General features: G+C 38.6%; 62 protein-coding genes, 5 tRNA genes, 1 rRNA gene and 1 pseudogene (1 of these 69 running past the window's edge). 12 read left to right on the top strand and 57 right to left on the bottom strand.

Translation table 11 applies throughout. The features are described 5' to 3' along the window. Both QYB95_RS17175 and QYB95_RS17170 read right to left on the bottom strand, forming a co-directional pair. Window positions 1-859: the 5' portion of a BCCT family transporter gene (locus tag QYB95_RS17175; protein WP_301139601.1), read on the bottom strand. 698 nt of this gene lie to the left of the window's left edge; only the first 859 of its 1557 coding nucleotides appear in the window; the start codon lies at window positions 857-859; the stop codon falls past the left edge of the window. A gap of 143 nt (window positions 860-1002) precedes the next feature. Then, window positions 1003-1158: a YpzG family protein gene (locus QYB95_RS17170; protein WP_301139600.1), complete on the bottom strand. Its 156-nt coding sequence runs from the start codon at window positions 1156-1158 to the stop codon at window positions 1003-1005. A 210-nt stretch (window positions 1159-1368) separates the two neighbouring features. On the opposite strand from QYB95_RS17170, the gene QYB95_RS17165 reads away from it, so the two are divergent. Together QYB95_RS17165 and QYB95_RS17160 are read left to right on the top strand one after the other, a co-directional pair. Continuing rightward, complete coding sequence (locus tag QYB95_RS17165; protein WP_301139599.1) at window positions 1369-1671, top strand: YunC family protein; 303 nt, start codon at window positions 1369-1371, stop codon at window positions 1669-1671. A 167-nt stretch (window positions 1672-1838) separates the two neighbouring features. Beyond that, a complete protein-coding gene (locus QYB95_RS17160; protein WP_301139598.1) occupies window positions 1839-2960 on the top strand; it encodes an alpha/beta hydrolase in 1122 nt (373 codons plus the stop codon). A gap of 46 nt (window positions 2961-3006) precedes the next feature. On the opposite strand, the gene QYB95_RS17155 is transcribed toward QYB95_RS17160, so the two are convergent. After that, window positions 3007-3507, bottom strand: coding sequence for a pyridoxamine 5'-phosphate oxidase family protein (locus QYB95_RS17155; protein ID WP_301139597.1), 501 nt, complete (start codon window positions 3505-3507; stop codon window positions 3007-3009). A 179-nt stretch (window positions 3508-3686) separates the two neighbouring features. On the opposite strand from QYB95_RS17155, the gene QYB95_RS17150 reads away from it, so the two are divergent. Together QYB95_RS17150 and QYB95_RS17145 are read left to right on the top strand one after the other, a co-directional pair. Beyond that, window positions 3687-3914, top strand: coding sequence for a phosphate-starvation-inducible protein PsiE (locus tag QYB95_RS17150; protein WP_137730250.1), 228 nt, complete (start codon window positions 3687-3689; stop codon window positions 3912-3914). 133 nt (window positions 3915-4047) lie between these two features. Next, window positions 4048-4320: a YqhV family protein gene (locus QYB95_RS17145; protein WP_301139609.1), complete on the top strand. Its 273-nt coding sequence runs from the start codon at window positions 4048-4050 to the stop codon at window positions 4318-4320. A 17-nt stretch (window positions 4321-4337) separates the two neighbouring features. Here QYB95_RS17145 and corA read toward each other — a convergent pair whose 3' ends face one another. After that, window positions 4338-5300, bottom strand: coding sequence for a magnesium/cobalt transporter CorA (corA, locus tag QYB95_RS17140; protein ID WP_301139596.1), 963 nt, complete (start codon window positions 5298-5300; stop codon window positions 4338-4340). Window positions 5301-5538: 238 nt separating this feature from the next. Here corA and QYB95_RS17135 point away from each other — a divergent pair, with 238 nt between their 5' ends. Continuing rightward, window positions 5539-6393 carry a manganese catalase family protein gene (locus QYB95_RS17135; RefSeq protein ID WP_301139595.1) on the top strand — a complete coding sequence of 285 codons (855 nt, stop codon included), beginning with the start codon at window positions 5539-5541 and terminating at the stop codon, window positions 6391-6393. Between the two features lie 56 nt (window positions 6394-6449). Here the strand turns inward: QYB95_RS17135 and QYB95_RS17130 are convergent, their stop codons facing one another. The 5 genes from QYB95_RS17130 to QYB95_RS17110 all read right to left on the bottom strand — a co-directional run bounded on the left by QYB95_RS17130 (window position 6450) and on the right by QYB95_RS17110 (window position 10884). Then, on the bottom strand, window positions 6450-7139 hold the full coding sequence (locus QYB95_RS17130) for an ABC transporter permease (protein ID WP_301139594.1): 690 nt from the start codon (window positions 7137-7139) through the stop codon (window positions 6450-6452). After that, window positions 7139-8050 carry an osmoprotectant ABC transporter substrate-binding protein gene (locus tag QYB95_RS17125; RefSeq protein ID WP_301139593.1) on the bottom strand — a complete coding sequence of 304 codons (912 nt, stop codon included), beginning with the start codon at window positions 8048-8050 and terminating at the stop codon, window positions 7139-7141. Before QYB95_RS17125 ends, QYB95_RS17130 begins: the two co-directional genes overlap by 1 nt. Continuing rightward, complete coding sequence (locus tag QYB95_RS17120; RefSeq protein ID WP_301139592.1) at window positions 8047-8694, bottom strand: ABC transporter permease; 648 nt, start codon at window positions 8692-8694, stop codon at window positions 8047-8049. The genes QYB95_RS17125 and QYB95_RS17120 overlap by 4 nt, the downstream gene beginning before the upstream one ends. Continuing rightward, window positions 8691-9872 (bottom strand): betaine/proline/choline family ABC transporter ATP-binding protein, encoded by a 1182-nt coding sequence (locus tag QYB95_RS17115; RefSeq protein ID WP_301139591.1) that lies wholly within the window; start codon window positions 9870-9872, stop codon window positions 8691-8693. The genes QYB95_RS17120 and QYB95_RS17115 overlap by 4 nt, the downstream gene beginning before the upstream one ends. Window positions 9873-10044: 172 nt before the next feature. Next, window positions 10045-10884: a DUF2268 domain-containing putative Zn-dependent protease gene (locus tag QYB95_RS17110; RefSeq protein WP_301139590.1), complete on the bottom strand. Its 840-nt coding sequence runs from the start codon at window positions 10882-10884 to the stop codon at window positions 10045-10047. 136 nt (window positions 10885-11020) lie between these two features. Here QYB95_RS17110 and QYB95_RS17105 point away from each other — a divergent pair, with 136 nt between their 5' ends. Further along, window positions 11021-11272, top strand: coding sequence for a hypothetical protein (locus QYB95_RS17105; protein ID WP_301139589.1), 252 nt, complete (start codon window positions 11021-11023; stop codon window positions 11270-11272). A 71-nt stretch (window positions 11273-11343) separates the two neighbouring features. Here QYB95_RS17105 and QYB95_RS17100 read toward each other — a convergent pair whose 3' ends face one another. Further along, the gene (locus tag QYB95_RS17100) at window positions 11344-11676 is read right to left on the bottom strand and encodes an ArsR/SmtB family transcription factor (protein WP_301139588.1); all 333 of its coding nucleotides are present in this window, start codon (window positions 11674-11676) and stop codon (window positions 11344-11346) included. Continuing rightward, a complete protein-coding gene (locus tag QYB95_RS17095) occupies window positions 11676-12104 on the bottom strand; it encodes an SRPBCC family protein (RefSeq protein ID WP_301139587.1) in 429 nt (142 codons plus the stop codon). Before QYB95_RS17095 ends, QYB95_RS17100 begins: the two co-directional genes overlap by 1 nt. Window positions 12105-12560: 456 nt before the next feature. On the opposite strand from QYB95_RS17095, the gene QYB95_RS17090 reads away from it, so the two are divergent. Further along, complete coding sequence (locus QYB95_RS17090) at window positions 12561-14312, top strand: sulfatase family protein (RefSeq protein WP_425609221.1); 1752 nt, start codon at window positions 12561-12563, stop codon at window positions 14310-14312. Window positions 14313-14506: 194 nt separating this feature from the next. Here QYB95_RS17090 and QYB95_RS17085 read toward each other — a convergent pair whose 3' ends face one another. The 8 genes from QYB95_RS17085 to QYB95_RS17050 form a co-directional block, all read right to left on the bottom strand. After that, on the bottom strand, window positions 14507-15727 hold the full coding sequence (locus QYB95_RS17085; RefSeq protein WP_301139585.1) for a methyl-accepting chemotaxis protein: 1221 nt from the start codon (window positions 15725-15727) through the stop codon (window positions 14507-14509). 154 nt (window positions 15728-15881) lie between these two features. After that, a complete protein-coding gene (locus QYB95_RS17080) occupies window positions 15882-16331 on the bottom strand; it encodes a GNAT family N-acetyltransferase (RefSeq protein ID WP_301139584.1) in 450 nt (149 codons plus the stop codon). 17 nt (window positions 16332-16348) lie between these two features. Next, on the bottom strand, window positions 16349-17332 hold the full coding sequence (locus QYB95_RS17075; RefSeq protein ID WP_301139583.1) for a bile acid:sodium symporter family protein: 984 nt from the start codon (window positions 17330-17332) through the stop codon (window positions 16349-16351). 227 nt (window positions 17333-17559) lie between these two features. Further along, window positions 17560-18126 carry a MerR family transcriptional regulator gene (locus tag QYB95_RS17070; RefSeq protein WP_301139582.1) on the bottom strand — a complete coding sequence of 189 codons (567 nt, stop codon included), beginning with the start codon at window positions 18124-18126 and terminating at the stop codon, window positions 17560-17562. Window positions 18127-18267: 141 nt separating this feature from the next. Then, window positions 18268-19242 carry a class 1b ribonucleoside-diphosphate reductase subunit beta gene (gene nrdF, locus QYB95_RS17065; RefSeq protein WP_301139581.1) on the bottom strand — a complete coding sequence of 325 codons (975 nt, stop codon included), beginning with the start codon at window positions 19240-19242 and terminating at the stop codon, window positions 18268-18270. Continuing rightward, window positions 19230-21323, bottom strand: a complete 2094-nt coding sequence (gene nrdE, locus QYB95_RS17060; RefSeq protein WP_301139580.1) for a class 1b ribonucleoside-diphosphate reductase subunit alpha — start codon at window positions 21321-21323, stop codon at window positions 19230-19232. The genes nrdF and nrdE overlap by 13 nt, the downstream gene beginning before the upstream one ends. Next, window positions 21320-21679, bottom strand: coding sequence for a class Ib ribonucleoside-diphosphate reductase assembly flavoprotein NrdI (gene nrdI, locus QYB95_RS17055; protein ID WP_301139579.1), 360 nt, complete (start codon window positions 21677-21679; stop codon window positions 21320-21322). The genes nrdE and nrdI overlap by 4 nt, the downstream gene beginning before the upstream one ends. Continuing rightward, a complete protein-coding gene (locus QYB95_RS17050) occupies window positions 21676-21900 on the bottom strand; it encodes a glutaredoxin family protein (protein ID WP_301139578.1) in 225 nt (74 codons plus the stop codon). The genes nrdI and QYB95_RS17050 overlap by 4 nt, the downstream gene beginning before the upstream one ends. 561 nt (window positions 21901-22461) lie before the next feature. Between QYB95_RS17050 and QYB95_RS17045 the strand changes: the two genes are divergently transcribed. Then, window positions 22462-22635: a hypothetical protein gene (locus QYB95_RS17045; protein ID WP_301139577.1), complete on the top strand. Its 174-nt coding sequence runs from the start codon at window positions 22462-22464 to the stop codon at window positions 22633-22635. Window positions 22636-22686: 51 nt separating this feature from the next. Here the strand turns inward: QYB95_RS17045 and QYB95_RS17040 are convergent, their stop codons facing one another. Continuing rightward, on the bottom strand, window positions 22687-22821 hold the full coding sequence (locus tag QYB95_RS17040) for a YjcZ family sporulation protein (RefSeq protein ID WP_301139576.1): 135 nt from the start codon (window positions 22819-22821) through the stop codon (window positions 22687-22689). 149 nt (window positions 22822-22970) lie between these two features. Continuing rightward, window positions 22971-23573: a LysE/ArgO family amino acid transporter gene (locus QYB95_RS17035; RefSeq protein ID WP_301139575.1), complete on the bottom strand. Its 603-nt coding sequence runs from the start codon at window positions 23571-23573 to the stop codon at window positions 22971-22973. Window positions 23574-23671: 98 nt separating this feature from the next. Here QYB95_RS17035 and QYB95_RS17030 point away from each other — a divergent pair, with 98 nt between their 5' ends. Continuing rightward, complete coding sequence (locus QYB95_RS17030) at window positions 23672-25108, top strand: aminotransferase-like domain-containing protein (protein WP_301139574.1); 1437 nt, start codon at window positions 23672-23674, stop codon at window positions 25106-25108. A gap of 393 nt (window positions 25109-25501) precedes the next feature. On the opposite strand, the pseudogene QYB95_RS17025 reads toward QYB95_RS17030, so the two are convergent. The 6 genes and pseudogenes from QYB95_RS17025 to QYB95_RS17000 all read right to left on the bottom strand — a co-directional run bounded on the left by QYB95_RS17025 (window position 25502) and on the right by QYB95_RS17000 (window position 29734). Next, a pseudogene (locus QYB95_RS17025) lies at window positions 25502-25944 on the bottom strand (NUDIX hydrolase). 41 nt (window positions 25945-25985) lie between these two features. Continuing rightward, window positions 25986-26450 carry an NUDIX domain-containing protein gene (locus QYB95_RS17020; protein WP_301139573.1) on the bottom strand — a complete coding sequence of 155 codons (465 nt, stop codon included), beginning with the start codon at window positions 26448-26450 and terminating at the stop codon, window positions 25986-25988. Window positions 26451-26485: 35 nt separating this feature from the next. Further along, window positions 26486-27154 (bottom strand): HAD family hydrolase, encoded by a 669-nt coding sequence (locus QYB95_RS17015; protein ID WP_301139572.1) that lies wholly within the window; start codon window positions 27152-27154, stop codon window positions 26486-26488. A gap of 89 nt (window positions 27155-27243) precedes the next feature. After that, complete coding sequence (locus tag QYB95_RS17010; RefSeq protein ID WP_301139571.1) at window positions 27244-27618, bottom strand: MazG nucleotide pyrophosphohydrolase domain-containing protein; 375 nt, start codon at window positions 27616-27618, stop codon at window positions 27244-27246. A gap of 250 nt (window positions 27619-27868) precedes the next feature. Further along, complete coding sequence (locus QYB95_RS17005) at window positions 27869-28339, bottom strand: FixH family protein (protein WP_301139570.1); 471 nt, start codon at window positions 28337-28339, stop codon at window positions 27869-27871. A 24-nt stretch (window positions 28340-28363) separates the two neighbouring features. Further along, window positions 28364-29734: a PepSY-associated TM helix domain-containing protein gene (locus QYB95_RS17000; RefSeq protein ID WP_301139569.1), complete on the bottom strand. Its 1371-nt coding sequence runs from the start codon at window positions 29732-29734 to the stop codon at window positions 28364-28366. A gap of 180 nt (window positions 29735-29914) precedes the next feature. Between QYB95_RS17000 and QYB95_RS16995 the strand changes: the two genes are divergently transcribed. After that, the gene (locus tag QYB95_RS16995; protein ID WP_301139568.1) at window positions 29915-30706 is read left to right on the top strand and encodes a sensor histidine kinase; all 792 of its coding nucleotides are present in this window, start codon (window positions 29915-29917) and stop codon (window positions 30704-30706) included. Window positions 30707-30708: 2 nt separating this feature from the next. Continuing rightward, window positions 30709-31365: a response regulator gene (locus QYB95_RS16990; RefSeq protein WP_301139567.1), complete on the top strand. Its 657-nt coding sequence runs from the start codon at window positions 30709-30711 to the stop codon at window positions 31363-31365. A 74-nt stretch (window positions 31366-31439) separates the two neighbouring features. On the opposite strand, the gene QYB95_RS16985 is transcribed toward QYB95_RS16990, so the two are convergent. The 4 genes from QYB95_RS16985 to QYB95_RS16970 all read right to left on the bottom strand — a co-directional run bounded on the left by QYB95_RS16985 (window position 31440) and on the right by QYB95_RS16970 (window position 34181). Then, window positions 31440-32753, bottom strand: a complete 1314-nt coding sequence (locus QYB95_RS16985; protein ID WP_301139566.1) for an FtsW/RodA/SpoVE family cell cycle protein — start codon at window positions 32751-32753, stop codon at window positions 31440-31442. Further along, window positions 32743-33159, bottom strand: a complete 417-nt coding sequence (locus tag QYB95_RS16980; RefSeq protein ID WP_301139565.1) for a helix-turn-helix transcriptional regulator — start codon at window positions 33157-33159, stop codon at window positions 32743-32745. The genes QYB95_RS16985 and QYB95_RS16980 overlap by 11 nt, the downstream gene beginning before the upstream one ends. After that, window positions 33135-33695 (bottom strand): sigma-70 family RNA polymerase sigma factor, encoded by a 561-nt coding sequence (locus tag QYB95_RS16975; RefSeq protein WP_301139564.1) that lies wholly within the window; start codon window positions 33693-33695, stop codon window positions 33135-33137. The genes QYB95_RS16980 and QYB95_RS16975 overlap by 25 nt, the downstream gene beginning before the upstream one ends. Before the next feature lie 114 nt (window positions 33696-33809). Next, window positions 33810-34181: an iron chaperone gene (locus QYB95_RS16970; RefSeq protein WP_301139563.1), complete on the bottom strand. Its 372-nt coding sequence runs from the start codon at window positions 34179-34181 to the stop codon at window positions 33810-33812. Between the two features lie 269 nt (window positions 34182-34450). Between QYB95_RS16970 and QYB95_RS16965 the strand changes: the two genes are divergently transcribed. Then, window positions 34451-35236: a serine/threonine protein kinase gene (locus tag QYB95_RS16965; protein ID WP_345783730.1), complete on the top strand. Its 786-nt coding sequence runs from the start codon at window positions 34451-34453 to the stop codon at window positions 35234-35236. On the opposite strand, the gene QYB95_RS16960 is transcribed toward QYB95_RS16965, so the two are convergent. The 26 genes from QYB95_RS16960 to rrf all read right to left on the bottom strand — a co-directional run bounded on the left by QYB95_RS16960 (window position 35202) and on the right by rrf (window position 57595). After that, the gene (locus QYB95_RS16960) at window positions 35202-35405 is read right to left on the bottom strand and encodes a hypothetical protein (RefSeq protein WP_301139562.1); all 204 of its coding nucleotides are present in this window, start codon (window positions 35403-35405) and stop codon (window positions 35202-35204) included. The two genes, QYB95_RS16965 and QYB95_RS16960, sit on opposite strands and share 35 nt — an antisense overlap. A 210-nt stretch (window positions 35406-35615) precedes the next feature. Beyond that, a complete protein-coding gene (locus QYB95_RS16955; RefSeq protein ID WP_301139561.1) occupies window positions 35616-36167 on the bottom strand; it encodes a PepSY domain-containing protein in 552 nt (183 codons plus the stop codon). A gap of 113 nt (window positions 36168-36280) precedes the next feature. Further along, on the bottom strand, window positions 36281-37621 hold the full coding sequence (locus QYB95_RS16950; protein ID WP_301139560.1) for a HAMP domain-containing sensor histidine kinase: 1341 nt from the start codon (window positions 37619-37621) through the stop codon (window positions 36281-36283). Continuing rightward, a complete protein-coding gene (locus tag QYB95_RS16945; protein WP_301139559.1) occupies window positions 37618-38310 on the bottom strand; it encodes a response regulator transcription factor in 693 nt (230 codons plus the stop codon). Before QYB95_RS16945 ends, QYB95_RS16950 begins: the two co-directional genes overlap by 4 nt. 248 nt (window positions 38311-38558) lie before the next feature. Continuing rightward, window positions 38559-38888: a CHY zinc finger protein gene (locus QYB95_RS16940; RefSeq protein WP_301139558.1), complete on the bottom strand. Its 330-nt coding sequence runs from the start codon at window positions 38886-38888 to the stop codon at window positions 38559-38561. 25 nt (window positions 38889-38913) lie between these two features. Then, window positions 38914-39510, bottom strand: a complete 597-nt coding sequence (locus QYB95_RS16935; RefSeq protein ID WP_301139557.1) for a biotin transporter BioY — start codon at window positions 39508-39510, stop codon at window positions 38914-38916. Between the two features lie 273 nt (window positions 39511-39783). Further along, window positions 39784-41589 carry a glutamine--fructose-6-phosphate transaminase (isomerizing) gene (gene glmS / locus QYB95_RS16930; RefSeq protein WP_301139556.1) on the bottom strand — a complete coding sequence of 602 codons (1806 nt, stop codon included), beginning with the start codon at window positions 41587-41589 and terminating at the stop codon, window positions 39784-39786. A 598-nt stretch (window positions 41590-42187) separates the two neighbouring features. Continuing rightward, on the bottom strand, window positions 42188-42712 hold the full coding sequence (locus QYB95_RS16925) for a type 1 glutamine amidotransferase domain-containing protein (RefSeq protein ID WP_301139555.1): 525 nt from the start codon (window positions 42710-42712) through the stop codon (window positions 42188-42190). Window positions 42713-42843: 131 nt separating this feature from the next. Beyond that, window positions 42844-44196: a phosphoglucosamine mutase gene (gene glmM / locus QYB95_RS16920; protein ID WP_301139554.1), complete on the bottom strand. Its 1353-nt coding sequence runs from the start codon at window positions 44194-44196 to the stop codon at window positions 42844-42846. A 91-nt stretch (window positions 44197-44287) separates the two neighbouring features. Continuing rightward, a complete protein-coding gene (locus tag QYB95_RS16915) occupies window positions 44288-45430 on the bottom strand; it encodes a CdaR family protein (RefSeq protein ID WP_301139553.1) in 1143 nt (380 codons plus the stop codon). Then, entirely contained in the window at window positions 45423-46259 is an 837-nt protein-coding gene (gene cdaA, locus QYB95_RS16910; RefSeq protein WP_301139552.1) for a diadenylate cyclase CdaA, read from the bottom strand. The genes QYB95_RS16915 and cdaA overlap by 8 nt, the downstream gene beginning before the upstream one ends. A 273-nt stretch (window positions 46260-46532) precedes the next feature. Continuing rightward, a complete protein-coding gene (locus QYB95_RS16905; protein WP_301139551.1) occupies window positions 46533-47144 on the bottom strand; it encodes an anti-sigma factor family protein in 612 nt (203 codons plus the stop codon). A 12-nt stretch (window positions 47145-47156) separates the two neighbouring features. Further along, window positions 47157-47720, bottom strand: a complete 564-nt coding sequence (gene sigW / locus QYB95_RS16900; RefSeq protein ID WP_301139550.1) for an RNA polymerase sigma factor SigW — start codon at window positions 47718-47720, stop codon at window positions 47157-47159. 158 nt (window positions 47721-47878) lie between these two features. Further along, a complete protein-coding gene (gene rocF / locus QYB95_RS16895) occupies window positions 47879-48784 on the bottom strand; it encodes an arginase (RefSeq protein WP_301139549.1) in 906 nt (301 codons plus the stop codon). A gap of 380 nt (window positions 48785-49164) precedes the next feature. Continuing rightward, window positions 49165-49239: transfer RNA gene (locus QYB95_RS16890), tRNA-Gln, on the bottom strand. Between the two features lie 4 nt (window positions 49240-49243). Next, window positions 49244-49327 (bottom strand) — tRNA-Tyr (locus tag QYB95_RS16885). A 13-nt stretch (window positions 49328-49340) separates the two neighbouring features. Next, a tRNA-Val gene (locus QYB95_RS16880) sits at window positions 49341-49416 on the bottom strand. A 36-nt stretch (window positions 49417-49452) separates the two neighbouring features. Further along, window positions 49453-49527: transfer RNA gene (locus QYB95_RS16875), tRNA-Glu, on the bottom strand. Between the two features lie 274 nt (window positions 49528-49801). Next, entirely contained in the window at window positions 49802-50584 is a 783-nt protein-coding gene (locus tag QYB95_RS16870) for an ABC transporter ATP-binding protein (RefSeq protein ID WP_301139548.1), read from the bottom strand. Window positions 50585-50780: 196 nt separating this feature from the next. Next, window positions 50781-52040, bottom strand: a complete 1260-nt coding sequence (locus tag QYB95_RS16865; RefSeq protein ID WP_301139547.1) for an ABC transporter substrate-binding protein — start codon at window positions 52038-52040, stop codon at window positions 50781-50783. 44 nt (window positions 52041-52084) lie between these two features. After that, a complete protein-coding gene (locus QYB95_RS16860) occupies window positions 52085-53146 on the bottom strand; it encodes a branched-chain amino acid ABC transporter permease (RefSeq protein ID WP_301139546.1) in 1062 nt (353 codons plus the stop codon). A gap of 4 nt (window positions 53147-53150) precedes the next feature. Beyond that, window positions 53151-54035 (bottom strand): branched-chain amino acid ABC transporter permease, encoded by an 885-nt coding sequence (locus QYB95_RS16855; RefSeq protein WP_301139545.1) that lies wholly within the window; start codon window positions 54033-54035, stop codon window positions 53151-53153. Then, entirely contained in the window at window positions 54007-55932 is a 1926-nt protein-coding gene (locus tag QYB95_RS16850) for an AMP-dependent synthetase/ligase (RefSeq protein ID WP_301139544.1), read from the bottom strand. The genes QYB95_RS16855 and QYB95_RS16850 overlap by 29 nt, the downstream gene beginning before the upstream one ends. Window positions 55933-55945: 13 nt before the next feature. Next, window positions 55946-56719: an ABC transporter ATP-binding protein gene (locus QYB95_RS16845; protein WP_301139543.1), complete on the bottom strand. Its 774-nt coding sequence runs from the start codon at window positions 56717-56719 to the stop codon at window positions 55946-55948. 292 nt (window positions 56720-57011) lie between these two features. After that, window positions 57012-57086 (bottom strand) — tRNA-Asn (locus tag QYB95_RS16840). Between the two features lie 393 nt (window positions 57087-57479). Then, a 5S ribosomal RNA gene (gene rrf, locus QYB95_RS16835) occupies window positions 57480-57595 on the bottom strand. Window positions 57596-57671: the final 76 nt, after the last annotated feature.

Genomic DNA, 57671 nt, shown 5'->3' with positions numbered 1-57671 from the left:
AATCTCCGATCGCCAATGTGAAAGATTCCAGAATAAACACTGTTGGTCCCATAATAAAAACAAAAGCCAATAAAAGAATCGCCAACCCCATATTAACGTTACTTAAAATCTTGATTCCCTTTTGCAGGCCAGTCGTAGAAGATAGCATATAGCCAATCAACATCAGAACAAGAATCACAACTTGCAAACCAAAACTCATAGGCAAACCAAGAACTGCATTTAAACCCCCGTTTGTCTGGAGAACCCCAAAACCGATCGAGGTCGCTACTCCCATGACAGTTGCAATAACCGCCAGAATATCAACAAGATTTTTTATCCCTTTCCTTGGCCCGGTAATAGGCTCCAATGATGTAGAGATTAGTAAATCCTTCTTTTTATTGAATTGCATATAACACATAACGAGACCCATTAGTGCATAAACAGACCATTGACTGATTCCCCAATGGAAAAAGGAATACCCCATCGCAAGTCTCGCAGCGTCCGTTGTTAGGGGCTCAACCTTATCAGTTGGTGTAGTTAAAAAGTGACTCATCGGCTCTGCTACACCCCAGAAAACCAACCCAACTCCCAGACCCGCCGAATACAGCATTGAAATCCAGGTAAGATAGGAGAATTCAGGTTTTGCTTCATTCCCCCCAAGTCGAATATTGCCATACTTACTGACTATTAGGAACAACAAGAAAAGAATAATGGCAAATACCGAAAGCAAATAAAACCATGAAAAATTACGCGTAGTCATATCATATATAGAACTAGCAATCTCTCCAAAACGAACCGGAAACAAACCACCTAAAAACACCAATACTATAATAATTAGGGCGGAGATTGTAAAAACCGGATTTTTTACTATGTCCTTCACTAAAATAACAACTCCTCTTAAATAAATAACCTAACTTTTATTCCCTGCTTTCTGTGCGCGTAAACACTTTAATGTATCAAAGTGAAGGTTTTACAAAAAGTACATAAATATAATAAAAACCCGGAATCATCCGGGTCCTTGATTTACATAAATCTATTAGCTTTAGCCGCCGTTCTCAATACTTGGTTTTGGAGAGAAACCTTTGTCTCCCCGTTCATTTGAGACTTATGAAATTTCGGCTTTTCCCAGTTTCGGTGATTCTTTGAAGAATTAGGATCCAGAATACCCTTTTTTCCCATCGGTCACACCCCTGTTCAAGTTAGTAGATTTATCAGTGAAATCGACTTTAGTATGAAACAGTTCAAATAAATCATGCGCTATTTTGATATTCAGCAATATGGGAAATATCTTAATAACAGAAAATCGCAAAAGATCTATCTAATAATTCATGCTATAGGGGAACACTTTTTTCCCCCTTCCATATTTTATAAAGGAAAGGGGCGATAAATATGGTTTCGATTGAACCACTCGAAATAAACGGACACATGTTTACTGCTGTTACTGTACGGTTACCAAAAACAACACTTTTAACAGTTTCAAACGAGAACGGGTACATTATGTGCGGGGCGTTGGATGTTGGGTTGCTAAATAGCAAATTGGCTGATCGCAAAATTATTGCAGGTCGTGCGGTAGGTGTAAAAACCATCGATGAATTATTAAAAGCTCCATTGGAATCAGTCACACATGAAGCAGAAAAACTGGGAATTGTAAAAGGAACAATCGGTGAAGATGCTTTAATAAAGATGATTTAGAAGAAACAGTCCAGGAAATTATATTTCCTGGGTCTCTTTCGTTTTAAGCAGTGCCCTCCACCCAAGAAGGTACAGATTGTAATCCCTCTAAATCCTTCAGAGTATAGCCAAAATAATAACGGATAAAATAAACAAACATTTAAATTTTGCTGACTAGGGGTGGAACTATGAAGAAAATTCCTAAAATAAGTATTGCTTTCATACTTTTCTTTAGTTTGGGCAGTATTGTTCCAATACATGCCCAAGAACCTCAAAGTAGCTCATCTAATGAAGCAAAACCGCCAAATGTAGATATGACAATCACCGGTGAAGCAGATGAACAGCTTTTAAACCGGCTTACGGACAGTCTAAATGCCAACAATAAAGAAGAAATCGATGTGGAGGAATCCATTAAAGGATCCGCTCAATATATCGACCTGGACCAATTTAAAAAAACAGCCCTAAACCTTCCCTATACTGATACACAAAACGACCGGCAACAACTAGATATTGTCTATCCGTCCATCGGAAATCCGCCACATAAAGTGATCGTGGCACTTCATGGGGGTGGTTGGTCAAGCGGCGACCGTAAATCTGCATCCCTAAAACTTGTTCAAATGGCGACCCAGCAAGGTTATGCAGTCATAAATGTAGGTTATCGATTATCAGATGAGGCGAAGTGGCCGGCTCAGCTTCATGATGTCAAAGCAGCCATCCGTTTTATACGAGCCAATGCAAAACAATATCGATTAAACACCAACAATATCGTTGTATGGGGAAATTCAGCTGGAGGCCATTTGGCAAGTATGGTCGCTGCTACAAATGGCATGGAAGAGATGCAGGACCTTTCAATGGGTAATTCCAGGGCTTCATCCGAAGTGCAAGGGGTGGTTTCCTGGTATGGGATTTCAGATATTGCCAAACTGCCTGATGCAAGCATAAATATTGCAAATAAGCTTATGGGATACAACGTTCGAGACAAAGTTGAAGAGTCGAAGGTTGCCAGTCCCATCCATTATATAAATAAGGATTTCCCTCCTATCTTCATGATTCATGGCACTAACGATCAAATAGTCCCCTTTGAGCAATCGGTATTGTTTGCAAAGGCCATTAACCAAGCAACAGGAAAAAAGCAGGCGTCACTGAAGCTGCATATCAATGCAGCACATAGCGATGATGAGATAAAAACTACAACAAATGTGGATGAAAGCCTAGATTTTGTCGATAAAATTATGTATCCTGACCGGAAAAATCCTTACCGTTCCAAAAGATATAAAGAAATTAAAGTAATTTCCGAAAAGCCATCCTAATCTAAAAGAGACGTCCATCGTATATGACGTCTCTTTTATCTTGAATCTAGTGGCTTAATGCTTCACTAAATTTCCCTGTAATTTTTTCAATTTCTATCTCAAACAATTCCGTTTTAGGCAAAGCTGGATACCCTTCCCTTTCGAACTTCCAGTTTGGATCCCCATACTTTTTCCACAAACGATCGTAGAACAACTCTTTTTTTGCTTCCTCTTCGATATGTTTGATCGTCCCGAACACAACAACACTTGTATAGCTTAAAGCCGATTGGCATGCATATTTTATACCTGGAACAACATCCCTCATCTCGCATACTTCAATGCTTACTTTTTGATTCACTTTCACATTTTCCCAAAAATGACTTTCCCTTAAATTTCCAATATGTATATAAAGTTTTGAGCCCCCTTCATATACATAGACAAACGGAATAACATATGGATAGCCATCTTGACCAATCGTTGCAACATGTGCGACTTCTGCGTTTTTCAAAAACTCATACGCCTCTTCTTCCGTTACTTCTCTTTTTTTGTTATGGACTGTTCCTCGCATCCTCTATCTCCTCCCCTACTTTAAAACGTAAAGCGCCCTTTAAATATATATTCTAAATACTCCTTTAAATTCCTTCTTTATGATTTGATAATAAAAACAAATCTTCCCAACATTTATAATTGAACGATTATGTGATAAAATCATATCGAACAAGCGAATTACATTAGGGGGAATTTTCAATGGGCAATTCAGTTTTAAAACCAAATGCTAAGATTAGTCCGGAACGTGAAAGTGAAGCATTGGCTATTCGCAATAACTTAATTATTGAATTATTAGTAAGTGTACTAGATGAAAAATTAGTTATCGAACGTCATATCTTACGTGAACGTTTAGCAAATCTTATCGAATTAGCTAAGTATGATGAGGAGCTAACAGAAACTCTTCACGGTGTAATCAATAAATTATAATTCTCATATATAAAAGAGTCGCTTCCTTTAAAGGAGCGACTCTTTTATATTGTATCGGCTTTACACGAATTTCAAGGTTAACTATAAATATTCAATAGCGGACAAGCATAAACTTTCCTATCAAAGCAAAAGGATGGTGTATGTGGCATCTGCATTACTTTACATGGTATTGCTGCGATTGGTTTCCGGAAGTATCGAGTTGACTGTAGCTGGTTTAATGTATAAATCGCATGATTTAGAAAAAGCGCTGGCCCTTAACTCCATGCTTGCATTAGTTGGTCCGTGCATCCTCATCGTTACAACTGGATTAGGGGTTGCTGGATTGGGCGACAAAATCTCTTTCCAAAAAATGTTATGCCTATTTGGAGGAGTTGTATTAATTTTATTGAGCTTAAAAATGAAATAACTACCCTTATCAAACCGCTATTTAAACCAGCCTTTCCTTCTGAACCAAAGCAACATAATCACGCCGATAATCACCATCAATACTAATGAAAACAGATAACCGAATTTCCACGACAATTCCGGCATATGCTCGAAATTCATTCCATAAATTCCTGCTATGAAGGTTAATGGCGCAAAGATCGACGTAATAATTGTTAGGAGCTTCATGACATTATTTGTTTGATGAGAGTTTAAAGATAGGTAACTATCCCTTATATCGGCAGTGACTTCCCGGTTCGTCATGACCATTTCCGATAGCTTTAATAGATGGTCATAGATATCAGAAAAGTACTCCCTTCTCTCACTGATCCGATTGACATTTAAATGGTGCGAATTCAGCATACGGTAAAGTAAATCCCGCATCGGATTGACTGAATGCAATAGGTTTAGCAGCATATTTCTCGTTTCAAATAATTCATCCATTAGGTGATTCATCGATTTCTTGTTCGTATTCTCAATCATCTTTTCTAATTCATCTTCAATTTTGTAGATGAGCGGGAAGTAATTATCGACGATTTTATCCAATATTTCATAAAAGATATAGTATGGATCCCAACCGGATATGGACTCCTGGGCCAAAAACCGGCTCCATACTTTTGATACTTCTTCAGAAGGGACACTATGAAACGTGACAATACAGCTTTCACCAACAAAGAAATCCAATTCGTCCTTGATGATGCCTTCATTTTCTTCTCGGAGAAGGTGGGTTACATAAAAAGTATAGCTTTTGTAATAATCCAATTTCGGTCGCTGAAAATCGTGTACACAATCCTCAATCGCAAGGGGATGAAAGTGAAACGTATCTGCAAGATGCTGTATTTCCTCTTCGGTAGGTTCGCTAAAATCAACCCAGAACCATTTATAATCTGATAATACTGCTTGATTGATTGCAATATTTTTCTCTAAATGATTATCATTTGTTATGCCTAAAAAATTTATCATAAGACTTAACCCTCTCACATTCAAAACATGCATTATAAAAGCAATTCCCTTTTGTATGGCTGTATAAACTCAAGATAGTACTAGCAGTATGCAACTGAGCGGCTATTGTTAGTCGTATAGTAATCATAATTTCTCTTTTTAAGTGCTGTTTGTCTTTCTATTTTCTTTGTATTTGAATAGAATCAAAAATCAAACCAATACTTTCTATGAGGCAAACTACTTCTAGGGAGGAAAATTCATGTATTTCTATAAAGAAGATTTAATCAATATGATTGTTCCAGATAAGCCAGATCCTGCTGCTGCCAAAGTTTTGCAGGAAACACTTGGTGGACGTTTTGGTGAAATGCGTACAATGATGCAATTTTCATTCCAAAGTGCCAATTTCCGAGGTAAAGCCAAGCAATATCGTGATTTGATTCGCGGTATTTTCCTTGAAGAAATCAGTCATGTTGAACTTGTACAAACAACTATCAATCAATTGCTGAATGGTGCCGGGGATTCAGGAGTTGGTAACGCCGGTATTGACCAAGCTCCATTAGACGAAGCGATAAAGCATGCGAATCCGCATCATTTCATCATGGGTGCCCAAAGTTCACTGCCTGTTGATGCTGCCGGGAACCCTTGGATGGGGAATTATGTCTATAGCCATGGAAATTTGGTGGCGGATTTATTGGACAACCTTGTACTTGAATCAACCGGCGTTCTCCAAAAAACAAGAATTTATGAAATGAGTTCGAATAAAACACTTAGAGAAACATTAGCCTTTCTAATCGTTCGCGATAATGCCCACCAAAATGCCTTTGCCAAAGCTCTAGAAACACTTGGAGTGGACTGGGCAAAGTTATTCCCTATACCGAATTACGACATCACCAAGTATCCAGAATGTCAGAAGTATATCGATATGGGCTTCCATAATGCCTTCTTCAACTTCCGATTAGATGATCACCGGGTTGGGGAAATCTTTAGTGGGGAATCTCCTAGCCGAAACAGCGGTGAACTGCGTGTTGTAGACCCGCCAGCACCACATCCGGTGCCGGAATTGCCTGAGATGCCAAATGAACATAGCCCAGGCTTATCCGATTTAAATAATTAAAGAAAGGTGCTGGTTTCTATATAGCTATAGAGACTAGCACCTATATTTTATCAGGCTTAAAATGTTGAAATTAATTTCTTTTGCTGACGTTTTACCGGATCTAATCTGCGCTCAATGATACCCAGCAAAATGTCTGACAAGATTGCCATTACTGCTGTTGGCAGGGCACCTGCTAAGATAATTGCTGTACCATCCGTTGCATTTGTTCCGCGAATAATGATATCCCCTAACCCACCGGCACCAATAAATGCACCGATTGCAGTAATCCCAATCGCTACCACAAGCGCAATGCGGATTCCTGTAATCATTACCGAGAGCGATAAGGGCAACTCAACCATATATAACACTTGCGACTTAGTCATTCCCATGCCACGCCCAGCATCGGTAACACTTTTATTGATGGTTGTAATACCGACATAAGTATTTTTTATGATGGGGAGTAGTGAGTAAAAGAAAACTGTTACAATAACAGTTGTTTTTCCCAATCCTAAAACAAGCATTAAGATTGCCATCAATGCGAGGGCTGGTATCGTTTGAATAATATTAGCCAATGTAATGACCACACCAGAAAGTTTTCCATACTTCGATATAAGGATCCCTATTGGAATTCCAATGAGTGCCGCTAGTAATACACCATAAATTGAAATTAAAAAGTGATCAAGAAACTGATTAAAAACATACAAGCCATTTTCCTGCATATAAAAGAAAAATTGATCCTTAGTAGTCATTTGTGACATATCCTGCATTACTCCTCACCTCCCGAAAAGTAATTATGTTCTTCCAAGAATTGTTCGGCCACTACAGCGGGTTCGATTAAATTATTATCTACCAGGAAGTTTAATTCCTGCATGGTTTTAGTGGGGATTTTCCCGACCAATCGTTCCACTGCTTCTTTGACTTCCGGCTTTTCTTCAAGCAATTCATTATCTCCCAGTGGACTCGCATCATATGGGGGGAAGAAGTTTAAATCATCTTCCAGAACCACTAAATCATACGATGGTATACGTCCATCTGTTGTATAGCCCAAGACAACATCTAGATCGCCCGACTCAACTGCATCATAAACCAGACCGATTTGCATTGGGTAGGTACGGGAAAAGTCAAAACCGTATTCTTCAACAAATGCTTTATATCCATCCCCTTCACGGTTTATCCACGTAGTATCTACACCAGCTTCAAGTTTCCCTGCCACCGGAGCTAAATCACTTACTTTTTTTAAGTTATACTTTTTTGCAGTTTCTTTTGTTACCATAAAGGCATACGTATTTTCAAAGCCATAGGAATCAGAGTAGGTTTGATTGAACCTTTTAGTAAACTCCTTTTGAACAAAAGTTAGAGCCTCATCAGAATCTTTAATAGGCTTTGCCTTTAATGCGCCGGTTATATCAGTACCCGTGTAACGAACAGCCGACATATTGACATCACCATTGACCATTGCTTGATGGACTACAGTACCAGAACCTAGATTATTGATGATTTCGGTCTCTTCATTAGTATAATGTTCAATCATATATTTCATGATATAAGCGATGATCTGGCTTTCTGTTGTTACAAGGGAGGCAATTTTTATCGTGTCATCCTCTTTATTATTGGGTGAAGAGCATCCGCTAATTAATAGAGAGAGAATGATTGTACTCGCTAGTAGAAGTCTTCTCATGAAGCACGCCCCCCTTCAATTCTTAATCCTTTTGGAGTCACCCATTTTTCGAGTTTGGATAATAGGAAGTCAGCTAGCAATGCTAAAAGAGTAACAATTATCGCACCACCAATAATGAGTTCGGGTTTATATAAATTTAAACCGTTAAAGATAAAGTCACCTAAACCACCTGCCCCGATATAAGATGCAAGTGTTGCCCACGAGATGACATATACTGCGGATAATCGAATCCCCGACATAATTACCGGAAACGCTAATGGTAGTTCTACCAACAGTACCGACTGTATTGTCGTCATCCCCATTGCTACTCCTGCGCCCTTCGTATTGGCATTGACGGACCGCATGCCAATAAACGTATTATTTAGAATCGGCAGTAACGAATAGATACATAATGCAATCACTGCGGGAACCTTCCCTACACCGAATAATGGAATCATAATAGCTAATAAGGCAAGAGATGGTACTGTTTGCAGTACACTTGTAATACTTAGAACTATTTTAGATATAAATTTTGACTTCGATAAAAGAATGCCTATTGGGACAGCAATAATAACTCCTAATGCCAAGGCTATCATCGAGATATAAAAGTGCTCCCAGGTTTTTAATAGTATATCCGAGCTGTTCTCAGTGAAAAAAGTCATCATCCACCAATCAACTCCTTCGAACCTTCAGAACCGTTTTGTTCTTCTGAAGAAACCATTGGCTCTTCATCTCCCCAAATTGTGTCATATACGATATCCACAATATTTGCGCGGGTCACTAGTCCGACTAAGCGGTTCTCATCATCAACAACAGGGATGTTCTTTAAATTCCGCTTTAAAATTCTGCGAACAGAATCCTGTAATTTGGAGCCCGTTTTTACGTAGAATACGTCTTTTTCATAGCATTCTGATACACTTCTCTTTGTCTTGCGTGCACCCGTAAAGCTTTCAACATCTAAATATCCTTGCAGTCGATTATCGCCATCAGTTACAAATAGCGTATCAACTCGTTTTTCCACCATTAAACGAATGGCTTCATCGAGGCTTTTTTCAATTGTTATGGAGATAGGTTTAATCATTACTTCATCAACGGTTTTAACATTTGGCTTTTGTTGGATGAGGCGATGTGAACCGATAAATTCTTTAACAAAGTCATTAGCTGGGGCTGCCAATATATTATCTGGGGTATCAAATTGAATTAACTTTCCTTCATGCATAATTGCGATTCGATCTGCTAGTTTAATCGCTTCATCCATATCATGCGTAACGAATATAATCGTCTTGTTCAGTCGTTGTTGGATATCTTTAATCAGATCTTGAAGTGTGTCCCGGGTAATCGGATCAAGCGCACCAAATGGTTCATCCATCAGGATAATGTCCTGGTTTGCAGCAAGTGCCCGCAAAACGCCAATACGTTGTTGCTGCCCCCCTGAAAGTTGTGCAGGGTAAAAATCCAGATATGATTGCGGTAAATTCACAAGTTCAATTAAACGACTAGCCGTCTCGTCCTTTTTCTCTTTTGACCATTTTAAAAGTTTTTGAACTAACGTGATATTATCGCGTATCGTCATATGCGGCATCAACCCAATCTGCTGGATGACATAACCGATGCTTCTTCTCAAAGTAACAGCATTCATCTTGGTCAGGTCTTTTCCATCCAAGGTAATCTTCCCGCTTGTCGGTTCCACCATTCGGTTAATCATCCTTAGCGCGGTTGTTTTACCACTTCCGCTTGTACCGATAAAAGCAATGAATTCCCCCTCTTGAATATCTAGATTCAGCTTATCTACAGCAACTTTGCCGCCTCGATATATCTTCGTTAAATTTTCTATTTTCAACATCCTTAATCACCCTTCTTCCCCTTTAACGTGCATTCTTTAGGATTTGCTGTCACTTGCAAATAATAATCAAGCTATTGCTAGCTAACTTGGCTTTGCATTTCATTACCCTAGTCCAGTTCTTTTCAAACACAATTAACTAACAGTGCCTTTCATGTCCTGGATGACTGTCTAGTTACAATCCTTTAAAAAGGGAGCCTTCAAGAATCTTATACGAAGGGGTTCTGGATAAGAGCAGGTGGTCTGTTGTTCCTCCATTTTCAATATAGGACCGGACTATTCTGTAGCCTATACAATAGCCAATCCACTTTGGCAGCCCTACGACTTCATTGCCATACAAAAATGGAAAATGATTATCCACATCTTTTACGTGTATTGCCCTTGCGAAGTATTTTATCCACAAATTAGAACACTCTTCCTGTGAATAACCTTTTGTCCACGGGGATAACGATCGCTCTCCATATAACTCCTCCACAGCAAATTCCGCCATGCCTTCGATTATTAATGTATCGAGCAAATCGATTTCTTGTGGGGATTTATCTAGGTAGGAGAGTCTGCAGATATGATGATATTCATGGGCCAACAAAGCCTGCAATTCCACTATTTCCAATTCTTCACATACAAATAAAAATAGCACGTTGTTGTATGAAACACCGTTTTTCTTCACTTTTGCACCATCTACTATCGGTCGGTGCTTTGTTAGCGGAAAAATAAAAATCGGTATATCTGGTCCATTCCATAATTGTTTTAGATGATTAAGTTCATGTTGAACGATTTTCCACACTTTTTTATCTTCAAGTCCCATCAAAGTTTCACTAATTGTTGCACCTTCATCAGGGTCAAATAATCCTCTTGATAACAGCTCTTCTTGAATTTCTTCTGCAGTAAATTCCGGAAAAAACTCTTTCAAAGAATCGCAGATCATGTCTCTATGGATTTCTACTTTTCTTTCCCCTTGTTCCTTCAATCTTTCATTCAATCTATAAAGCACCGGTAGTGTATGGACGACTGCCATCTATCTCTCCCCATTCCAAACTATTATTTCTATAATTTATTGTTCTGGAAGGAATATTGTTAGACTCCTTACACGTGTCAAATAAATTTAGCTTCATATATTGTTTATTAGTCTAGCAAAAAAGGGGGGAAATAGAATGCATCATAGAGAAGCATACGACCTATGTTGCCGTCACCTTGGCAAAAGAGTGTACATTACAGAAAAATGCGGACGTCGACATGTCGGTACAATAACTAGAGTTGACCGGGATATGGTTTGGATTATGCCAAATCGAGGCTTTGGTGGATTTGGTCTTGGCTTTTGGGGCTTTGGCAGAGGCGGATTCGGCGTTGGCATTGCAATTGGCGCCATTGCTGGAATCGCTCTAGCAAACTCATTTTGGTGGTAATTTAAATTAACATTAAAGAAGGATCTATTTTGGTTACACCAAAATAGATCCTTTAATTTTGAGACAAACTTCTATTTATTTAATGTATCGTTTTCAACAGCATACTTCAACTTCGTCAATTTGTTGTACCAGAATTTCTCATAATATGCCAACCAATCCTTCAATTCCTTCAAGGGTTCCGGCTGCAGGTGATAGACTTTCTCCCGGCCATTCTTTTCACCACGTATCAAACCTGCCTTAGCTAAAACATTGAGGTGCTTTACAACGGCCGTTCGACTCACTTCAAAATGGGAAGACAGTTCTGCAATCGATTGATTGCTTTCTGAAAGCAATTGAAGAACCTCTCTCCTGGTCGGATCAGCTATCGCTTGAAATACATCAACTTTTTGTAATTCGGCACTCATCAAGCTTCAACCAATTGTTTTAATTTCTGAACAATACCTGCCCAACCTTGATTCATTGTCTCGCGTATTGCCGATTGTGGACGTTGTGCTTTTGGAATAATCGCATCTCCTTGTTTCCAGCCGCCGTGAATCACCGTAAATTGTGTTACACTGCCCATATCCTCTAGGAGAAAAGTTAACTCCCAACCATCTGTATCCCACTCGATCGAAATTTTTGTTGGTTCCTCAATCTCAATTACTTTACATGGCGAAGGACCGAACGGGGATTGGATTGTAAATTCGTGCCCTACTTCCAATTTGAAATCACTTGGCATAAACCATTCCGCTATCCCTTCAGCTGTTGACACATAATCCCACACCTTTTGAATCGGTGCGTCTATGGATACAGTCTCGATAATATCAGGTAAGTTTTTTTGTTCATTTGACATGTGATGTATTCTCCTTTTTACCAAAGTATAACCTTTTGGTGTTATATCGCGATTATATATAACCATTAGGTGTTATGTCAAATAACAATCTCGCTAAACAATAAAATTAAATATGGCAAATAGGAATGGCAGTACCGTCAAAATAAATCCTACCTTCCTTAGCTTCTTAATAAATAAGAACACAACTCCTATTATCCAGAGAATAACAAAAAAGGCATCATCATATACGGCCGTATCCGGGCCTCCTCTTTGCAATATAGGAATTGAGATATAAAAAGCAAAAATTGCTGTCCAAATGATATGTATAATTCTATAGACTTTAAAAAACATAAAAACCTTCCTTTCTCCTATCTAATTATTAACGAATTCATGCACTAAAAGGATTCCTCCTATAGTAATTTGGACAAATAGTCTAACCTTTATAAACAGTTTTACATATAATAACTGATTAAAGGGGTGAAAAATTTGTATTCGGCATATAACTCTAAAGAATTAAAGCGGCCTAATATTCTTTTTTTAATCGTCGATGAGCAACGGTACCCGCCCTGTTACGAAAGTGAAGCATTAAAAGAATGGAGAAAAGAAAATTTAATTACACAGGAGATTTTACGTGAAAACGGCCTTTCCTTTTTAAATCATTATATTGGAAGTACTGCTTGTTCACCGAGTCGAACAACGCTTTTTACCGGGCAATACCCCTCACTCCATGGTGTGGCACAAACAACTGGGACAACAAACCCGTATTGGCTTGATGCGAATACTGTACCGACTTTAGGGGCCTATTTTCGTACAGCCGGTTACCAAACATTTTGGAGAGGAAAATGGCAACTGTCGGATGAAAATATATTAATTCCTGGTACACATAAGGCACTACCAAGTTACGACATAACTACCGGCATTCCTGATCCTACTAAACAAAAACTCTATACTGAGGCTAATCGTTTAAATGCATATGGCTTTAATGGTTGGATTGGACCTGAACCTCTCGGAGCAGACCCTCGGAATTCTGGATCCTCGGCAAATATTGGAATAAGTGGACGCGACAAAATTTATGCAGCAGAGGTTGTGGAATTAATTCAATCATTAGAACAGGATCAGAACTCCAATCAGCCTTGGCTTATCGTGGCTTCTTTGGTAAATCCGCACGATATCACTCTCTATGGATCACTTTCTAGATTAAGTTCGCAGTTTAATTTTGAAATTGACCCTTCTGTGCCAGAGGTTCCACCCTCACCCACATCCAAGGAAGATTTAGGCACAAAACCAAAGGCCCACAGAAATTATAGAGAGGTTTTTCAAAAAGCTTTTCAGCCAACGATTGATACAGTGTTTTATAGAAAGCTGTACTATTCACTGCACAAAAGAGTAGACGAAGAATTATTCAGCATCTATAGTGCACTTGCGAATTCGATTTTCTATGAAGATACCATCATCATTTTTACTTCTGATCACGGCAGTTTACTGGGAGCTCATGGCGGACTTTTTCAGAAATGGCATAACGCTTATGAAGAAGTTCTGCATGTTCCCTTCATTATTCATAGCCCAAAGTTATTTGCAGAACCTAGGGAAACTGATTTATTAACAAGTCATGTGGATATTCTGCCAACATTGTTAGGCTTGGCCGGCATTAATATAGAGGATATACAGGAAGCATTGCGTAAAACCCACTCTGAAGTCCATCCTTTTGTCGGAAGAAATCTTGCTTCTTTCATTATAGGGGAACAAACCATTATGAAAGCCAATGAGCCTCTTTACTTTATGACAGATGATGCAGTACCAAAAGGTATAAATCAAACATCATTACAAGGCGAACCCTATTCATCCGTCAGTCAACCCAATCATTTAGAAACCATTATTCTTAAACTGCCTACCGGCAAGGAAGATACAGAGGAAATCTGGAAATATACGCGTTATTTTGATAATCCGCAGTTTTGGAGTACACCCAACTCTGAAGATATTGAAATCCAGCAACTCATTACAACAAAGCTTTCGGATACAAAAGAGGCTGCCATGTTAATTAAAACAACGAAAACCCAACCTGTTGAAGCTGAATTTGAGCTATATAATTTAACACGTGACCCATTGGAACAAGATAATTTGGTACACCCTTTACATCAGACAGCAGAAACCAAATTGGTTCAGCTTCTTTTATCACAAGTGTTAAAACAGCAAAGAAAACAGAAAAGGATTTATCCTTCAAATAAATAACTAAAGTGTGATCTTTTTGTTGCTAGCAAAAGGGTCACGCTTTTATTTTTTGATCGCCATTTGGATATGAGCTAGATGGTTTCCATGCCTGCATAGAGGTGAAGGTTTTTAACAAGTAGTGTTGGATATTTGCATAAAAAAATGAGCATCATCCGATTGAATCGGATAATACTCATTCGACAGCAGCTTACCGCTTACTTCCTTACCATCCCTTGCAGTTTTTCCGCAATCTCTGCCAAGTTTATAAATGATGTCGATACATCATTCATTGCATATGAATTTTGTTCAGATGCTGCTGCAATTTCTGACATTTTCGAAGTAGAAGTTTGGGCTAATTGTGAGACATCCTCAAATGACGCATTGACTTGTTCTGTACTTGCGGACATTTCTTCAACTACCGCCGACAGCTCTTGAGTTTGAGCACTTACACTCTCGATAGACGTCAAGATTTCGGTAAATGTCTTGCCAGTAACCTCGACTAACTCTAGTCCATTTTTCGTTTCCTCTGTTGCCCTATTCGTCATCTCATAGGCTTGATTGGTATCCTCTTGGATTAACTTAATAATTTCTTCGATTTGTTTTGATGCTTCTTTAGACTGTTCTGCCAAGAGCCTTACTTCATTCGCAACAACCGCAAATCCTTTTCCATGCTCCCCTGCACGTGCAGATTCGATTGCTGCATTTAATGCCAATAGATTGGTTTGATCGGCAATTCCCGTAATGACTCCGATAATGCTGCCAATTCTCGTTGACTTACTCTCTAATTCTTTCATAACCGAATTCGTTTCATTGTTTACTTGATAGATTGAGTTCATTTGTTCATCAATTTTTTGGATATAGTTATTTCCTAGATTCGCCTGAGTTGTTGTTTCTGAAGCTGATTCTGCAACACTGCTTGTCGTTTGCGCAACTCGGCCAATCCCGATCGTAATTTCACTTATCGCCGTAGCACTTTCTTGAATGTTTTTCCCCTGTATACCGACACTGCCGGCCACCTCTTGTATCGAAGCAGCCATTTGACTTGTTGATCTATTAGTTTCTTCAGTAGAGGATTTTAAAAAGTCCGAGGATGTGACTAATTGATTGGATAAGCTATTTAACTGACCGAAAATTGTTGCAAGATTCTCCCCCATACCCTCTAGGGATTGAGATAGTTCCCCTATCTCATTTTTTACTTTTGGTGCGTTATCTATATGCAATTCACCAGACATTAGCTGTCTAGCCATCTGTGTTGTTTTTTTCAAAGGAAGTGAAATAGATTGATATGTATAGATTGTAACAGCCAATAAGATTACGATTCCCAATGCACTGATAATGGTGGTTGCCATCGATGCGGAAAATAGGATATTTATTATTAATAAAACAACTAATAAAAAATTACCTATAAAAAGCCCTTTTGTTGCTTGAATACCCATGTCGTTCTACAACTCCTCTAAAATTTTTCCTATAACAAAAGTAACATTTTTCTGAAACTTTAGCTATAGAACAAAAGGTACTCAATTCAAGACTTTTGTATAATAAAAAGAGGAGTAGATTAGTTCATACTCCTCATTAATTACCCTATCATCTTTATCTTACCCATTCGTAGAGGATATCAAGTAACCCCTCTTCATTATCATGACTTCTTCCAATAATCCGAAATCCATGCTTTTCATAAAACTTTTGGGCGTTTTTATTTACGTCGAATGTATATAGAGTTAATTTCCCAGCAGATTGTATTTTTGCTCTTTCCAATAGTGTTACGCCTATTCCTTGACCTTGATAATCTACATGTATATACAGCTGACTAATTTCATGGTCATTGTAAGCAATCATTCCTACTACCTGTTGGTTCAATACCGCCAATTCCACTCTGAACTGTGGATATAGAATTTGGTTTAAGTAATCAATATGGTTGTCAAAACTATGAATTTCCTTTTGACCAATGGCCTTTTCTTTACTATTTCTCCACATTTCAACAGTTTGTTCAGCATATTGGCTACTGTAAGGAATCACGTCGATTGTGTACATTCTCCGCATACTCCCTCCTTTTCTAACTAGACGATTGGCTTCTCATTAGTAAGTGTCTTCTTTCCATCAGACAGAAATTTTTCATTATATTTCTCCAAGATTCTACTAAACTGTGAAGCAAGTATTTGCTGGAACAGCATGCCAAAAACAACTGGCATCACCACTTTTGCTGGAAAATAAGTACTTGCAATGACTATACCAACGGCAATATTCCTCATTCCACCCGTAAAAACAATGGCGGTAATGATTTCATAGTCCCTGAATAAGAAGTGGCCTAAAACCAAACACATCACATAACCACAAATAGCGAGCAATAAAACAACCATAATGATTCCAACGATTTCCCATGTGATGTTTTTCAGGTAGGGAGCAATTGCACTTCCATTTATGCCAACAATTAAAAATATACTTAGCTTTTGAAAAGGTGCGAGCGTTTTACCAAGGGTAAGGTCGATTTCACCTTTCGTCCACTCATTTAGCAATACCGCTGCAATCGAGGGTAATACAACCATCCAGAATAAATCCAGCATGATCGACATCGTATTAATTTCAACATTCTCTCCTGCTACAAAGTGAATTAATGCGGGCAATACGAGAGGAGAAAGAATTGTATCAATTAAGATAATGGATAGAGAAAGTGGAATGTTTCCCTTGCAAATACTTGCCCAAATAAAGCTTGTTACTCCAGTAGGAACAGCGACTGATAGGAAAAACCCAATTACTAATAAATGATCATCAAATAAAAGATTAGAAATAAAATATGCCCATGCTGGCATAAGTATATGTAAAAAAGCGATGGTGAATAAAATAACCCAAGGATACTTGACGAAGCTTCTTAAACCTTGAAAATTCAAACTCAAACTTCCGGCAAATGTCATAAATGCAAATAACCAAGGAACAAGAAATACCAATTGCCCCCCGATTCTTTCTAGCAGAACTCCCATAATTAAACTAAGGGGGGTTAAAATCGGCATTAATTTCTGCAGACGTTTATCCAAATGAATCAACATCGAATGCCTTCTTTCTAAGGGTATTTATATCCTTTACTATACGCCTATTGCCATTAGTTAGTAAACCTTCGTTTAATATTAGAAAACTTGGCTAATCGTCAAGCCTTTTAGCGATTAGCCTTAGTTGCACTTATGCGGATAAGAAAGTTTTATACTTTCTTATTCGTCAAAAATAGCCTGCGTCTTTATATCCGCAAGCTCTCATTATGTGTTAAAGAAATGCAGTATCATTTCCAAAATTGCCACCATACTTTTTTCTTTGTCTCCCTTTCTCTTTCCGTCTCAGCTGCTGCGGCAAGCTGTCTTCTCGTTTCCATGGATTCCTTCATCGCATACATTAATTTTTTGTCTCTTTCTTCAATGCTGTTTTTTATATAATGCTCTTGTTTGATCAATTGTTCTAGTAACTTTTTATTGAACTCCATTTGCTCGTTTTTAAATGTGGAAAATTCCTCAAGCAAATGGTGGATGTCCATTTTTTCTTTAGACTTTTTTGGTGGGCTCTCCTTTAGTTCTTCAACAGTGGTTCCCAGAATTTCACTTACAGCCTGTTGCATTGTGAGGGAGTTAGAGGTTTTAAGATCAATTATCTTCTTAATTATTTCAACGTCCTTTTTATAATAGATACGGTGTCCGTTTTTATTTTTTTGAAAGTCATAGTGATGGTCTTGCATAAAAGAGCAATAATTTCTCAAAGTCCTTTCGGGAACACCTACTATCTTACTAACCATCTGAGTAGTATAAATAACATTTTCAACAGTTGATGTATCAGGTACTACTGTTAAATCTGACATACATATCACCCCTTACCCTATACAATTCGCAAAAAAATTACTAAAATCCTTTAACAATCGTTCTACAAATATAGACAGGAACCGCAATTTTGAATAATAAAAAACTCACAAAAATGGAGACACTTTTGTGAGTTTTCATTTTTATATTCTATTTTTAAAATCAAACGTATCGTCAGTTATCGGTGCCATTTTTGCTTTTGCATAGCTCGATCCTTTTTGACTGAAGAAATCATACGTTGATCCTTCATTGCGGATACCATTCATGACAATCGGATTTACTTCTTCCTCTGGGAACATTGCATCAAAGCCAACATTCATTAGCGCTTTATTGGCATTGTATCGAACGTAGGCTTTTACATCTGGTGAAAGGCCTGTTTCAGCATATACATCATCTGTATAACTCATTTCATTTTGGTATAAGTCCAGCAATAGTTCATATCCCCATACTTTTAACTCATCTTGCTTTTCCTTTGAGAATTGCTTGAAAAGATTTTGAGCGAAGAACCCTACTGCCACACCATGAATGGATTCATCACGCAATATGAGAGAAATTACCTCTGCCGAGTTCCGCAAAATCCCTTGTCCACCTAAATAAAGTGGATAGAAAAAGCCCGAATAGAATAGGAAAGATTCCAGCATGACAGAAGAGAACATTGCTTTCCATAAGCTTTCTGGATTTCCTTCTTCAATCGCGTTATAGATATCACCGATTTTATTTGCTTTGTATTGAAGATACTCGTTTTTCTTTACCCATTCAAATAATTCATCAATCTCAGCGTTTGTACAAAGAGTCGTAAAAATATACGAGTAGGATTTTGCATGAATCGCTTCAAAGGCACCAAAGACAGTGAAGACTGCTTTTTCTTGCAAATCTGTTGCATATGTCGCAATTTGGTTCATCCCAATATTGGTTTGTACAGTATCAAGTAATGTCAGACCCGCAAACACCTTTTTATAGGTTTCTTGATGTTCAAAACTCTGCCACTGTTTTACGTCTTTACTAACTGCTATTTCTTCTGGAAACCAAATCTGCTTCCATTGCTGGTCCCAGAATATTTGGGCAAGTTCACTCGTAGGTTTATTCCAATTGACCGCCTCATAGACTAAATTTGACATGCTACACACTCCTCTAATGTTTGCAAACGTTGTCGTACATAGTAAACCGACTTAATGCCACGCATCCAAGCGTAAATATAGATCTTCGCTAACTGCTCAGTTGTCCAAGCATCCGTTACATAAAGCGTCATTGAAATCCCTTGATCGACATGCTTTTGTGCAGCAGCATATAAATCAATAAGGTCATAAGCATTTACGTCATAGGCTTCTACGTATAGGTGTGCATTGTCATTCGTTAAATAAGGCATTGGGTAAATTGTGCGGCTATCCGCATAGTCGCGAACTTCCACACGTTCTGTGCATGGTGAAATGGATGCCGTACATGATCTGATATAGCTGATAGATCCCGTCGGAGCGACAGCCAATCTATACGAGTGGAATAATCCATGTTCTTTCACTTCTTCTGCTAACTCTTTCCACATAGCTGCAGTAATAATTGGCACATTGCCAAGAGCACGAATGGATTCTGGATGATATTCGCTTTCTTCTTTATTGATATAAGACTCAAAGTAGTTGCCGTTTGCATATTCGCTCTTTTCAAATTGATAGAACGTTTCACCACGTTCTTTAGCAATTTCCATCGAGCTTTTAATAGAGTAATAGTTTAGTGCTTCCATAAATCCATCGATGAAGTCCACGGATTCCTTTGAACCGTACATGATTCCTTGAGTCACTAGATGCCCATGCAAGTTCATTACGCCAAGTCCTACGGAATGCATCATTTTATTGGCCTTTGCAACAGATGGAACATTTTTGATATGCGTCATTTGGGATACGTTTGTTAAAAGACGCATTGCCGTATCCACTAATTTACCGAAATCAGCTACTTTACTTGCTTCATGTATATCTATTGAACCTAGGTTACAGGAAACATCCAAGCCGTACTCATTCGGTTCATCCTGATCTGTAATGATGCTCTTTTGCTGTACTTGCAATATCTCCGTACATAGATTCGACATTTGCACGCGACCGATGTTTTTCAGTGGATGTACTTCATTTACATTATCATCAAAGATTTCAAATGGGTAGCCTGATTCAAACTGAGCTTTTTTCACATCTGTATAAAGCTTACGCGCATTTAGTCGTTTGATTTTGCGGATTTTCGGATTATCCAGCAGTTCATAATACATCTCCGTAATGGATATTTCAGACATCCTTTTCCCGTATTCTTTGTAGATGTCGTAAGGACTAAAGAGCACAATATCCTTATCTCGTTTCATAAGCTCAAAGAAAATGCTTGGAAGGATGATGCCCGTTGATAATGTAGCCAGACGGATTTTATCGTCGGCATTTGGTTTTTTGGATGAAATAAAATTCTCGATATCCGCATGGAAGATATTTAGGTAGACAACCCCTGAGCCATTACGTTGTCCTAGCTGGTTAGAATAACTGAATGAGTTTTCCAGTAACTTTGCAACCGGAATCACACCACTTGCACGGTTTAGAATTCCTTTGATGGGATCACCCAATGGACGCAGGTCCGTTAAGTTCACACCCACACCGCCGCCAAGACGGGATAATTCCAAGCAGTATCCGATATTTTCAGCAATACTATTCATTGAATCGTCCATCGACAGTTTAAAACAGCTTACTAACTCCCCACGGGCTTTCTTTCCACTATTTAAAGCTGTTGGTGTAGCCGGTTGATATGCTTCCATCATGGCTTCCACTGCTCGCTCTGCTAAATCTGTATCCCCTTGTGCTAAATACAGGGCAATAATTACAATTCGATCTTCGTATTTTTCAAGGATTTCTTCACCATCACGGCTTTTCATCGCATAACTATCGTAAAATTTACTTGCACTCATAAAAGAGGGGAAGCGGAAGTTGTAATCATATGCTTTTTTATATAAGTGTTTAATAAATTCTATGTCATATAGTTCAATAAATTCTTTTTCGTAGTATCCTTCCTCTACTAGATAACGAATCTTTTCTTCAATATCAATAAAGTAGCGCAAGCGTACATTGACATATTCCAAGAAGTAACGTCGTGTAGCTTCCCGGTCCTTTTCCAGTTCAAGCAGCCCAGTCGTGTTATATCGATTCAGCACATCATTATTTAGTTTCAAAAATGTTTTCATCCAATGACCCTCTCTTCATAAAACTGTTGAATCGCTTCATAATCCCCTCCATAGCCACGCAAATCTAATTTGCGGACCAACGGGATTTGATAGCGTGATGCAATTTTGTCGCCTGCACCGCCAAATACATGGTTTCCAAAATTGCTATTTCCACTGACAACTACCCCTTTGCAAAGGGCACTATTTTCTTCCAGGAAATGAGCAACCTTCATTGGAATATCTCCAAGCCCATCTGTATATGTAATTAATAGATAGGGCTTGTCCAACTGTAATCCTTCTTCAATCTCAATCGCATCACCCTGCAGTTTGGAAACAACGTAACGTACGTTTCCGGTACGGCTAGCATAAGCAATCACCCTGCAACCAGTTCAATATGAGATACAATCTCTTGAACGTCTCCCATCAACTGGCCATCTATTTCCAAAACAGGTACAGTTAAGAAGCCTGCATCGATGATTGTTTGTTTCGCCTGCTCATTTTCATCTATATTGACAACTTCCACTTCAAGACCCGCTCTTTGTAATTCTGATTTTACCCACATGCATTTCGGACAAATTGTTTTTGTATATAACTTCATATAATCCCACTCCTCTATTTAGTTTTTCTCTACTCAAATACCACTTTGTACATCCTGTAAACAGTAGAAGAAAATTACATTTTTCAGCCTATAAGGTTAAAAATAAAAAGCCACCTCTCCAAGATGAGATTGCGGTTAAAATGGAAACAGCCACACGCAGTGACATAGGTATTGTCCCCATCTCTCAATCCCTGAAGAAATGATTGTTTGGTTTTACTGGGCAGTTCTCCTGACTTAGCTTCGTCCTTAGATTCCCGTCACATGATATATACAGGGGAATCGAATCTCGTTAGAATTTAAGTTAAAGGGGCACCGTTGGATTCGTGCCGAACTCCCCTTCCTTACTACATATAGTAGCACCTGAATGAAACAGGCACAATATATAGATTTATTTACGAAGATAAGTGTAGCATATATTCTAACGCGGTGTAAATATGTCTATTTTCATTTACCATATTAAATATATGCTATTGACGAAAAGGACGGAAAATGAAAGGAAAAAGAGGTATACAAGTGGTGAATTTTAATAACAAGTGATTTAACACGGAGGACAGGATTGTCTTGAACAATTGGCCAATCAAATGGAAGCCTTGGTCCCCGGATTCAGTGATTAGTGATGGGGATGTTCTTAATTGTGTGCCGTTGCTTTGTTATGACAAGCATATCATAAAATACTATCCAATGATAAAACTTGCACTTGAAAGCGATAATGTGACAATTTTCGAAAAATCATAACTAAAGCCCTCCGAGATTTTCGAAGGGCCAGTTTTTTAATATGTTTGTTAATTAGTAGCCATAGTCATTACTAAAATAATATGCACCAACGATAATTAGAAGAATGAATAGTACTACTAATAAAGCAAACCAAGAGCCGTTTCCACTATTGTTGTATTCGTACTCCTCGCCAACATGTTTACCCATTCCAAAGCACCTCCTCAAATTCGAACTCAGTACAATATATGCACCCAGAAAAAAGTGTTCTAGACGAATGTAATGGTGAGAATGCCTAATTTGGGTTATCTCCCCTGTCGGTAGCTTATTTCCTGGCTTTAAATATCCCTAAAGATATCTCAAAAAACACCTATAAATAGATACAATGCTGTTCCCCATATAAAAATCGCCGAGCATTTATTAAATAAGATAAAAATTCCCGTCGGTATATGTATCTTCTTTAAGTTGGCTCCTATAATCGCTAATCCAAAAAACCAGATCCATGAGACCACTATGCATGCAACTGCAAACAATACTTGTTCTTGCCCGTCATACTTCATGGCACTTGTCCCAATGACCCCTATTGTATCCAATATGGCATGGGGGTTTAGCAGCGAGACGGAAAGAGCAAAGACAATTTGTTTTTTTACAGGCAAGGCTTTTTCCCCTTTGATATTTGCAGCTGGCGATGTCCAAATGACTTTTCCCATATAAATAAGAAAAAGGATTCCACCTACCAATAAAACAATTCGAAGCCATTCAAATTGCAGCACTATCAATGACAATCCTAATATAGCAAGAACTATCAAGACCGTATCACAAATAGCAGCAGTAATCGTTGCTGGCAAGGCTTTACCTAAACTTGGTTGTGTAACACCCTGGGTAAAAACAAATATGTTTTGTACACCTAAAGGCAAAATAAGTCCAAATGCAAGCAGTATTCCATGTAATGCAGGTTCCATCCTTCCAACTCCTTTCCTCTCTATGATACATGTGATATAAATAGAAAAAAGGTCCAATTGGATGGTTTTATTCCCAACCAATTTAAAGGAGGGGCAGCATGAACTGGCAACCTAATCGATCCTTATCCACGAGCTTGTCCAAGCAAATCGTTCAATGGATCACAGAACAGATACAAAATGGTGAGTGGCCAGTTGGAACGAAATTGCCCCCACAACGGAAGCTAGCACTATCTCTTGGTGTAAACCGCAGTACACTTCAAGAAGCATTTGATGAACTAAAAGCGAATGGGTTATTATTATCGAAATCCGGCTCTGCAACGTATGTATCAAATGATTCCTGGAATGTGCTCGCGAAGCAAAAACAAACAAATTGGCAGCACTATATCGAATCAAGTATCCATAGAGCAAACTACCAAACCATTCAATTGATTAATGAATTCGAGCAAGATGACATCATCATTCGGCTAGGCACAGGTGAACTAAGCCCCACCTTATTGCCAACAGCCGAGCTTCAGAAATCACTTAGCGAAGTCCATTTGGATGGAAAAGCAATTGGCTATTCTTCTCCTCAAGGAGATTTCCGCTTGCGTCAAGCCATTTACCAATATGTTAAAAAGCGAGGAATCGAAACGTCGCCCGATAATATATGTATTGTTTCGGGAGGACTTCAGGCACTTCAATTGATTGCGCTTGGATTACTAGAAACAGGCTCATTTGTTTTTCAAAACCGCTTTTCTTATTTAAATTCCATCCACACTTTTCAATCCTTTGGAATGAATCTATATCCTCTGGCAGATGATCAACTTGCTGCCGGGAAGATTGAACAAATCCGTAAAAAGAAACAAGCCATTTTGTACACGATCCCTACACTTCATAATCCAACCGGGATAAGTATGACGTTAGATGCGAAAAAAAGTTTATATGCTTTAAGTGAGTTAGTACAACTACCATTGATTGAAGATGATGTTTATTTTGAATTGCTCTTTGATGAGCCGACACCTGCCATCAAATCCTTTGATCAAACAGGCCAGGTTCTCTATATTGGCAGCGTATCAAAAACATTGAGCCCCGGCTTGCGAATTGGTTGGGTGATTGCCTCCACTCCTGTCATTAAACGATTGGCCGATATCAAAATGCAAATGGATTACGGTTCAAGTGCCATCTCCCAACAAATTGTCGAGTACTGGCTTCGAACAGGAAGATATGAAGAACATATTAAACACTTAAAAGTGGAACTAAAATCGCGCGCTGAATATATGGACAACTTATTAAAACAATATTTTGGCAATATTGCCGCATGGGAATCTCCTCAGGGGGGATTTTACGTGTGGTTAAAGTTTCATAAGCCAGTTGTGACAACCGAATTATTTATGAGGTTACTCAAGAAAAAGGTACTTATTAATCCCGGCTATATCTATGCACCGAATGATGCCCAGCATATCCGCCTCTCCTTTGCTTACAGTTCAGAAGAAGAGATGAAGAAAGGTATTGAAGTTCTTTATCAAGAAATAACTTATATGTTTGAAGCACCGTGAAGATAAAGAGTTCCCGGTGCTAATATTTATTCGTATGAACTATTGGAAATTTGGATTGTAAAGTAAGCGGATAACTTTCGGTTATATAAGAATGAAGGCCATTTCGGGTTTAAATAAGGGTAGGTTTTCCGGTTATTCAAGGCAAATTCCTTCATTTTCACTTTTATCGAGTTGATAGGCGGAATCTCTCCGTTTATTTAGGCTATTTTCGATTGAATTTCTTAATTAAGCGAAATTTCTCCGTCTACTTATCAGACTTAACTTGATTTCCCAACCGGTAGGAACGGATTCGAGTGATACACTCCAATCTTAAGATTCGCCTAGATTTCTTGCTAGAGTAGACTTCTCTGAACCACCTGAACCAATAATTGCGATTTTTTCACAAAAGCCCCCCTATAAATGTTTCAATGAAAGCCTTGTTTTTAATAATGCATCAGCAAGTTCAATATTTCTTTTTAAATAGATTGGTACTTCAGGGTGAGATATTATTTGCTCCGTACTAAACCAAATCACACCATCTACTTCATCAGAACTTTTTGCGAAGGGTTCACCTGATTCGTGTTCACATAGAAAAACTATATCTACCACATTTTGTCCGATATCTGTTATAAATGAGGAGCTATTTACGTATTCAAGGTTTTTAACCGTTATTCCCACCTCTTCAAATATTTCACGTTAAGTGTCCTTTCAAGGATATCTGTTGAGTCTCCTTCTTTTTCCACCTTACCACCGACTAATGAAAGCGTACCTCCCGCATGTTCTTCTTTTTTGCTCCGTTCAATCAAAAGCCACTTACCGCCCTTATGAATTGCACCTTCAACGTTTACGATAAACATCTTATAACCTCCTTTAAAATGAATATTCTGGTTGGTTCCGATTAATTAATATCCCCTAAATAGACCGGTAGATCCTTCCCTGCCAAATAATCAATGATGTATGTTCGCATTGTCTGGGGGTAAAGTCTGAAACTTAATAACTCGGACAACGACAACCATTCCACGTCAATTTGCCCTTCGTCCGGGACAATCCCATTGCCGATATCCCGGCTTTCTTCTTTTACCTTACATAAAAACATATATTCCGTTTGATGCACCTCTGAATCAAACTCAAAATGTTCATGATTTTTCCCAATGTATTCGCGTATAAAGAGTAGATTGCCTATTTCCACTTTTGCATTCACTTCCTCCATACACTCTCGCTTTAATGTTTCGTGCAGGTTTTCACCATGTTCCTGGCCGCCCCCGGGTAAAATATAATAGTAGCCGTCTTTATCTTTCTTTTTAATGGCAAGCAACCTATTGTCTTGAACTATAATTGCCTTTGCCGAATTTCTTATTGGCATTTTTACTACCTCCGTATGAAATGCGAATTTAGTTTCTATACTCTATCTATTTCTTGAATGATTACTGGCAACTCACTCAGGTCATCTATAGTGAAATCTGCCTCAACGTGATCCCATTGGAAATCTTTCTTCCACACGCCAACCATTCCCACATTTTTAGCAGCTTTAATATCATTTTCAGGATGATCACCTACAAATAAACTTTCATTCGGGGCCACATCCATGTGGCTAAGAGCCTTCCGGAAAATTTCTGGATTTGGTTTTTTCATGCCTTCCCATTCAGAAATGAGGATTGTCTCAAAATATTGCTCAATTCCTAAGGCACGGATATTATCCAACTGGAACTGTCCTTTCCCATTGGTAATCATCCCCATCCGAATAGAACGAGCTTTTAAACTTTCCAACATACCAGCTAGATTAGAAAAAGGGATACAGCATTTGTAAAACTCGGAAACGTAATCTTGAAGCAGCATCTCCCAGGATACTTCGTTTATCTTAAATTCAGCGACTATTTGCCGATACACTTGATCTTTCCAGACATACCCACGGCAATCCAATTCTATAAATCTAGATATGTACTGTTCTTTCGGAATATGGTCTAACCATTCAATCAAACGATTATATTGATCCTCTATAAATTTTCGCACCGAGGTATCTCTATCCAGCAATGTACCATCTAAATCAAAAATCACCGCTTTAATCATTTGGGAATCACACCCCCTTGTAGTTTGTCCTAATTCTTTTTTTCATGTCGTTTGCCCTTTTAAAAATCGTGTCCATACTTCATTTCAAATCAGCTTTGATCTTTGTTCGTTCTCAATTTAACTTCATTCATTTTTTGATAGAAACTCTCTTCTAAATCAATATCTAGATAGTTTGCAAATTTAACTAGATAGGCAATACAGTCTGAAAGTTCCTTCCCTATATTTTCTTTATGAAGATCTTTAGCCATTTGGAATGCCTCTTTCTCATCCATCCCTTCAACTGTAGCTAGTTTATAGGTCTTATTAAAAATAGCTCTAAATTCCTCGGCAACCTCACTAACTTCCGTCGTCAACAGCATATAATTATGTAGAATGGAAGCTTTTGATTCCTTATAATTTTCTTCGGAAATTTCCCAATTCATTTCTTTTTGAAAGTTACTCAAAAACGCTTGTATTTCCCTCACAGTCGACACCTCTTTTTAGATAATATTTAAAGATATTTTAACATAAATATCCAGTCGGGCTATCGCGGACTTTAAAAGCCGAACTTCTGCATTTATTGTCTCCGCGATGCGCTGTCAAAGACTTTGAAAACTGAACACTTGTCTTCATTGTCCAATGGATTGAATTTATGATGCACCTGGAATAAGCCAAAAATAAAACGCATTTTACGAGCTTTTCGTAAAATGCGTTTTTATGAAATCATTCAATAACTTAATGGTGATGCTCATGACCGCCTTCAGTTGCAGGTAGATCTTGTTGCAGGATTTTTAACTCTTCTTTTGATAATTCCCCAACAACAAACTGCATCTGAGGTGAGATGACCGAACCGTTGCTGCTTGCGTGAACTTTAAGATAATAAAGACCATCACTATGAAAATCTTTGCTTAAAGCATAAAGACCGTACCCCATTGCCTTAGCTGGTTCCATATTATAATGGAGAGAGCCATCTTGTTTCCATATCTCGAAGTGAACATAATCGGCACCATTGACTTCTTTTCCATCTTGCGTTAGAAGAACTTCAATCGTTTCCTGCTGATCATCCAGGAAGGCATCCGGCAAGATGACTTCTGCCTCCAGCGGACTTTCTTTTTTGTAAAGGTCGGCAGCATCTTCTTTTAGTGAACATGCACTTAACAGGAGGCACGACGTTAAAACAAATAACAAAAACTTCATTTTCTCCATGGTTATACTACATCCTTTATGTTTTTATGCATTCATAAACTTCTTGACCGCCGGAATTCTCTGGATTACCAAAAAGTCAAGTAACCACACGAAGATGAGCGACAAGCCAACTAGCGGGAAGAGTATACCTAAACCTATTAAGACAAACAGGAAAGTCTTCGCTTTTATAATACTTGGTGCTTTGGGTGCTCCCATTTCTTTTGTAGGTTTGCGTTTCAGCCATAAATAGAATCCGCTCACTACAACCAATATCATGCCTAAACAAATCAGAAGACTCACGATTTGGTTGATGACGCCAAATTGCGTACCCTTATGCAAAGTAATACCCCAAGCCACAATCTTCCCTGCTAACCCATAGTTATCATATCGGTAATCAGCCAAGACTGCCCCGGAATACTGGTCAATGTGCATAGTTACTTCATCTTCAGCTTTTGGAGGAAAGGCCGATAAGGTGTAGACTCCCTCTTTAGAATTCGGAATATATATTGTATAACTAGGGTCTATGCCTTCCCTTTTGGCGGTTTCCACTACATCATCGATTGGAAGTGTAGTAAAACCTTCAATATCCGAAACTGGTACATCCAGTTTCTCTGCTGCCCAAGGGACTTCTGCTATATCCTTTGTTTTAACATCGGATACAGGAGCATTTCCTATCCATACTGAAGGTGGGTAGCCTTCACCAGTATTCGTGACGATTGATTGGAAGTTATTCCCCCAAAAGCCGGACCACGGTAACCCAGTCAGTATCAAGAACAGCATCCCTGCCGTAATCCAGAACGCAGGAACCGCATGCAAATCTCTTCGCAAGATCTTTTTCCCTTTATTAAACCTTGGGATGATGACACCGAATATGTTCTGTTTTTTGCGGGGGTACCACATAAACAAGCCTGTGACGATTAGCACTACCGCCCAGCAGGCTACTAGTTCCACAATACGATCACCTATAGTGCCCGCCATTAATTCTCCATGGAACTCCTCGATTCTATCCATGATTCGATCTTGATTATTTAATGTTCCCAATGATTCACCTGTATAAGGATCGATAAATACGGTTAGAGATTCATTATTTTGACTTATACCCACTTCACTTGAGCGAGTCTCGGATTCACCAGGTCGATAGGTCGTGACCAGTCCATCGGGGTATAATTCTTTTGCTCTTTCAATTTGTTGAGAGGCCGGTAGTTTCTCTCCATTTGGTGTAACTACCCAGTAGTCTTGATAAATATTTTGTTCAATCTGGGGTTTGAATAAATAGATTGAACCTGTTACTGCCAGAATAAGAAGAAAAGGCGCAAAAATTATCCCAGCATAAAAATGCCACCTCCATATCGTACGGTACACCGAATTACCCGTTTGTTTCTTATTTTCGCCAGAGGGGCTTTCAACTGTTCCCATCAAACTGCTCCTTATTAAATTATTTTTGATTTATAACCCAAGCTATCTACTATACTTGTTTCCTAGCTAATTGTAAATTTGCAAGGCTTTTGATGTAAATAGCTCAACCGGGCTATCAAGAAGAGCGAATTTTTAGTTATGCTTAGACAAGATTTAAATTTATTAAAGGAGAGAACTTGCTTGTCTTATCGCCTCTTACAATTTCTTAGTGTGCTTTTGCCTACAGTATTAATTGGTGGATTTGAATATATTCGCCATGATTTTCTTCTGGACTCTCTATCAATGGAGGCTGGAAATTTATATATTACGATACTTACATTCGTACTTTCCCTTTTGTTTTCGTTCTGGATGTTCCGGACGATTAAAGCGATGAATGTCAAGCTTGTGAATGAACAATCCAAACATGCCGTATATGAAGAGCGGGAAAGGCTGGCCCGGGAGCTTCATGATGGGATTGCCCAATCCATTTTCTTCATGAATATCAAACTTAAACAAGGTGATATTGAGTCGGCAACTCGTGCACTTTCCTCTATCGATAGCCATGTTCGCCAGGCAATCTTTAATCTTCGGTCCGAGCCTGAAATCAATGATTCGTTCAACACAAGAATAACGAAATGGCATTCTGAGTGGAGTGTGATTACGGGAGTTGAAGTAGAAGAAGAGATTCGTATCCCCCAAAATTTCTTTACAACGAAGGAAGAAGTTCAAATTTTCGCCATTATCCAAGAAGCTTTTGCAAACATCCGAAAGCATGCCTATGCGTCTAAAGTGATCATTTCACTTAGAGACTTAGGAGAGGGATGGCAGTTAAAAATTTCCGATAATGGAAGGGGGATTAGTACCTCGGAAAAATCGTGCCGGCAATATGGTCTATCAATGATGGAGGAGCGTTCGAAGCAGCTTGGAGGAAACCTGCAAATCAGAAATAGCCACAGTGGCGGAACTGAAATAATCGTTACAAAGGAGAAATAATAATGCAGCGCTATAGTGTAATTATCGCGGATGACCACCCCTTGGCAAGAGAAGGGATTAGAAGTGTTCTTGAGGCGGATCAGTCATTTTCCATAGTAGGTGAGGCAAGCGATGGACTGGAAGCTTTGGAACTTTGCAGCCAATTCCAACCTGACTTGCTTCTTTTGGATATCAATATGCCAAGGTTAAATGGGCTTGAAGCAGTAAGGAAAATTCGATTATCATATCCTCAAACACACGTTGTTATGTTAACAGTTTCAGACGATGTAAAAGATTTGTTCACGGCCATACAGTACGGAGCACAAGGATACTTACTGAAAAATATGGAGCCGGATGACTGGATTGAATACCTTCATGCCCTCCTTGGAAATCAGCAAGAAATATCCCGTGAAATAGCGAGCCGGTTACTCTGCCGCTTCCGCACCAGCAATATTTATGATGATGAACCCAGTCCCCTTAGTTTGACACCCAGAGAATGCGAGATATTATCCAGAGTAGCGGCTGGCGATACGAACAAACAAATTGCGCAAAGCTTCTACATAGCCGAAAATACGGTAAAGAACCATATCAAAAATTTACTTGAGAAACTTCAGCTAGATAATCGTGTACAGCTTGCAGCATATGCAGTAAGGCACGGTTTGAGTGGAGAGATGTATTAATGCAGGTAGAAAAGCAAAAGCCAACCTTTTTGACAGGTTGGCTTATTTATTGAAGAAAGTTTTATTTCATTATATTAACTTACCTGAAAATCCTTTTTTATTTTGCTAAAATGTTTTCTTCGATAAACGCTCAATACTACCCCAACAACAAAAGCATTTAACACGGTTGGCATGAGGCCGTAACTCATAAATGGCAATGGCATTGAAGTAATTGGGAGCAAACCAAAGGTCATCCCCACACTATAAAGAAATTGAGTGGCAAATAGCGTTACTCCTCCCATGATAAGCAACTTTCCAAAGGGATCTTTTACTGACCGTGAAATGAGCCAAAATCGCGCCAGAAAAGCTGATAAAAATACAAAGATCACCATGCCGATTGCATAGCCATAAGTTTGAATCAAATTGCCAAGCACAAGTATTGTATGTGCTTCAGGAATATACTTTATATTTTCAGCACCAAACATTCCCGCATTTCTTAGTACATTTTCTAATGTCACATATAGATACCCACTATCAAAAGCATACTTCTCGGGATTCATAAAGCCCAATAGACGACTGATCTGATAAGGGGCTATACTCCCATTTTTATAAGCGGCTATAAAGAGCGTAATCATTCCAACTGCTAAAACCGCTACAATTCCACCTACAAGGTATTTCTCTTTCCTGCTAAATCCGCTTTGCAAGAAAAGTACCCCTACGAGGAGGATATAAATAAATAGCATAGATAAATTTGGGATATATAAGAATAGGAAAATGGAAAATACAAAGAGAGTTGCACCCTGCCACAACTTAAATGAAGGTGAACTAAACAGGGATGCCCATGCCATTAAAAGCAAAGGAATCGCCATCCAAACCTGCACCTCAAAAGTACCTAGAGAAATCATCAGCTCACCATTTCGAACCTGATTCGAAAAAAGAGAAAGCACAAGAATTAGCCCTGCACCAGCCGCATAAAACAAATAACCTAATCTTTTAAGTTTTCGATAGTCAATAAACATTATCCCAATGGCTAATATAAACCCGATGATTAGTGTAATCACTTTATTTTGAAGCATTGTTGATATATTAAAATTGGATGATTCCAGGTATTGTTCTAGATTAACAGCCAGAATTGGCAGAAAGCTAAGCAGCCATGTGACACTTAACAATGAAACTAGTATCCAATCTATTTTGGGTCTATGCAGTTTATTGAGCGACTTTCCAAGAGAGAGAGGACTGCCCATTTCTTTTACTGCCTTTTCCTCGGCCTCTATTTCACTGTAGCCTCTTTGTACCCAAGATTGCTTTGATTTTTTTATATGCTGGCTTAACTCAAGCTTCACATAATCCTTTGCTTCCTTCGACTGAATCTGATTGGTTACCGTTTCCAGGAAGTTACTAATTTTCATTAGGCGTCACCTCATTCAACAAATCTTTCAATGATTTCCCTGGATTTTCGCGCAACTGCTGTTTTTGCAAGTACTTCAGCCCTTTTTTTGTTAACTTATAATACTTTTCCTCGTCCCCGACCCAGTAAGATTCAAGGGTTCCTTGCTGTTCCTGGGTATGCAGGATTGTATAAACAGCCCCCTCATTATTAAGGATGCTTTTAATTCCTCTGACATGCAGTAATTGCGTTAACTCGGAGCCAGTCTTGGCGCCTGTCAACAGTGATAGAATTACATTTGTGATGTCGACTTCCTGCAGTTGTTCTATTTTCTCATTAATTTTTTGACGATGCTCATCCGTAAACTTCACTTGACCAAATGTATGAGTGTTCATTGCCTTTTTCAATCTTTTAAATCGTTCTTCCATCGTGCACCCTCCAGCATTTCTTTTAATATTGACTTGCCTTTGCGTAACCGCGTCTTAATGGTATTTTGATTTACTTCGAGTACAGCGGCGATTTCTTTAATGGAATATTCCTCGTAATAATAAAAATAGATGACTTCGCGATATTTTATAGGCAACTGCATGACTGCGAATGCCAGTTGTGCATCTTCATCTTGTTGAATAATTGTTTGTTCTACACTGTCCCTATCTTCACCTCTAATGAAACTGAAATCATCTGCAGCTTTCACACGCTGGTTGTACCAGCTTTTTAAATAATCTTTTGCATGGTTAATCGCAATTCGCCAAAGCCAGGTTTTGATGGATGATTTTCCTTTATAGAAGGGCAGCGATTTATAGCATTTGACAAAAACTTCTTGGGTCAAATCCTCGGCAATCGCCTCATTATGTACGTAGGCAAAAATGAGTTGCTGGATTTCTCGGCCATATGTACGCATTAATTCATCAACTAATTCTGCATGATTGCTTTTTGTTATTAAGGAATCCAAAATCTCTTCCACATTCTCTCCTCCATTTCGACTATTAGACGAGGCCCACCTTTAGAAAGTTTTAAATTTGGATAAATTAAAAAGTTGGCTCCCATCAAGGAAGTACCAACTTATGAATCGAATTATTTACTTGCGCCAGAAAGTCGTACATTCTGCTTTGTCCATTATGTTAAATTCAATCATTTTTTCAAGCAGTTCAAAATTTACCGGCTCATTCCACTTAATTCGGAACAAGCCTTTGGTAGCACTGTAACCAGCTTGTGCAATATCTTCGGCAAAGTGCTCCATGCCAAATTCTTCTGGTGCAACACTTAAATGATGCTTGGCTGTGGAAAATCCAATGATGTATGTACCGTGATCCGTAAACATAGGCTGATTCCATTTAAGTTCAGGCAGTAGTTGAGGGAATTTCTTTATGATCCACCCGAAAATTTCTTCGACACGTTCCCTCTGTAGTGGGTCATCAATCTTTTCTAAATATTCCTTTAAGGCTTCCATATAGTACCTCCTTTATAATAGTCTAAAATCGAGGGCTTTAAAGTATTTTCCAGTATCTATCTAAAATATTACTTCAATCTGTTAAGGTGTTCCACCTTATAATCAATTTCATAGTTTGAGTTGCCCAAAAAACACAAGTTATGACCTTTTCAGTTTATTATGATATTTTGTTATTATGTCCCCCTGAAAATTTGTTTTAACCAAAAGAGATTTAAATAAGAAAGTTTAGCTTTATAAAATATATAAAAACAAGGAGGGAGTACCTCATTTTGCGGGCAATACGTAAATTTTATCAATTTTTTGTAGACAAACCTTTTGAAATAGGAGCAATTTTGAATGATCGCTATGAGATTCTAAGGGTTATAGGAACGGGAAGCTATGGAATTGTATACTTATGCAAAGAGTTAATAACCAATGAGAATAGAGTGGTTAAACAGCTTCGTCCAAGTAAATGCCGCAACAAAAAGGAAGTGGAGATGTTTGAAAAGGAAATCTCTCTTTTGCGCAAGCTTGACCACAAAAAAATACCAATGTTATATGAAGCATTTTCAAGTAACGGACAATTATTCTATGCAATGAGTTTTGTTGAAGGCGATAATCTGGAAGAACTCATCTTTTCGAAGAAAATTACTTTTAGCGAGAAAGAGGCCTTACTAGTTCTTGCAGATCTTCTCGAATTTATAGATTATCTTCACAAAAAAGACATCTACCATCAAGATTTACGTATTCCAAACGTTTTGCTAAAAAACAGGGAACTTTACTTAATTGATCTTGGATTGGCAAAGTCACCAAACCGTCAAAAGGACCTCTTGGACATGAAGCAACAGGATTACTATGACCTGGGAGAAATCCTTTTATATTTACTTTATACGACGTACTCCTCCAACAACAAAAAAGCTCTTCCATGGACAGAAGAACTTTCTTTAGAAAAAGAGACGGTTCACTTGTTAAAAAGACTACTAGAGATTGAAGATCCCTACTCAAGTACTCGTGAAATTTCAATCGATCTTGAAACAGCACTTAAAGCAATGGAAAAGCACATAAACCTGGAGTAGAAGGATTAACTACTGCTTCGGCCCTTCCGTTTGTAGTAGTTGCTTCCACCCATTGGATTTTGTCTATAGCGTCGACTGCTGCTGCTGCTTCCTCTACGATAGTAACCTTTTTTTCGATCACTACTGCTATTTCGGCGATAATGGTGATGTCTCCTCTCACTGCTGCCATTGGAAAATTGCTTGAGTTGATCCATTATTTTTTTAAACATGGTTTACCTCTTTTCATTTTTTTAGTTTTATCAATGATTCCCACTAACATAATGTATTGAACAGACAATCGCAATGATTAGCCTTCGGTAGTACCATATAACTCTTCTCTTAAAGATTGCTCCCTTTATCTTGAATACCATTTATATGCCACTTATAAACTGTTAATGTATCAAGATTCAGTATCGACCACAAGAATTGAGCCAGTCATCGCATCAACATGGACATTGTACTCTCTGTTTCCTTCTTCGATTTCCAGCTCATAGATTAGGTAATGATCTTCTTCATCAAGTTCGATTTCTACTACATTTCCTTTTACTTCAGCCAATGCAAGCTTGATTGCTTCCTCAGGCATGATAACAGGAGCAGAGGGAGTAGTAGCAGACGCTCCAGATGAAGTGCTGTTCACTGAAGCAGAAGTCAACAGATGGTTCGTTTCTCGGCGAATAATATCTCCGTTTGAAGCATCCATCTCTATCTCTTCATAGCCAGTCTCCGTTTTAACAGCCATTTTTATAATAGATGGTGTGCCGAATTCCCAATCCCATTCTTTTGCAAAACTCAGCACTTCCCCTTTATCACTTACTAAAGCCTCCGCTTCTTTTTGCGTTAATTCACCCATTTTCTCAGCTGCAAAATAAATCCCAACGCCAACTACGGCAACAACAAAAATGCCGACAAAGCCAAAAATCCATTTTTTGCTGTTTACCAATACTTTATTCAATTATCCTTCAACCTCCATTTCGTTATCTTACCTTTAAGATAACCAGCGAAAATGAAATGAAGATGAAACCAAAATTAAAAACAAATTAAAAACAATCCATTCCCGATTAAAACCTACAACGTAACCTTTACAGAAGTGCCTTTGTTCTCTTCACTCGTGATGGAAATCTTGCCTCCCAGGCTATGCAACAGTTCGCGAGCAATAGATAATCCAAGCCCGCTGCCCCCTGTTTCTCTGGAACGAGAGGAATCCACTCGGTAAAAACGGTCAAAAACGTACGGCAAATCTTTTTTGGGTATTCCGATTCCCTCATCCTCCACCGAGATCATGATTGGACCTTTATCATTCTGGTCAATATAGATAGCCACATCGCCTTTGCTATATTTAATTGCATTATCCAGTAAGATGATAATAACTTGTTCAATCTTTTCTCTATTAGTAAAAGCGATAATTTCCTTTTTAATTGAATCAACATGAACAAAACGATTTTTGGTTTCAGTAAAGATGTGGGCTATTTTTTCACAGAAACCTACTATTTCCAGCTGTTCGTTTGGCAGAATATCCTGTTCATCCAATGCTGCGATATCCAATAACTGACTCGTTAGCCGTTTCATTCTCAGGGCTTCATGATGAATACTTTCAGCCGCCTGTTTTTGCATTTTAGGGTCACTAATGTCCCTCCGCTTTAATAAATTGGCATAGCTTTCGATAACTGTAATCGGTGTTTTTAATTCGTGGGAAGCATCAGAGACAAATTGTTGCTGTTTGTACTGATTTTCTTTTAGTCGTTGGATCATTTTATTGAAAACAAGGCCCATTTGCTGAAGCTCATCCTTGGACTCTTTTTCAAATATAATGGTCTGGAATCTTCCACTCTCTTCAATCTCTCCCATGGTCCTGCTCATTAAAGCAATTGGCTTCAGAATAAGTCGGGAAAGCCACTTTCCGGCCAAAATGGAAAATAATATAATAACAAGCGATGCACCGGCGAGCACGTAGAGCAAGAGTAGTGTGTTTTCCCACAAGTCTTCAAGGCTATGAACGATTTCAACCACACCTACCCCTTCTCCACTTGAATTAATAGGATTTTGGTAGAGAAGAATAAAATCTCCACTTACGGTCTTGATACTAAACCCCTCTTCTCCCATCAACTCTATTTCCATCTCCCTATAGTCCTCTTCATCTGAATAGACGTTAATCACTTGACCCTCCGGTGATAGGATACGGAGCATTCCATCCTCGGGTGTATAGGGTTCCAATATCTCAGGATGCTCGACTGCTATTTGCGGAATTGGATTATTTTGAACAAATAGCGACACTTGTTCTTCAAGGACATCTTTTTCACGGTCAAGCGAGATCCAGAAGAACATGATGGCGACTAGTAGACCGAGCAACAGAAGCATCGCAATCAGAAACAGACTGGAGTACCATTGAATCTTCGTTTGAATTCTCACTTTCCTAGCTCCTTCATGCTATACCCTACACCTCGATAAGTATGGAGAATAGGGTCTGTTTGCTTGAGCTCCAACTTCTTTCGTAGGTGACGGACATAGACATCGACCACATTCGTCTCTCCAAAATGGTCATATCCCCATACATTCTTAATTATCTGGTCCCGTGTCAGGACCAAGTTTTTATTTTCCATTAAATATGCGAGAAGGTCGAATTCACGGGAAGTCAGTTCAATTGATTTTCCATTGCGAAATGCCTCGCGTGTTCCTTTTTCAAGGCGGATGCCGCCAAGTTCGAGTACTTCTTGATTATCTTCGGTTTTAGGTTGTGTCACGCGGAGAACGGCTCTTATTCGGGCAAAAACCTCATCTATATCAAATGGCTTCGTTATGTAATCATTTGCACCCTGATCAAGGCCGCTCACTTTATCCTTTGTTGTATTTCGTGCCGTCAACATAATGACTGGGGTATGCTGGTTTACTTTTCGAAAATGTTGCAGAACCTCTATGCCATCCAATTTTGGCAGCATGACATCCAGTAGAATGAGATCCCATTCGTCCTCAAGGGCAAGCTCAAGTCCTGTTGGCCCATCATATGCGCTTACAGTTTCATAGCCTTCATAATAAAGTTCTACCGTTAAAATACGTGCAATCTGTTTTTCATCTTCAACTATTAGAATTTTTCTTTTCATTCTCATCTACCTCCAGTACCACCAGTTTACATTACCAGGATTAAAAACAGATTAAAAACCGGTAAGAATTTAAGACGGAGGAAACAAAATGTCATGTTTAATTCTATTTTGGAGGTGGTAAATACAAATTAAGTAATCGAAATGAGTATTTACTTTTTCATTTCACTTTCCTCCCTATCAAAAAACATCGGACATTGGTAGAATTCCAATGTCCGATGTTTTTTAAGTTTTATAAAAATCGCAATCCATTACACTTCAAAATATAAATGCTTATGGAGGCTACACCCTGGATTAAATGCGCTCTTGCAGGATGAACATGAGGATTGGCAATGAAGATATTCATCAATTGTAAGCTCATGCCCACATGATCCGCATAATACAGCTTGTTGGTGAAATTGACTTTTTGGCCAAACTTGCGGGTCATTGCAACCTTTTTCCTCATGACAGGAGAAGCAAGGATAATATGTATCGCAACAATAGAATTTAATGGCGATTCGATCGATTTCTGAGTGATAATGCAGACAGCGTGTTTCCTTGTCTACATCAGAACCCTTTACTTCTTTCCCATGAATCAACATTCCGTTCTCTCCTTGATCTCTTCTGCTAAACATTATTTTTTAAACTTTTAAAAAGTATTGGCTTTAGGCGATAGCCAAAAATCCCTGCAAAAACAGCCAGGATGATATCTTTCGGTAACGGTACAACCATCCATGCCCACGCCATTTTATAGGTAAAGCCCTCTGGTGCTTCAAACCAAATTTTATAGGCAGCGTACATCCAATTTGTCCCGAATAAATAATTGATGACTGTTCCGACTAATGCTGCGATTACATATCCTTTAGTCGTTGGAAATTTACGAACCACTTCCCCGACAACATAGGCAACCAAAATATATGAAACAATAAATCCGAAAGTAGGTGAAATGAGTGAGTCTATTCCACCAGAGAATTTAGCGAAGACCGGTAAGCCAACTAGTCCGATAAAAGCATAAAAACTCATGGCAATTGCGCCGGTGCGGCTGCCCAATAAAATTCCAGCCAGCAGCGCGAAGAACGTCTGAAGCGTGATTGGTACACCGCCTACAACCAGAAATGAGGAAATGTTCGCTCCAATCATCATCAATACGGAAAACATAGCAACTTGAACCATTTTCAGTGTTCGTGAATGATTTGTTGTTTTTTCAATTGCAGTAGTCATCATAAACCTCCCAAAATCAATAATTAGGAATAGTATATTTGACTAGTAGATTTACGTCAACTAATTTTTAAATTTAGTTAACACAAGTTCCGAGTGAAAGATTCACTCTAAATAATTTGTATATAACCTTTCAGAATGGTTATATCCTTTCAAATAAAAACATCTCTCCACTTATAACGCTTGAGGAGAGATGTTTTAATTAAATTTCGATAGGAATTATCGAGCTTTATTTATTTGATAACTAATTTATTTCACATGTAATTTCAATTCTTGCCCTTACTCTACCGTAACAGATTTCGCTAGGTTACGTGGTTTATCAACGTCACAGCGACGGTGAAGTGCCGCGTAGTAGCTGATTAGTTGTAGTGGTACTACGGATACAAGTGGTGTTAGTAGTTGGTGAACTTTTGGAATGACGAAGCGATCGCCTTCTTCCTCGATGCCCTCCATTGAAATAATGCATGCGTTTGCTCCGCGTGCCACTACTTCCTTGACGTTCCCGCGAATATTTAGCGATACTTGTTCTTGTGTTGCTAAGGCGAACACAGGCGTACCCTCTTCAATAAGAGCAATTGTACCGTGTTTTAATTCCCCACCAGCAAAACCTTCAGCTTGGATATAAGAGATTTCCTTCAGCTTTAATGCACCTTCCGAACTTACATAGAAGTCCATATTGCGTCCGATGAAGAATGCATTACGAGCGATTTTTAAATAGTCTTCAGCGATTTGTTCCAACTCTTCTTTCGAATCAACCATTGTTTGAATGCCGTTCGCAGCGATGGCTAATTCTTGTTTTAAGTCAAAGTCGATTTCTTTCCCTTTTGCTTTACCCGCAACATAGGCAGCAATTGAAAGTACAGCCACTTGTGCCACATATGCTTTAGTCGAAGCTACAGCAATTTCAGGACCTGCATGTAATAGCAATGTATAGTCCGCTTCACGGGAAAGTGTCGATCCAGGGACATTTGTAATCGTCAATGCTGGGTAGCCCAATTCTTCTTTTACTCTCACAAGCACTTGACGGCTATCTGCTGTTTCACCTGATTGTGAAATAAAGATGAATAAAGGTTTCTCAGATAAAAGTGGCATATTGTAGCCAAATTCACTTGAAATGTGTACTTCTACAGGAATTCCTGCGATTTTTTCAAAGTATTGTTTACCGATTAACCCTGCATGGTAACTTGTTCCTGCTGCGATAATATATAAACGATCTGCTTCTTTAATTGCTTCTAGAATATTGCTATCAATTGTTAGGTCGTCCTCGGAATTGCTATATGCTTGAATGATTTTACGAACAACAGCTGGTTGCTCATCCATTTCTTTTAACATGTAGTGAGGGTATGTTCCCTTTTCGATGTCGCTTGCATCTAGCTCTGCCTTGAATGGTTTACGCTCAACAGGTGTGCCTTCAAGCGTAGAGATTTCAACTTTGTCTCTGTGAACCAATACAACTTCTTTATCCCGAAGTTCTACGAAGTGATCTGTAACTTGCAGCATTGCCATTGCATCTGAAGCTACAACATTAAAGCCATCTCCCACACCTACCAATAATGGAGATTTGTTTTTAGCTACATAAATTGTATCTTGATCTTCTTGGTCAAGCAGCGCAAGGGCATATGAACCATGTAATAAAGATAACGTTTTACGGAACGCCTCTACAGTTGATAATCCTTCTTTTGCAAATAAGTCAACAAGTTGGACAATTACTTCTGTATCTGTATCTGATTGCATTTTGATGCCTTTTAGGTAGGCTTTTTGCAATAAATGATAGTTTTCGATTACTCCATTATGCACTAAAGTATAACGGCCAGTCGCACTTTGATGTGGGTGTGCATTTAATTGGTTTGGTACACCGTGTGTTGCCCAACGCGTGTGGCCAATTCCGATTGTTGCATCTACATCATCGTCTACAGCTGTACGTAAATCAGCAATACGGCCCTTTTCTTTAAATACTGTAATACCCTCGTCATTTCGAACAGCGATACCTGCTGAATCGTAGCCACGGTATTCTAGTTTTTCTAATCCTTTTAGCAAGATTTCCTTTGCATCTAACTCACCATTATATCCAACAATTCCACACATATTCCTAAATCCTCCGTTTAAGCAATACAAAAAAACCCTACAGGGATGAGCTTTCATACATGTGCAGGAATTCTGTCTAATTCCTCGCCACAGATAAAGTTCTTCTTTTTAGCATTACTTTTATATTTATTTGCCTTTTCGTTTTTCTGTCCACAAAATCACTTTTGTGTTTTAAAACGAAACTATCGACCGGGCATGCGATCGGGAGGTATCCGCCGAAATATCGATAATCCTCCACCTCGTCAACTAAGGATTGTTGTACCGTCCGATTTCCTTAGTTCAGGCGCTATAATTGTTTTCCGATTTACTTATTTAGCGCTAAATAATTCCCTCCTCATTCTGCGCTGGCTTGAAAACGCGAAGAAAATTGGAATAATCTTCAAAATATATTTTTCAAGCACCTTCATCATACAGAATATGCTTCAAGTCGTCAATCATCCACGCATATTTACTATTTTCTTATAATTTTACTGAAGAAAATTAGCCTAAATCTTATTTACCCCTATTCTATAAAAAATAACCTATTTATCATAAAAAATTTCCACTAGAGACTTAGCGAACTCTAGTGGATACATGAGTGAATGAATTCAATTTTGGATTATAACTCTTTTTCTTTCAGCAGATTTACGATTTCACGATTGAATGCCGGCAGATCTTTTGGCGTACGGCTTGAAACGAGCTGCTTTTGACACACGAAAACTTCTTCATCATGATAAGTTGCCCCGGCATTTTCCAGGTCCACTCGGATGGATTTATAGCCTGTAATATCGCGGCCATCCAAAGATCTTGCTGTAATTAACAGCTGTGGTCCATGACAAATAGCAAATACCGGTTTCATATCACTCATGAATTTTTTCGCAAATGCTACTACACGATCATCATCTCGTAATAAGTCAGGTGAAAAACCACCAGGTATGAATAGGGCATCAAAATCATCCGGATTCACATCATCGATTCCATAATCGATTTCCACGCGAACTTCCCCTTGTTTTCCTCTGACTGCTTTATTTCCTTCTTTATCAATCGTCACAATTGTATGTCCTGCTTCTTGTAATGCTTCCTTGGGACTCGTAAATTCAATATCCTCGAATAAATCAGTAATCAACGTGGCTACTTTTGCCATTTGATATCACTCCTTTCAAACTTACTATTTCCCTTTTGTTCGACAAATAAACAAAGAATCAGGGATGTTCGAACGAAAAAAACCAGTAAATATCCTGCGTTTCACAGTGTATTTACTGGGTTTATTTAAAGCTATTCAGTTAGCCCCATTTCTTGTCGTACAACATCCGAGATTCGGTTTACATAGCTTTCGCACTCTTCAACAGTTGAAGCTTCCACCATTACTCGAACAAGCGGCTCTGTCCCTGATGGTCGTACTAACACTCGCCCATTACCAGCCATTGCAGCTTCTACTTCAGCAATTGTTTTTGCTACTTTTTCATTTTGAGTTACAGCATGCTTGTCTACCACTCGCACATTCACCAGCTTTTGGGGGAACACCGTCATTTCAGCGGCTAGCTCTGATAATTTTCTATCAGTTGCTTTCATGATATTTACAAGCTGGATTGCCGTTAATAATCCATCGCCTGTTGTATTGAAATCCAGGAATACAATATGCCCTGATTGCTCCCCACCCAGGTTATAATCGTTGGCACGCATTTCTTCAACAACATAACGATCTCCAACTGATGTTTTCACACTAGTCATGCCATTGTCGTCAAGTGCCTTGTAGAAGCCTAGATTACTCATCACTGTCGATACAACTGTATTTTTCTTTAAGCGGCCTTTACTATTTAAGTATTTTCCGATAATGAACATGATTTGGTCACCATCGACAATTTGCCCTTTTTCATCTACTGCAATCAGTCTGTCTCCATCTCCATCAAACGCCAACCCTACATCTGCTCCTCGCTCCAATACAAGCTCTGCAAGTTTCTCAGGGTGTGTCGACCCAACGCCATCGTTTATATTCAAACCATTTGGCGAAGAACCCATTGATGAAATATCGGCCTCTAAATCCGCAAATAGATGCGTAGCTAACTGGGATGTTGCGCCATGAGCACAATCTAATGCCACATGTATGTCCAAGAAATCTTCTTCTACCGTTTGTTTTAGGTATGATAGATATTTTTGTCCACCTTCAAAGTAGTCGCTTACTGTCCCTAGGTTGCCACCTACCGGGCGAGGCAATGTATCTTCTTCTAAATCAATTAGATTTTCTATTTCAGCTTCTTGTGCATCCGTTAATTTAAATCCGTCCGGACCAAAGAATTTAATGCCATTATCAGCCACTGGATTATGAGACGCGGAAATCATAACCCCTGCATCTGCATTCATTACACGTGTAAGATATGCAACACCCGGAGTGCTAATTACACCTAGTCGCATAACTTCCACTCCAATCGAAAGCAAGCCGGCAACCAATGCTCCCTCCAGCATATGTCCAGAAACCCTTGTATCTCGTCCAATAATTACCTTCGGGCGTTCTGTCGCATTCTTAGTTAATACGTACCCACCAACACGGCCTAGTTTAAACGCAAGTTCAGGTGTTAATTCTGAATTGGCGACACCACGTACGCCATCAGTTCCGAAATATTTTCCCATTACTTTTCTCTCCTTCAATGCTAGACATTCCATGCTTCCAATACAAAATCTTATATTATTATGATTTATTATAATAAAATTAAGAAATTTGCTATTCTGTATTATTGTCTTCTTCAGCAGGTGTTTCTTCTTCTACCGGGGGTGTTTCTTCCACATTATTTGTCTCTTCTTCCGGCTCAGTTTCTACAGGTCCAACTTCTTGTTCTTGTTCTTGTTCAGGTTGTTGTTGCCCTTGTCCTTGTTCTTCTTCCTGTCCTGGCTCCTGAACCACTTCATCTTCTGTTTGGTTATCTGCCCTCTTTGTAACATTGGCTTGTACCTCAATTGAATATCTTGAGAGCTTGGATACTCCGTTTGGCAAAGGAATCTCAACTTCGTATACACCAGATTTCTGAATCTCTGATATGTCAAATTCTACTTCTAATCCTGTGATAGGGTCAATAATTGATTTTGGACCAAATATTTCTATGACTTTAGTCTCGGATGATATCCTATTAATGGTGACCCCTTCCATAGGGTTACCGGTTTGCCTTATGGTTAGAGGTACTTTTCGACTATATTGTTTTACGTCGACACTTACATTAACTGTTTCAGGTTCAATCGTTACATCCAGTTTATTTAAGCTGCTGTCTAATACCTTTACATTCGCCTCCTGATTAAAGGATGCTGTAATACCCTCTTCACTATTAACCGTTGCCTTCACATAGCCAATGCTTTCGATTACACTTTTTGCACCGGTTACCAATATAGTACTTGGATCTGACGTCATTCCCATGAGCTCATAACCTTCAGCTATTAAACTGTTATTGATTTCCGGTTCTACTGGAATTTCTTTTGTTACTTTTTCTTCAATGACAAGATCAAGCACACCCGGGTCAATAGTAACATCCAGTTTAGGTGAAAAGTTCTCATGCTGAATTGTTACGCTATGTTCACCAATTAATAAAGTACTTAAGTCTACAAACACCTTGAAGTCCTTTGTCAATTTTGTTTGTATGACGATAGGCATTGGCCCCTCAATTGTAACATCCACTGTTTCAGGCAGCCCCGAAACAATTAAATTTTCAGTATCATAGTAAGCTTCAAGAGGTACATCTGTAATAATATCCACATTTGTATCTGATTCCGATGTCTGTCCTTCATCCAGCTGCGCTTTCGCGTAAAAGAACAGCGTAACGGCTAAAATGAGGGCAATTACGCGTAAAGCCCAATAACTATCGAACAGTTTATCCATTCTTTTTCCCCCTCCAAGTCCACTTAGAGGCAAAATCCGATTCTTGTTCAGGGCCAAACCACAATTTTCTTAATTGCGCTTCGAATTCCTCTATTGATAGATTTCGATACAGATTCCCATTTCGCGTTAGGCTTATAGCTCCCGTTTCTTCAGATACCACGATTGTAACTGCATCCGTCACTTCACTTAGCCCGACCGCTGCCCGGTGACGTGTACCTAGTTCTTTTGATATAAAGGTACTCTCCGATAATGGCAAATAACAAGCAGCCGAAATGACCTTGTTCTTTTGAACGATCACTGCACCGTCATGCAGTGGCGTATTTGGTATGAATATATTGATCAGTAATTCCGATGTGATTTCTGCATTCAACTTGATGCCCGTTTCAATATATTCATTTAAGCCAGTTTCATTTTCAATTGAAATGAGGGCACCGATCCGTCGTTTTGCCATATAGCTTACTGCCTTTTTCATCGCTTCCACTAAACGCGTTTGCTCATCTTCTAGTTGTCCACTCGAACGCTGGAATATTTTCCCACGACCCAATTGTTCCAATGCTCTTCGAATTTCAGGGGTGAAAATAATAATGATGGCTAAAAATCCGTAGTCAATAATTTCTTGCAGGAACCAACCGAGGGTGTCTAGACCGAAAATAACTGTTGCAAACCTAGCAAAGATTATGACAAATATCCCTTTTAATAACTGAACAGCTTTTGTTCCTTTAATGAGGGTCAATAATTTATAGATTACGTACCAAACCAGCAGTACGTCTAAAATGCTAAACACAACATTTACAGGCGTAAGGTCTGTAAATTGCTCAATAATTTGCACGTGGCATCCCCCACTTTTTCCTTGCTATTTCATTTATATCAATAACACCTCTGTGTTATTACGCAAAAATATAAAAATGTAAAACCATTACAGCAATTCAACATTGCAACTTTTCTTCCATTATTACCTTAATAATAACGTAAATGTGTAAAGATTCATTGAACATTTATAGTTAAAAGTAGTATACCATAACTTGTACTTATAAAGCTTTTCTCAAGTAAAAAGCCCACTCTTTCGAGTAGACTTTTATTTTTATATCCCTTTGCAAAGTTTTTATTCTTTAAACAAATCCATAAAATCATTTGCCATTGCTTTTGTTTCATACCATAGCCATTCAAACACTTGGTCAATTTCTTCGATTTGACCTGTAACAACCGATGTAGATGCCATGTACTCTCCATTTATAACAATAACATCTCCATCAACTTCCCCTTCAATGACGAGGTCGCCATTTTTTACGACAACGTCACCTTTTACTACTTCACCTTCCGGAACAATAACTGTTTGCCCATCTACTATTAAATTCGGTTGTGTCGTAACCGAGAATTCATCGCTTGAATAATTACTTAACATCGTTGCACTCATAAATAGGAAGAACACAGCAGCTGCTACAATGATCGGATGTCGTCTAAACCATTTCTGGATCCCCACCCGATTTTTCCCTTTTGGTAGACGCTTCATTACTTTATCCTCAAAATGTGGAGGTGCTGTAATATGTGCTGCACTTTTAACAAAAGCAACCGTGTCACTTAGTTCGTGCATATGTTGTCTACAATCAGAGCACATTTGCAAATGCTTCTTTAGTTGCTGTTCATGTTCACGACTTATATCGCCGTCTAAATATTCGTGCATATAGTCAACAATGTATTGTGGACACGTACTCATGCGGTTACCCTCCTACAGATTGTTTAATTGCTTTCTTAAAGCTTCACGCCCTCGATGTATTCGTGTTTTTACCGTTCCCAAAGGCATATCCAAGATCTCGCTAATTTCCTGCAACGATAATTCTTCAATATATTTTAATACTATAACGGAACGATACTTATCAGGCAATCTGCTGATTTCGTACTGAATTCGGTCCTGAAGCTCCATCTGTTGCACCGTTTCTTCAGGCAATTGTTCACTTGATGCAACTTGCGAGTACATATTCAACCCATCTGTACCTGCCACTTCTGCATCTAAGTAATAATCTGGCTTTTTCTTTCGAATTCGATCAATGCAAAGATTTGTTGCAATTCGGTAAAGCCAAGTTGAAAATTTCCTTTTCTGATCGAATGTATGAAGGTTTATGTATGCCCGTACAAATGCTTCCTGCGCGATATCTTCGGCTTCTTGCTTGTTGGCGAGCATACGGTAGCAAATTTGGTATAATTTGTGCTGGTAGAGGCTCACAATATCTGAAAATGCGTTTTGATCACCTTTTAGCACTTGCTTTATTCTTTTGTTCACTAACGCATCCATTTATTTTTTCCTCTCCACCTTTACGGCTTATTATTATTTACGCGGAACGTTTTAAAAAGTTTCACGTATGTCGAGAGATTCTAAAAAAATTATTTTTAATCTCCAAGAGTATAAATTAGTATATTTATCCAAAAATTTCAAGTGCCGAAAACACCAAATTACACAAGCTTTTCGCCAAGCAGCGATCCCATCAAAGCAACAGCAACATCAGCCGTCTTATTGCGTTCATCAAGGATTGGATTCACCTCAACAAATTCAGCTGAAGTAATAATCCCTTCTTCCTCGAGCATCTCCATTGCCAAATGACTTTCCCGGTATGTGATTCCCCCAGGTACTGGTGTTCCAACACCCGGTGTATATAAAGGATCTATTCCATCTAAATCTAGTGATAAATGGACCCCGTCTACTTTCCGCTCTTTCAAATATGCAATTGAATCCTCAATGATTCTTGTCATGCCCATACGATCGATTTCATGCATTGTATAGACTTTAATTCCCTTTTCTCTAATTAGGTCCCGCTCTCCCGGATCAACTGAACGGGCCCCAATGATAATAATATTCCCGGGTTTGATCTTCGGTGCCGGGCCGCCAATTGTGACTAATCGCTCATCTCCCAAGCCAATGCTTACTGCAAGTGGCATTCCGTGAATATTACCCGATGGCGACGTTGCAGGAGTATTTAAATCTGCATGCGCATCATACCAAATCACACCTAAATTGTCGTAGTGTGCTGCCAGTCCTGCAAGTGTACCAATTGCAATACTATGATCACCACCTAAAACAAGCGGGAATCTCCCTTGTCCGATTACTTCCGAAACTTTATCCGAAAGCTGTGTACATACTTCCACAACTTCTTTTAAGTTTTTTAAATTTGTATCCAATTGTGTATTATTCATTGGCCTTTTTACGATGATGTCCCCTTCATCTTTAACCTCGTAGCCTAGTGCTTGTAATCTCTCTGATACATCTGCATATCTAATGGCACTTGGTCCCATGTCCACCCCACGACGCATTTGACCATAATCAGATGGTGCCCCAATAATAGATATTTCTCTGTTTTTCATATACTGACCCCCTTGTCGATATCCTCTATTTTATATGGAAAAGTATTAATGGCTCAACTCTACAAAATTTTGGATTTTTATACATTTATTAATAGTTTCGGACAAGGAAATTTATTGTTGATTTCTGAGAAATAATGGATTATCGATACACCAAGTGAGAGCTGGAAACTCGATAATTTTATAGTCTCTTTTACTGGAATATCGGATACTAAGGAGGTTTGAAAATTTTGGCTTTTTCGATGATTCAAAGGAGCGAGGAGAGACCTTATTTCCCTAAAATATTGTTCTTTGGGGGAAGTATTCTAAGTAAAATAAAAGACCTCTACTCACTTAGAGTAAAGGTCTTGTGTATGTATGAACATCATAAATTATAAAAGAAATGGCTGGGGTACCAGGATTCGAACCTGGGCATGACGGAATCAAAATCCGTTGCCTTACCGCTTGGCTATACCCCAAAAATGGTGGAGGGGGACGGATTCGAACCGCCGAACCCGAAGGAGCGGATTTACAGTCCGCCGCGTTTAGCCACTTCGCTACCCCTCCAGATAAACACTTATGGTGGAGGATGACGGGCTCGAACCGCCGACCCCCTGCTTGTAAGGCAGGTGCTCTCCCAGCTGAGCTAATCCTCCAAGATATAGGTAAGTGTTATCTTTATTTAAATTTATTGGTGACCCGTACGGGATTCGAACCCGTGTTACCGCCGTGAAAGGGCGGTGTCTTAACCACTTGACCAACGGGCCAAACTGTTTTGTCTCAATCAGACAATAGTTATATTAACACGTATTTTAAAAACCTGCAACCCCTTTCCAAAAAAAAATGTAATTTCCAATTCAAGCGGGGAGATTCCTACATACTACAACTATCAAAGTAGTTTTCAGTAGATTTTCCCCGCAGTTTCACAGCTTGAAAACCTTATTATATGTGTAATTTACTCCGACGTTTGGTTTTCCATCAATTAAAACCTTCATTTCAGAAGCCCTTTAATCAACTCATAATAAAGGCATTAAATTAGCTTTACCATATGACGCGTTGACGGCGGCGAAAAATCTTATTGTTCCCTGACTCTTCCTTACCTATTCCCAAATAATGTTCACTAATCTCTTTATCCGCCAAAATCCTTGCAGATTCCCCGTGCATAACGACCCGGCCATTTTCCATAATATATCCGTAATCTGCAATGGAAAGTGCAACATTTGCATTCTGTTCCACCACTAGAATGGACATTCCCTCTTCTTCATTAATCCTTTTTATATTTTGGAAAATTTCTTTGACAAGCAGTGGTGCAATTCCTAATGAAGGTTCATCTAATAAAAGTAATTTCGGCTTTGCCATTAACCCTCTTCCAATAGCTAGCATTTGCTGCTCTCCACCAGATAGAAATCCGGCTTTTCGATTTTGAAGTGTTTTCAACTTCGGGAAATATTCATATATTTTATTAATATCCCCTTTTATATTTATACGATCTTTTCTTGTATAGGCGCCCGCAATCAGATTTTCTTCAACCGTTAGCCCCTTAAAAATGCGCCGACCTTCCATACTTAGAAATATACCTTTTCGAACTAGCCCATCTGGTGTAATGCCATTAATTTTTTCTGCTTGAAACTTGATGCTGCCATCTATAATCTGTCCACCATCACCCGCCAGCAAACCGGATATGGCTTTTAATGTAGTCGACTTTCCTGCACCATTACTCCCTAATAGCGCTACAATTTTTCCCTCAGGTACATCTAACGTTATACCCCTTAGCGCAAGGATAATTTTTTGGTATACAACTTCCAGGTTATTGACACGGAGCATTTTATAAAACTCCCTTCTATTAAATATAGATATATACGGGTTCACAAATTTCTATGAATTTCGTCCGAAATATACCCGACAGAATTAATTATTTTCCCATCCCCAATTATTTGAAGACTATTCCGAAAATATTATGGAATAGTCTTCTCACACATTTTAAATAGGAAGAGATTCTTGAATGTACTGCGAACCCCTATTAATCTTTATGACTGAAATAATCAGTTAGTTGCTCCCATTTACCTCCCTTTACAATCCCTAAACGCGTCATCTCAGTACCTGCATGATTGTCGGCACTAAATGATACATTTGCCCCCAGGCCGCCTAGATCAAAGTTTTGTAAAGATTCGATACCTTCACGAATCTTCGGACCAGTAAGTTCACCTTCAGGATTTTTTTCTGCCGCAGCTTGGATTCCAGCTACCATGATTTTTGCTGCGCTCCATCCTTGAACAAATTTTTGATCGATATCATCAATTGTCATCCCTTTTGAATCTAGATACTCTTTAATTTCAGCCATACCTGGTTGATCTTCATACGGGAAAGCATGCGATAATATACCAATATAACCTTCTGCTACATCAGCTCCTACGATATCAATAACTCCTTCACCCGAAGCCCAGTTTAAGCCGATAAATTGAGTATCGATTCCCAATGTCTTTGCATCACGCAAGATTGTTGAAGTTGCTGCCCAAGTTTGTTGAATAATTGCATAGTCCGGATTCTTCTTCTCCATATTCAATAACTGGGATTGAGCTTCCGTTGCCTGTACATCAATTACTTGCTCATCTACAATTTCGACCCCAATCTCTTTCCCATATGCTTTTATATCCTCTATTGGTGAACGTCCAAATGCCGTATCATTATAAAGTAGCGCAACTGTCGGACTATCTCCTTCATGGTTTTCCTTTATCCATTTTAATACCGCACGTCCTTGGTCGGAATATGATGCCGCTACCAGGAAGTTATATGGACTTTCCTTTGTATTTTTCAAACTTTCAGAATAAGAAGCCGAGAAATATGGCAATTCATCTGTCGCTACTTGTTGACGGAGTGCTTCTGTATCACCAGTTCCCCAACCTAGAATCGCAGAGGATTTTTCCTTATCCCGTAATTCCTGGTAAATTTTTTGCGCCTCAGGAATTGAGTACGCATAATCTTTACCTGTCAGCACAAGGTTTAGACCTTCTACCCCACCACTGGATTGTATATATTCAAAGTATGCTTTTTCCCCTTCTGCATAAGGTGTTCCTACATCCCCAGTTCCTCCTGTAATATCGTATAAGCCACCAACTACAACTGTTCGGTTATTTGGATCTGCAGTTGCCGGTACAGTTGCTGAATTATCGGATGTGTTGCCAGCTGGTTCCGAAGTATTACTATCTTCCGCGCACGCCGCCAATAAAAGCAGCATCATCCCCACTATGAAGCATCCAAATATTTTACTTCTTTTCCCCACTTTAAACTCCCCCTTTTTTTAATTTAATTTCTCTCCAGGTCCCTTTAGTTGGAAAATGGCCACAGCTTAAAATATTTTTTTATGTTCATCCAAATATGAGCTAAGCCACCTGGTTCAAAAATTAAAAACAAGATAATCACGATACCAAATACGAATTCTTTGAACGCCGACAATAACTGATACATTTCTGGCATATAAACAGTTAAAAAATCGACGATAGTACTTAATCCAACAGGTAGTAACGTAATAAATACTGCTCCTAGAACAGAACCAAAAACACTGCCTAATCCCCCAATTAGCACCATTGCCAAATACTGAATAGATACTTGCGTATTGTATAGTTCCGGACTCACAATCATTGTATAATGTGCCAGCAGCGCCCCGGCGATCCCAACAAAGAAAGAGCTTACAATAAACGCTAACACTTTATAATAAAACAGGTTGATCCCCATTATTTGTGCCGCAATATCGCGGTCGCGTACAGCTAAAAAGGCACGCCCAACACGTGTTCTTAATAAGTTAACCGCATATAATACAGTTACCAACAAAATTATTATACTTAAATAATAATAAGATGTATTTGTAGATAGCATGAAGTCTCCAACTGTCGGACGGCTTAAAACCATCCCTGCAGTACCTCCGGTTACACTATCCCAGCGACTTATGACAAATAAAATAATTACTTGTGCTGCCAATGTGGCAATAGCTAAGTACAGTCCTTTTAGACGCAAGGCCGGGATGCCAAATAACCCGCCTACCACAGCTGTTACGATTCCAGCTATAGGAAGTGACACCCAAAAACTAACTCCGTAGGTTGAAGTCAATATCGCCGTTGTATAACCCCCAACACCCAGGAAAGAACCGACTCCTATAGAAATCTGTCCTGTAAAACCAGTCAAAATATTTAATCCTATTGCACCAATTGCCGAAATCGTACAGAGTGTAATTAATCCAATCCAGTAGTTTGATACAAAGAGAGGTAATGCCAATAATAGAAGAATTAATGTAATCCATTTTACTTTGTCACTAAAAGTTCCGAATAATTTCATATCATCTTTATAAGAAGTTTTATAATTTCCACTTTGCCTGACAACCAAATTTCTCATATCATCACACCCTCTCAATTCCACGACTGCCAAATAAGCCATGTGGTTTCAGCATTAAAACCAAAAGTACAATAATAAATGGAACAACTTCCTTTAAACCACCGCCTACTAGCGGATCTAAATATCCGCCCGCCATATTCTGCAATATTCCGATGGCAAACCCGCCAATGATTGCCCCAAGTACGCTATCTAATCCACCTAGAATCACAACAGGTAATACAGTTAGTCCGATGGATGCCATCGTCGGGTTAATGCCGTTAATATTTCCTATTAATACTCCTCCAATTGCTGCAACAATTGCTGCAATCGTCCATGTTGCAGCATAAACAAATTTTACGCTCATACCCATTGACGAAGCTGCTTGTTGATCATCTGCTACAGCACGGATGGCGAGACCGATTTTGGAATACTTAAAGAAAATAGAGAAAATAATTAATAATACTACAACCACAATGAAAGACCATAAATAAACCGGTGTAACCACAATCCCGCCGATATTGACCGGAGTTTGTGGAAATACTGGTGGAAACGTTTTCGTAGAATGGCCCCAAATCATATGAACAGCACCCGCAAGTAAACTTGATAGCCCAATTGTCGCCATAATTACGGAAATAACCGGTGCATTTTGCAGCGGCCGAACTACTAGCCGCTCAACAACTAGTCCAAGAATCGCACTGAGTAATAAAGTGATAAATAATGCGATCAAAAAAGGAACTTTCAGTGCCGTCATAAGCATTAAACAAATATAAGGGCCAAAAATAACAAACTCTCCATTTGCAAGATTTAACGCACCACTTGCACGATAAATCAAGACAAATCCTAATGCTACAAGGCCGTAAATACTTCCGACAACAATTCCATTAATGAGCATTTGTAAGAAGAATATCATCTACGTAAGCTACCTCCTCACTACTTGATAATTGAACTATTTGTAATTTTTCATTTGGCTCTGTAATATGAGAGGTATTTAATGAGACTTCTAATACATTCGAGTACATGGCTTCTATTATGTTTTGATATTTCTTTTCAACAAAATTCCTTCTGATTTTTAATGTTCTTGTTAATTCCCCATGTTCAGCAGTAAATTGTTTATTTAAAATAACAAATTTCTTTATCCTTTCATTAGGAGCAAGTTCAGTCATTAAGTTTCTAACTTCAGCCTCAATTAAGTTAACGGTTTCAAGCATTGTAGATAATTCGGAATATTCAGTATAATTAATGCGGTTTTTATCTGCCCAGCGACCGACACTATTCATATCAATATTTAAAATTGCTGTTAAATACGGTTTATTTTTTCCAAGGCATATTGCTTCTTGTATATAAGGACTGGATTTCAGCCTATTTTCAATTAGTCGAGGATAAATTGGCTCACTCTTTGAATTAGTAATTACATCCTCTTGTCGATCTAAAATGAATAAATGACCTTCATCATCCAAATAGCCTTTATCCCCCAGTGAAATCCAGCCATCATTCAACGATTTTCGGCCTGCTTCATTTAAATACTCCGAGAAAATAGAATTGTTTTTTAAATACACTGTGCCTTCAGTGTCAATCTTCACTTTTGTATTTGGGATAGGAAGACCCGAACTTCCGGCCTTAACTGCCTGATCATGTTGTACAAATGCTATACCGGCCACCTCCGTACCACCATATGTCTGCTTCAAATTCACCCCAATACTATGGTAGAAGTAGAAGGCATCAGGTTGAATAGCTGCTCCCGCCACATAGGCCCTCTTTATTCGGGCAAGTCCTAAATGATCCCGTATTGCACTAAACATTATTATATCTCCGAGTGTGAACATTATTTTATCGAATACGGAAAGTGGCTTATTTTCTAACTTGAAAAGAGCTTTTTTATCCCCATACTTTTTAAACAAATAGTATAGCCTGCGTTTAAACCAGCTCGACCCTTCCATACGTATTTGAAAGTTTGCCATCATGGATTGGTAGACACGCGGTGTGGCTAGCAGTGTTTGTGGACCAATTTCTCTTAAATTGCCAATGACGGTATGCGGTCTTTCTGGAAAATTAACAACCATCCCAACAATTAAAGGCATAACGATAGCAATCACATGTTCATGAACCCAAGATAATGGTAGGAATGAAAAATAATCATCTGTTTTTTTCACTTCATCAACTTGTGATAAGTTTCTTGCTGATTCAATTAAATTTTGATGGGTCAATTTTATCCCTTTAGGTCTACCACTTGTTGCCGCACTGTATGAAATAACTGCCGGCATATCACTATGCAGCAAATTCAATTGTTCTTCCAGGAAATTTGCCTTTTGTTTAAGCAAATCCTCGCCATCCTTTAGTAGCTGGCCCATATAAGTTAATTTAGCATGCTGGTAGTGACGTAAGCCTTGTTTATTATAGTAAATAATACGTTCTACTAAAGGTAACTCATTTTCAATTTCTAGTAGCTTATCAATTTGTTCTTGATCCTCTACAATGACAATTCTAGCCCTGCAATCATTGAGGTAAAACTTCATTTGATCTGGCAGCGACTCTTGATAAACCCCTACAGCAATCCCACCTAAACTTTGTGCAGCCATATGGGCATAGAGCCACTGAGGCCGGTTTTCCCCTATGATCGCCAACGTTTCCCCATGTCTAAAATCATATTGTTCAGAAAGTGAAACTGCTAGTTTTTCAACATTGGCCCAATATTCTTCCCACGAGATTTCATTCCATATCCCAAGATGCTTTTGTCTTAAAGCAACTGTATTTGCTCCACGTTTTGCACATTCCATTAGTAAAGCAGGTAAAGTCTTTTCAATTACCATAGTTCGCCCCCCTTTACATTACTGTTTCTTCTCCTATATAAGCTTTGATAACATCTGGATTTTGTTGAATTTCTTTAGGCGTCCCGAATCCAATTTGCTTACCAAAATCCAGCACAGCAATATGATTTGATAGACTCATGACTACCCCTAAATCATGTTCAATCAATACAACTGTTGTATCCATCACTTCATGCATGTCTAATATAAAGCGAGACATCAATTCTTTTTCTGCATTATTCATGCCCGCCATGGGTTCATCAAGCAAAATCAGTTCCGGATTTAATGCTAATGCACGCCCGACCTCCACACGTTTTTGCAAGCCATAGGGAAGTGTGCCTACAGGAGTATGACGAAGATCTTGTAATTCCAAAAACTCAATTACCTCTTCAACTTTTTGCCGATGTTCAATCTCTTCCTTTGATGCTTTTCCTACATAAAGTCCCCCACTAAACACGCCTGATTTCATTAATGAGTGCTTTCCGAGTTTTAAATTATCCAATACCGACATGTGAGCAAAAAGTGCGATATTTTGAAATGCCCGTGCGATTCCTAGTGAAGTTCTTTCATAAGGCTTCATCTTTGTAATATCTTTGCCTTTATAAAGAATAGAGCCCCCGGATGGCCTATATAATCCACTAATGCAATTCAACATACTAGTTTTTCCTGCACCATTTGGCCCAATTAATGAAAATATTTCACCTTTGTTTATATGATAGGTGACGTTATCTAATGCCTTTACACCTCCAAATTGCAAAGAGATTTTTTCAATTTCCAATATCTTCTCCAAATCATACCCCCCTTTAGAACTATCGAAATTTACCTTACCAGTGTTTGATATCTCTTCCATTCTTAATATATATTTAATAGTCTTCTATTTTATGTTTAGTTTTTTCTCTTTTTTTTTATTTTTTTCTAAATAAAAAACCCCTTACGATATAATTTTCGTAAGGGGTTCTAGTTTATTAGTTTTCAATTCAGATATTTATGTTTAATTGAAGTTGTTATTTTAGTATACAAAATAATGCTTGTTTAACAGATTAATCATTAAGAAATTACTTAAGGAAAAAAGCGCAAAAAAATGGCTCCGAAGGTAGGACTCGAACCTACGACCAACCGGTTAACAGCCGGTTGCTCTACCACTGAGCTACTTCGGAACAATACAAATTTTCAAATATTTACTTTACATTTATTATTATAATAATTCAGAAAGAATATGCAAGTATTTTCTGTGAATTAATTTAAAGTTATTAGAAATTATTTGGAATTCTTTATCATTTGATATTGAATCTAATCTGTTTATCTAATATGGAAGGGGTATTTTCTATCTTTATTGTCTATTAAATAGTTTCTATAATGCCAGCAACTAACATTTTTATGCAATATTGTTGATTAATTTTAAGTCAGTACTATTGGAAACACTTCATTCAGAGATTTTTAATGTACAGTTCTTTTTTCCCATCAACTCTCTCTCCTAGAAACCTTTTAATATAAATGGTACATAAAAATAAAAAAAGCCACTACTGACTGAATCAGCAACGACTTCTTGAGCCTAGCGACGTCCTACTCTCACAGGGGGAATCCCCCAACTACCATCGGCGCTAAAGAGCTTAACTTCCGTGTTCGGTATGGGAACGGGTGTGACCTCTTTGCCATTATCACTAGACCATTATTCAACTTTTTATGTATAGAGAGATTGTTCTCTCAAAACTGGATAAAGACATTGAATGCATTCAAGATTT

The sequence above is a fragment of the Ureibacillus aquaedulcis genome (genome assembly GCF_030418165.1).
Taxonomy (GTDB): Bacteria; Bacillota; Bacilli; order Bacillales_A; family Planococcaceae; genus Ureibacillus; species Ureibacillus aquaedulcis.
Note: the sequence above shows the minus strand (reverse complement) of the source record. Positions and strands in the feature narration are given on the sequence as shown.

Coding starts and splice junctions, on each gene's coding strand:
- QYB95_RS17170 (WP_301139600.1), bottom strand. CDS start 1,158: ATGGGAAAAAAGGGTATTCTGGATCCTAATTCTTCAAAGAATCACCGA.
- QYB95_RS17165 (WP_301139599.1), top strand. CDS start 1,369: ATGGTTTCGATTGAACCACTCGAAATAAACGGACACATGTTTACTGCT.
- QYB95_RS17160 (WP_301139598.1), top strand. CDS start 1,839: ATGAAGAAAATTCCTAAAATAAGTATTGCTTTCATACTTTTCTTTAGT.
- QYB95_RS17155 (WP_301139597.1), bottom strand. CDS start 3,507: ATGCGAGGAACAGTCCATAACAAAAAAAGAGAAGTAACGGAAGAAGAG.
- QYB95_RS17150 (WP_137730250.1), top strand. CDS start 3,687: ATGGGCAATTCAGTTTTAAAACCAAATGCTAAGATTAGTCCGGAACGT.
- QYB95_RS17145 (WP_301139609.1), top strand. CDS start 4,048: ATGGTGTATGTGGCATCTGCATTACTTTACATGGTATTGCTGCGATTG.
- corA (WP_301139596.1), bottom strand. CDS start 5,300: ATGATAAATTTTTTAGGCATAACAAATGATAATCATTTAGAGAAAAAT.
- QYB95_RS17135 (WP_301139595.1), top strand. CDS start 5,539: ATGTATTTCTATAAAGAAGATTTAATCAATATGATTGTTCCAGATAAG.
- QYB95_RS17130 (WP_301139594.1), bottom strand. CDS start 7,139: ATGCAGGATATGTCACAAATGACTACTAAGGATCAATTTTTCTTTTAT.
- QYB95_RS17125 (WP_301139593.1), bottom strand. CDS start 8,050: ATGAGAAGACTTCTACTAGCGAGTACAATCATTCTCTCTCTATTAATT.
- QYB95_RS17120 (WP_301139592.1), bottom strand. CDS start 8,694: ATGATGACTTTTTTCACTGAGAACAGCTCGGATATACTATTAAAAACC.
- QYB95_RS17115 (WP_301139591.1), bottom strand. CDS start 9,872: ATGTTGAAAATAGAAAATTTAACGAAGATATATCGAGGCGGCAAAGTT.
- QYB95_RS17110 (WP_301139590.1), bottom strand. CDS start 10,884: ATGGCAGTCGTCCATACACTACCGGTGCTTTATAGATTGAATGAAAGA.
- QYB95_RS17105 (WP_301139589.1), top strand. CDS start 11,021: ATGCATCATAGAGAAGCATACGACCTATGTTGCCGTCACCTTGGCAAA.
- QYB95_RS17100 (WP_301139588.1), bottom strand. CDS start 11,676: ATGAGTGCCGAATTACAAAAAGTTGATGTATTTCAAGCGATAGCTGAT.
- QYB95_RS17095 (WP_301139587.1), bottom strand. CDS start 12,104: ATGTCAAATGAACAAAAAAACTTACCTGATATTATCGAGACTGTATCC.
- QYB95_RS17085 (WP_301139585.1), bottom strand. CDS start 15,727: ATGGGTATTCAAGCAACAAAAGGGCTTTTTATAGGTAATTTTTTATTA.
- QYB95_RS17080 (WP_301139584.1), bottom strand. CDS start 16,331: ATGCGGAGAATGTACACAATCGACGTGATTCCTTACAGTAGCCAATAT.
- QYB95_RS17075 (WP_301139583.1), bottom strand. CDS start 17,332: ATGTTGATTCATTTGGATAAACGTCTGCAGAAATTAATGCCGATTTTA.
- QYB95_RS17070 (WP_301139582.1), bottom strand. CDS start 18,126: ATGTCAGATTTAACAGTAGTACCTGATACATCAACTGTTGAAAATGTT.
- nrdF (WP_301139581.1), bottom strand. CDS start 19,242: ATGTCAAATTTAGTCTATGAGGCGGTCAATTGGAATAAACCTACGAGT.
- nrdE (WP_301139580.1), bottom strand. CDS start 21,323: ATGAAAACATTTTTGAAACTAAATAATGATGTGCTGAATCGATATAAC.
- QYB95_RS17050 (WP_301139578.1), bottom strand. CDS start 21,900: ATGAAGTTATATACAAAAACAATTTGTCCGAAATGCATGTGGGTAAAA.
- QYB95_RS17040 (WP_301139576.1), bottom strand. CDS start 22,821: ATGGGTAAACATGTTGGCGAGGAGTACGAATACAACAATAGTGGAAAC.
- QYB95_RS17035 (WP_301139575.1), bottom strand. CDS start 23,573: ATGGAACCTGCATTACATGGAATACTGCTTGCATTTGGACTTATTTTG.
- QYB95_RS17030 (WP_301139574.1), top strand. CDS start 23,672: ATGAACTGGCAACCTAATCGATCCTTATCCACGAGCTTGTCCAAGCAA.
- QYB95_RS17020 (WP_301139573.1), bottom strand. CDS start 26,450: ATGCCAATAAGAAATTCGGCAAAGGCAATTATAGTTCAAGACAATAGG.
- QYB95_RS17015 (WP_301139572.1), bottom strand. CDS start 27,154: ATGATTAAAGCGGTGATTTTTGATTTAGATGGTACATTGCTGGATAGA.
- QYB95_RS17005 (WP_301139570.1), bottom strand. CDS start 28,339: ATGGAGAAAATGAAGTTTTTGTTATTTGTTTTAACGTCGTGCCTCCTG.
- QYB95_RS17000 (WP_301139569.1), bottom strand. CDS start 29,734: ATGGGAACAGTTGAAAGCCCCTCTGGCGAAAATAAGAAACAAACGGGT.
- QYB95_RS16990 (WP_301139567.1), top strand. CDS start 30,709: ATGCAGCGCTATAGTGTAATTATCGCGGATGACCACCCCTTGGCAAGA.
- QYB95_RS16985 (WP_301139566.1), bottom strand. CDS start 32,753: ATGAAAATTAGTAACTTCCTGGAAACGGTAACCAATCAGATTCAGTCG.
- QYB95_RS16980 (WP_301139565.1), bottom strand. CDS start 33,159: ATGGAAGAACGATTTAAAAGATTGAAAAAGGCAATGAACACTCATACA.
- QYB95_RS16970 (WP_301139563.1), bottom strand. CDS start 34,181: ATGGAAGCCTTAAAGGAATATTTAGAAAAGATTGATGACCCACTACAG.
- QYB95_RS16960 (WP_301139562.1), bottom strand. CDS start 35,405: ATGGCAGCAGTGAGAGGAGACATCACCATTATCGCCGAAATAGCAGTA.
- QYB95_RS16945 (WP_301139559.1), bottom strand. CDS start 38,310: ATGAAAAGAAAAATTCTAATAGTTGAAGATGAAAAACAGATTGCACGT.
- QYB95_RS16940 (WP_301139558.1), bottom strand. CDS start 38,888: ATGTTGATTCATGGGAAAGAAGTAAAGGGTTCTGATGTAGACAAGGAA.
- QYB95_RS16935 (WP_301139557.1), bottom strand. CDS start 39,510: ATGATGACTACTGCAATTGAAAAAACAACAAATCATTCACGAACACTG.
- glmS (WP_301139556.1), bottom strand. CDS start 41,589: ATGTGTGGAATTGTTGGATATAATGGTGAGTTAGATGCAAAGGAAATC.
- QYB95_RS16925 (WP_301139555.1), bottom strand. CDS start 42,712: ATGGCAAAAGTAGCCACGTTGATTACTGATTTATTCGAGGATATTGAA.
- glmM (WP_301139554.1), bottom strand. CDS start 44,196: ATGGGAAAATATTTCGGAACTGATGGCGTACGTGGTGTCGCCAATTCA.
- QYB95_RS16915 (WP_301139553.1), bottom strand. CDS start 45,430: ATGGATAAACTGTTCGATAGTTATTGGGCTTTACGCGTAATTGCCCTC.
- QYB95_RS16905 (WP_301139551.1), bottom strand. CDS start 47,144: ATGAGTACGTGTCCACAATACATTGTTGACTATATGCACGAATATTTA.
- sigW (WP_301139550.1), bottom strand. CDS start 47,720: ATGGATGCGTTAGTGAACAAAAGAATAAAGCAAGTGCTAAAAGGTGAT.
- rocF (WP_301139549.1), bottom strand. CDS start 48,784: ATGAAAAACAGAGAAATATCTATTATTGGGGCACCATCTGATTATGGT.
- QYB95_RS16870 (WP_301139548.1), bottom strand. CDS start 50,584: ATGCTCCGTGTCAATAACCTGGAAGTTGTATACCAAAAAATTATCCTT.
- QYB95_RS16860 (WP_301139546.1), bottom strand. CDS start 53,146: ATGAGAAATTTGGTTGTCAGGCAAAGTGGAAATTATAAAACTTCTTAT.
- QYB95_RS16855 (WP_301139545.1), bottom strand. CDS start 54,035: ATGATATTCTTCTTACAAATGCTCATTAATGGAATTGTTGTCGGAAGT.
- QYB95_RS16850 (WP_301139544.1), bottom strand. CDS start 55,932: ATGGTAATTGAAAAGACTTTACCTGCTTTACTAATGGAATGTGCAAAA.